At 58.7% G+C, this 57,671-nt stretch carries 51 protein-coding genes, 2 tRNA genes and 1 rRNA gene; 22 read left to right on the plus strand and 32 right to left on the minus strand.

Translation table 11 applies throughout. The features are described 5' to 3' along the window. From B0H98_RS11795 to B0H98_RS11825, 7 genes are all read right to left on the minus strand, one after another. A 16S ribosomal RNA gene (locus B0H98_RS11795) occupies positions 1–84 on the minus strand; the annotation flags it as partial. A gap of 268 nt (positions 85–352) precedes the next feature. After that, on the minus strand, positions 353–1,351 hold the full coding sequence (locus tag B0H98_RS11800; protein WP_106375270.1) for an adenosine deaminase: 999 nt from the start codon (positions 1,349–1,351) through the stop codon (positions 353–355). Between the two features lie 30 nt (positions 1,352–1,381). Continuing rightward, positions 1,382–3,103, minus strand: coding sequence for a thiol reductant ABC exporter subunit CydC (cydC, locus tag B0H98_RS11805; RefSeq protein WP_106375271.1), 1,722 nt, complete (start codon positions 3,101–3,103; stop codon positions 1,382–1,384). After that, positions 3,093–4,757: a thiol reductant ABC exporter subunit CydD gene (cydD, locus tag B0H98_RS11810; protein ID WP_106375272.1), complete on the minus strand. Its 1,665-nt coding sequence runs from the start codon at positions 4,755–4,757 to the stop codon at positions 3,093–3,095. Before cydD ends, cydC begins: the two co-directional genes overlap by 11 nt. A 15-nt stretch (positions 4,758–4,772) precedes the next feature. Continuing rightward, entirely contained in the window at positions 4,773–5,774 is a 1,002-nt protein-coding gene (gene cydB / locus B0H98_RS11815) for a cytochrome d ubiquinol oxidase subunit II (RefSeq protein ID WP_106375273.1), read from the minus strand. A 2-nt stretch (positions 5,775–5,776) separates the two neighbouring features. Next, positions 5,777–7,192: a cytochrome ubiquinol oxidase subunit I gene (locus B0H98_RS11820; protein ID WP_106375274.1), complete on the minus strand. Its 1,416-nt coding sequence runs from the start codon at positions 7,190–7,192 to the stop codon at positions 5,777–5,779. Positions 7,193–7,396: 204 nt separating this feature from the next. Then, entirely contained in the window at positions 7,397–8,371 is a 975-nt protein-coding gene (locus B0H98_RS11825; protein ID WP_106375275.1) for a calcium/sodium antiporter, read from the minus strand. A gap of 187 nt (positions 8,372–8,558) precedes the next feature. Here B0H98_RS11825 and B0H98_RS11830 point away from each other — a divergent pair, with 187 nt between their 5' ends. From B0H98_RS11830 to B0H98_RS11865, 8 genes are all read left to right on the plus strand, one after another. Further along, entirely contained in the window at positions 8,559–9,899 is a 1,341-nt protein-coding gene (locus B0H98_RS11830) for a paraquat-inducible protein A (protein ID WP_106375276.1), read from the plus strand. Next, the gene (pqiB, locus tag B0H98_RS11835) at positions 9,899–11,572 is read left to right on the plus strand and encodes an intermembrane transport protein PqiB (RefSeq protein WP_106375277.1); all 1,674 of its coding nucleotides are present in this window, start codon (positions 9,899–9,901) and stop codon (positions 11,570–11,572) included. The genes B0H98_RS11830 and pqiB overlap by 1 nt, the downstream gene beginning before the upstream one ends. Positions 11,573–11,585: 13 nt before the next feature. Further along, complete coding sequence (locus tag B0H98_RS11840; protein WP_106375278.1) at positions 11,586–12,185, plus strand: PqiC family protein; 600 nt, start codon at positions 11,586–11,588, stop codon at positions 12,183–12,185. Between the two features lie 303 nt (positions 12,186–12,488). Then, positions 12,489–13,745, plus strand: a complete 1,257-nt coding sequence (locus tag B0H98_RS11845) for a DEAD/DEAH box helicase (RefSeq protein WP_106375279.1) — start codon at positions 12,489–12,491, stop codon at positions 13,743–13,745. Positions 13,746–13,825: 80 nt separating this feature from the next. Continuing rightward, on the plus strand, positions 13,826–14,329 hold the full coding sequence (locus B0H98_RS11850; RefSeq protein WP_106375280.1) for a hypothetical protein: 504 nt from the start codon (positions 13,826–13,828) through the stop codon (positions 14,327–14,329). A 7-nt stretch (positions 14,330–14,336) separates the two neighbouring features. Beyond that, on the plus strand, positions 14,337–15,533 hold the full coding sequence (locus tag B0H98_RS11855) for an MFS transporter (RefSeq protein WP_106375281.1): 1,197 nt from the start codon (positions 14,337–14,339) through the stop codon (positions 15,531–15,533). 39 nt (positions 15,534–15,572) lie between these two features. Beyond that, positions 15,573–16,643 carry an asparaginase gene (locus B0H98_RS11860; protein ID WP_106375282.1) on the plus strand — a complete coding sequence of 357 codons (1,071 nt, stop codon included), beginning with the start codon at positions 15,573–15,575 and terminating at the stop codon, positions 16,641–16,643. A gap of 65 nt (positions 16,644–16,708) precedes the next feature. Beyond that, entirely contained in the window at positions 16,709–16,948 is a 240-nt protein-coding gene (locus tag B0H98_RS11865) for a DUF2789 domain-containing protein (RefSeq protein WP_106375459.1), read from the plus strand. Between the two features lie 4 nt (positions 16,949–16,952). Here the strand turns inward: B0H98_RS11865 and B0H98_RS11870 are convergent, their stop codons facing one another. Next, positions 16,953–17,615 (minus strand): VTT domain-containing protein, encoded by a 663-nt coding sequence (locus tag B0H98_RS11870; protein ID WP_106375283.1) that lies wholly within the window; start codon positions 17,613–17,615, stop codon positions 16,953–16,955. Beyond that, entirely contained in the window at positions 17,608–18,024 is a 417-nt protein-coding gene (locus B0H98_RS11875) for an SRPBCC family protein (RefSeq protein WP_106375284.1), read from the minus strand. Before B0H98_RS11875 ends, B0H98_RS11870 begins: the two co-directional genes overlap by 8 nt. A gap of 195 nt (positions 18,025–18,219) precedes the next feature. Between B0H98_RS11875 and queC the strand changes: the two genes are divergently transcribed. The 4 genes from queC to B0H98_RS11895 are packed head-to-tail and all read left to right on the plus strand — an operon-like array spanning position 18,220 to position 20,685. After that, the gene (queC, locus tag B0H98_RS11880; protein ID WP_106375285.1) at positions 18,220–18,927 is read left to right on the plus strand and encodes a 7-cyano-7-deazaguanine synthase QueC; all 708 of its coding nucleotides are present in this window, start codon (positions 18,220–18,222) and stop codon (positions 18,925–18,927) included. Next, the gene (queE, locus tag B0H98_RS11885; protein WP_106375286.1) at positions 18,927–19,571 is read left to right on the plus strand and encodes a 7-carboxy-7-deazaguanine synthase; all 645 of its coding nucleotides are present in this window, start codon (positions 18,927–18,929) and stop codon (positions 19,569–19,571) included. The genes queC and queE overlap by 1 nt, the downstream gene beginning before the upstream one ends. Continuing rightward, a complete protein-coding gene (locus B0H98_RS11890) occupies positions 19,571–20,404 on the plus strand; it encodes a 6-carboxytetrahydropterin synthase (protein WP_106375287.1) in 834 nt (277 codons plus the stop codon). Before queE ends, B0H98_RS11890 begins: the two co-directional genes overlap by 1 nt. Beyond that, entirely contained in the window at positions 20,401–20,685 is a 285-nt protein-coding gene (locus B0H98_RS11895) for a YkgJ family cysteine cluster protein (RefSeq protein WP_106375288.1), read from the plus strand. The genes B0H98_RS11890 and B0H98_RS11895 overlap by 4 nt, the downstream gene beginning before the upstream one ends. A gap of 22 nt (positions 20,686–20,707) precedes the next feature. On the opposite strand, the gene B0H98_RS11900 is transcribed toward B0H98_RS11895, so the two are convergent. Together B0H98_RS11900 and B0H98_RS11905 are read right to left on the minus strand one after the other, a co-directional pair. Then, positions 20,708–24,607 (minus strand): ATP-binding protein, encoded by a 3,900-nt coding sequence (locus B0H98_RS11900; protein ID WP_106375289.1) that lies wholly within the window; start codon positions 24,605–24,607, stop codon positions 20,708–20,710. 29 nt (positions 24,608–24,636) lie between these two features. After that, the gene (locus B0H98_RS11905; protein ID WP_106375290.1) at positions 24,637–25,293 is read right to left on the minus strand and encodes a MiaE family protein; all 657 of its coding nucleotides are present in this window, start codon (positions 25,291–25,293) and stop codon (positions 24,637–24,639) included. Positions 25,294–25,901: 608 nt separating this feature from the next. Between B0H98_RS11905 and acnB the strand changes: the two genes are divergently transcribed. Together acnB and B0H98_RS11915 are read left to right on the plus strand one after the other, a co-directional pair. Next, a complete protein-coding gene (gene acnB / locus B0H98_RS11910) occupies positions 25,902–28,505 on the plus strand; it encodes a bifunctional aconitate hydratase 2/2-methylisocitrate dehydratase (RefSeq protein ID WP_106375291.1) in 2,604 nt (867 codons plus the stop codon). A 186-nt stretch (positions 28,506–28,691) separates the two neighbouring features. Then, entirely contained in the window at positions 28,692–30,578 is a 1,887-nt protein-coding gene (locus B0H98_RS11915; RefSeq protein WP_106375292.1) for a glycerophosphodiester phosphodiesterase family protein, read from the plus strand. A 65-nt stretch (positions 30,579–30,643) separates the two neighbouring features. Here B0H98_RS11915 and ggt read toward each other — a convergent pair whose 3' ends face one another. Together ggt and ppsA are read right to left on the minus strand one after the other, a co-directional pair. Then, complete coding sequence (gene ggt / locus B0H98_RS11920) at positions 30,644–32,434, minus strand: gamma-glutamyltransferase (protein WP_106375293.1); 1,791 nt, start codon at positions 32,432–32,434, stop codon at positions 30,644–30,646. Between the two features lie 119 nt (positions 32,435–32,553). Beyond that, positions 32,554–34,929 carry a phosphoenolpyruvate synthase gene (gene ppsA, locus B0H98_RS11925; RefSeq protein ID WP_106375294.1) on the minus strand — a complete coding sequence of 792 codons (2,376 nt, stop codon included), beginning with the start codon at positions 34,927–34,929 and terminating at the stop codon, positions 32,554–32,556. A 250-nt stretch (positions 34,930–35,179) separates the two neighbouring features. On the opposite strand from ppsA, the gene ppsR reads away from it, so the two are divergent. Continuing rightward, positions 35,180–36,013, plus strand: a complete 834-nt coding sequence (gene ppsR / locus B0H98_RS11930; protein WP_106375295.1) for a posphoenolpyruvate synthetase regulatory kinase/phosphorylase PpsR — start codon at positions 35,180–35,182, stop codon at positions 36,011–36,013. A 9-nt stretch (positions 36,014–36,022) separates the two neighbouring features. Here the strand turns inward: ppsR and B0H98_RS11935 are convergent, their stop codons facing one another. From B0H98_RS11935 to B0H98_RS11950, 4 genes are all read right to left on the minus strand, one after another. Next, positions 36,023–36,601 carry a hypoxanthine-guanine phosphoribosyltransferase gene (locus B0H98_RS11935; RefSeq protein ID WP_106375296.1) on the minus strand — a complete coding sequence of 193 codons (579 nt, stop codon included), beginning with the start codon at positions 36,599–36,601 and terminating at the stop codon, positions 36,023–36,025. Positions 36,602–36,647: 46 nt separating this feature from the next. Further along, the gene (gene nagZ / locus B0H98_RS11940; RefSeq protein WP_106375297.1) at positions 36,648–37,661 is read right to left on the minus strand and encodes a beta-N-acetylhexosaminidase; all 1,014 of its coding nucleotides are present in this window, start codon (positions 37,659–37,661) and stop codon (positions 36,648–36,650) included. Positions 37,662–37,736: 75 nt separating this feature from the next. Next, a complete protein-coding gene (locus tag B0H98_RS11945) occupies positions 37,737–38,264 on the minus strand; it encodes a L,D-transpeptidase (protein WP_106375298.1) in 528 nt (175 codons plus the stop codon). Next, positions 38,242–38,919 (minus strand): TetR/AcrR family transcriptional regulator, encoded by a 678-nt coding sequence (locus B0H98_RS11950; RefSeq protein ID WP_106375299.1) that lies wholly within the window; start codon positions 38,917–38,919, stop codon positions 38,242–38,244. Before B0H98_RS11950 ends, B0H98_RS11945 begins: the two co-directional genes overlap by 23 nt. A 265-nt stretch (positions 38,920–39,184) precedes the next feature. Here B0H98_RS11950 and lexA point away from each other — a divergent pair, with 265 nt between their 5' ends. Further along, positions 39,185–39,859, plus strand: coding sequence for a transcriptional repressor LexA (gene lexA, locus B0H98_RS11955; protein ID WP_106375300.1), 675 nt, complete (start codon positions 39,185–39,187; stop codon positions 39,857–39,859). Positions 39,860–39,971: 112 nt separating this feature from the next. Here the strand turns inward: lexA and purU are convergent, their stop codons facing one another. After that, positions 39,972–40,826, minus strand: coding sequence for a formyltetrahydrofolate deformylase (purU, locus tag B0H98_RS11960; protein WP_106375301.1), 855 nt, complete (start codon positions 40,824–40,826; stop codon positions 39,972–39,974). A 272-nt stretch (positions 40,827–41,098) separates the two neighbouring features. On the opposite strand from purU, the gene B0H98_RS11965 reads away from it, so the two are divergent. Beyond that, positions 41,099–42,679 (plus strand): ribonuclease J, encoded by a 1,581-nt coding sequence (locus B0H98_RS11965; protein ID WP_106375302.1) that lies wholly within the window; start codon positions 41,099–41,101, stop codon positions 42,677–42,679. A gap of 66 nt (positions 42,680–42,745) precedes the next feature. Here B0H98_RS11965 and moaE read toward each other — a convergent pair whose 3' ends face one another. From moaE to B0H98_RS12015, 10 genes are all read right to left on the minus strand, one after another. Next, complete coding sequence (moaE, locus tag B0H98_RS11970) at positions 42,746–43,201, minus strand: molybdopterin synthase catalytic subunit MoaE (RefSeq protein WP_106375303.1); 456 nt, start codon at positions 43,199–43,201, stop codon at positions 42,746–42,748. Between the two features lie 3 nt (positions 43,202–43,204). Beyond that, a complete protein-coding gene (gene moaC, locus B0H98_RS11975; RefSeq protein WP_106375304.1) occupies positions 43,205–44,005 on the minus strand; it encodes a cyclic pyranopterin monophosphate synthase MoaC in 801 nt (266 codons plus the stop codon). A 4-nt stretch (positions 44,006–44,009) separates the two neighbouring features. Continuing rightward, complete coding sequence (gene mobB, locus B0H98_RS11980) at positions 44,010–44,570, minus strand: molybdopterin-guanine dinucleotide biosynthesis protein B (protein WP_106375305.1); 561 nt, start codon at positions 44,568–44,570, stop codon at positions 44,010–44,012. 49 nt (positions 44,571–44,619) lie between these two features. Then, a complete protein-coding gene (locus tag B0H98_RS11985) occupies positions 44,620–45,852 on the minus strand; it encodes a uracil-xanthine permease family protein (protein WP_106375306.1) in 1,233 nt (410 codons plus the stop codon). A gap of 91 nt (positions 45,853–45,943) precedes the next feature. Next, a complete protein-coding gene (gene upp / locus B0H98_RS11990) occupies positions 45,944–46,573 on the minus strand; it encodes a uracil phosphoribosyltransferase (protein ID WP_106375307.1) in 630 nt (209 codons plus the stop codon). A 97-nt stretch (positions 46,574–46,670) separates the two neighbouring features. Continuing rightward, complete coding sequence (gene ung, locus B0H98_RS11995; protein ID WP_208623615.1) at positions 46,671–47,354, minus strand: uracil-DNA glycosylase; 684 nt, start codon at positions 47,352–47,354, stop codon at positions 46,671–46,673. Further along, positions 47,347–47,835 carry a xanthine phosphoribosyltransferase gene (gpt, locus tag B0H98_RS12000; RefSeq protein ID WP_106375308.1) on the minus strand — a complete coding sequence of 163 codons (489 nt, stop codon included), beginning with the start codon at positions 47,833–47,835 and terminating at the stop codon, positions 47,347–47,349. Before gpt ends, ung begins: the two co-directional genes overlap by 8 nt. 8 nt (positions 47,836–47,843) lie before the next feature. After that, on the minus strand, positions 47,844–48,389 hold the full coding sequence (locus tag B0H98_RS12005) for an adenine phosphoribosyltransferase (RefSeq protein WP_106375309.1): 546 nt from the start codon (positions 48,387–48,389) through the stop codon (positions 47,844–47,846). A gap of 40 nt (positions 48,390–48,429) precedes the next feature. Next, entirely contained in the window at positions 48,430–49,728 is a 1,299-nt protein-coding gene (locus tag B0H98_RS12010; protein ID WP_106375310.1) for an NCS2 family permease, read from the minus strand. A gap of 197 nt (positions 49,729–49,925) precedes the next feature. After that, the gene (locus B0H98_RS12015; RefSeq protein ID WP_106375311.1) at positions 49,926–50,552 is read right to left on the minus strand and encodes a riboflavin synthase subunit alpha; all 627 of its coding nucleotides are present in this window, start codon (positions 50,550–50,552) and stop codon (positions 49,926–49,928) included. 462 nt (positions 50,553–51,014) lie between these two features. Between B0H98_RS12015 and B0H98_RS12020 the strand changes: the two genes are divergently transcribed. The 4 genes from B0H98_RS12020 (at position 51,015) to B0H98_RS12035 (ending at position 54,134) form a co-directional block, all read left to right on the plus strand. After that, entirely contained in the window at positions 51,015–52,058 is a 1,044-nt protein-coding gene (locus B0H98_RS12020) for a methionine ABC transporter ATP-binding protein (protein WP_106375312.1), read from the plus strand. Next, positions 52,039–52,692 (plus strand): methionine ABC transporter permease, encoded by a 654-nt coding sequence (locus B0H98_RS12025; protein WP_106375461.1) that lies wholly within the window; start codon positions 52,039–52,041, stop codon positions 52,690–52,692. Before B0H98_RS12020 ends, B0H98_RS12025 begins: the two co-directional genes overlap by 20 nt. Before the next feature lie 104 nt (positions 52,693–52,796). After that, positions 52,797–53,588, plus strand: a complete 792-nt coding sequence (locus tag B0H98_RS12030) for a MetQ/NlpA family ABC transporter substrate-binding protein (protein WP_106375313.1) — start codon at positions 52,797–52,799, stop codon at positions 53,586–53,588. 75 nt (positions 53,589–53,663) lie between these two features. After that, the gene (locus B0H98_RS12035; protein WP_106375314.1) at positions 53,664–54,134 is read left to right on the plus strand and encodes a GAF domain-containing protein; all 471 of its coding nucleotides are present in this window, start codon (positions 53,664–53,666) and stop codon (positions 54,132–54,134) included. Positions 54,135–54,138: 4 nt separating this feature from the next. Here B0H98_RS12035 and B0H98_RS12040 read toward each other — a convergent pair whose 3' ends face one another. The 3 genes from B0H98_RS12040 to B0H98_RS12050 form a co-directional block, all read right to left on the minus strand. Then, complete coding sequence (locus B0H98_RS12040; RefSeq protein WP_106375315.1) at positions 54,139–54,414, minus strand: hypothetical protein; 276 nt, start codon at positions 54,412–54,414, stop codon at positions 54,139–54,141. 316 nt (positions 54,415–54,730) lie between these two features. Beyond that, a tRNA-Val gene (locus tag B0H98_RS12045) sits at positions 54,731–54,807 on the minus strand. Positions 54,808–54,823: 16 nt separating this feature from the next. After that, a tRNA-Val gene (locus B0H98_RS12050) sits at positions 54,824–54,900 on the minus strand. Between the two features lie 176 nt (positions 54,901–55,076). Between B0H98_RS12050 and B0H98_RS12055 the strand changes: the two genes are divergently transcribed. After that, the gene (locus tag B0H98_RS12055) at positions 55,077–56,150 is read left to right on the plus strand and encodes an endonuclease/exonuclease/phosphatase family protein (protein WP_106375316.1); all 1,074 of its coding nucleotides are present in this window, start codon (positions 55,077–55,079) and stop codon (positions 56,148–56,150) included. 5 nt (positions 56,151–56,155) lie between these two features. Here the strand turns inward: B0H98_RS12055 and B0H98_RS12060 are convergent, their stop codons facing one another. Then, on the minus strand, positions 56,156–57,532 hold the full coding sequence (locus tag B0H98_RS12060) for a class II fumarate hydratase (RefSeq protein WP_106375317.1): 1,377 nt from the start codon (positions 57,530–57,532) through the stop codon (positions 56,156–56,158). Positions 57,533–57,671 lie beyond the last annotated feature (139 nt).

The raw sequence follows: 57,671 nt of genomic DNA on the forward strand, positions 1-57,671 counted from the left end.
AAGCTAGACCTGTTACCGCTCGACTTGCATGTGTTAAGCCTGCCGCCAGCGTTCAATCTGAGCCATGATCAAACTCTTCAGTTTAAAATCATTGTGATCCTTACGTGTTATCCGAAGACAACAAAAGCGGATCAAACTTGGCTCAAGGTTCAAACGAATATACTGTGATACTCCGAAGAGTATCGCTGTGTTCGTCTGCCTTGATATTTGGTGACTTGTCACCCTCATCGGCAAACGCCCACATGAATTACCTGATCAAATTGTTAAAGAGCTACCGAAGGGCGCTGCCCGTTCGATGTGGGGCGTATTCTACCCAATTTCCCCGGTGGGTCAACCACTTTTTGCGTTTCTTTCAAGATGCCAGTACATCCAGGCGCGCCAGCAGGTCTTCACGCCGCGACTTGGGTACGAAAGCTTCAGTAATCGCATTGCGGTTGAGCGCTATGAACGCATCTTCATCCCAGCCAAAGGCCTTTTCACAGGCCAGGTGATTTGCAAGCAGCCCACCGCCGAAATAGGCTGGGTCATCCGAGCTGATGGTGATATTCAGGCCCTTGTCCAGCAGCGCGGGCAACGGATGGCCGTTTAACTCATCCACTACCTTCAAGCTGACGTTAGAGAGCGGGCATACGGTAAGTACCGTTTGCTGTTCATAAAGCCGCTCAACCACCTCATCACTTTCCAGACAACGAATACCGTGATCGATACGGCACACATCCAGCAGGTCCAGTGCTTCCAGGATATAAGAAGCGGGCCCCTCCTCTCCTGCGTGGGCTACTCGCGCCAGACCGATCTCTTTCGCGCGGTTGAACACCTTGACGAATTTAGCCGGCGGATGATCGCGTTCGGCGCTATCCAGACCAATGGCGTCCAACTGATCCCAATAAGGCGCCGCCTGCTCAAGCACATCCAGCGCTTCTTCGGCCGGACGGTCGCGTAGAAAGGCCATGATCATTCCCACGCTTAAATCCAGCGAGCGCTCGGCTTCCTGCTTGGCACGCAACAGTCCGGACATGATTACATCCAGCGTGATGCCTCGCTGGATGTGCGCCTGAGGGTCAAAGTGCATATCAATGTGCACCACTCCCTCAGTGCTTGCGCGCTTGAAGTAATCCATGGCCAGATCAAAAAAGTCCTGCTCATGGCAGAGCACGCTCATGCCCTGAAAATAGAGATTCAAAAAGCCCTGCAAATCATCAAACTGATAAGCCGCCTTGGCCTCATCAACGGATGCGTAAGGCAGCTTGATCCCATTACGCTCAGCCAGGGCGAACATGAGTTCGGGTTCGAGCGAGCCTTCAATATGCAAATGAAGCTCAGCCTTGGGAAGGCTACGTAAAAAATCCTGCATACTTATCCTTAGCGCTTACTATCAAGCGCGTTAACGTCCTGGACCTAACTTACCACCGCTCAGGTGCCAGTGATGTTTTACCTGTTGCATTAATAAACGTGAACCATGATGCACAAAAAATATGGCCGTTCGTCCTTCGAGCCAGTCTGAAAGCGCCCTGGCGACGTGCTCAGCCGTCGCATGGTCGATAGCCGCAAACGGCTCGTCCAGAATGACGATTGATGGATCCATCAAAAGCAGCCTGGCGAGCGCAACGCGGCGAGCCTGCCCGCCCGAAAGCTGCTGACCGCGCTCGCCAACAGGCGTTTTTAACTGCGCGGGCAGTGTTCTGGCCCAATCATCGAGCGCCACAGCCTCCAGCACTTTCCACAGGGATGCGTCGCTCGCCTCGGCATTGCCGAGGCGCAGGTTATCCTCAAGCGATGCATCAAACAAATCTACCTGCTGGGTGAGCAGTACAATACGCCGGGAACGCTGCGTTTCCTTAATGGCCCAAGGCTCGCATCCGCCTATCTCTACCTCACCTTGAGACGCTTTCAGCCGCCCAGTCAGCAGTGCGGCAAGCGTACTTTTACCTGCACCTGAATGCCCGGTGATAACGGCCTGTTCACCACAGCCCAGCTCAAAGGTAACGTCGTCGAGCGCTGGCTGAGCGCTTGAGGGGTAACGGTGAATAACCCCTCGCATCACAACGTCAAGCTCATGGGCTGGCAGCTTCTGCTCTTTGGCGGGCGTATCCACCGCCAGCGCATTCAAACGCTCAGCAGCGGCCACGCTACTGCCCAGACGAGCAAACGCGGCTGGTAGCTGCACAAAGACTTCATTGATACCCAGAATAATCAACAGCAGCATAACCAGAATGGGGCCAGCCAGCGTACCGTCAGCCACCAAGGCACCGCCAAACCAAAACACCAACAGCAGTAGAAGCCCGGTTATAACGCCAATAACGCTATTGCCCATTGCCGTATGCCGGCCCAGGCGGCGCTGGTTATCCAGCGCGGCATTTTCGTGATCGGCTACCTGCTGACGATGCCAAGCAGCACTCTGATAAGCAATCAGTTCAGCGGTTGCCTGCAACTGATCGATCACCAGGCGGCGCAAGCCTTCCTGATACGCTATCTGACGATGGCTTTGGGCAAAGCAGAGGCGCGCCATACCGTAGGTAAGACCCACCCAGAGCACGAACAGCACACTCCCAAGCCATAGCGCCATACCAGGAAGCCAAATAGCCGCAAAAAGACTTACCCCGACAATCACCAGCAAACTGACCAAAGGCGGCATCAACAGGCGCAGATACAGGTTGTCGAGAGCATCGATATCGGCAGTTAAGCGCCCGAGCCAATCGCTCATGCGATGGCGGCGTAGCGCCGCTTCATCCATCCGGGTCAATCTGCCGAACACTCGATAGCGCAGATCCGCCAAGAGACGAAGCACGGTATCATGGTTGTAGAGGCGCTCTATATAACGCGCCACCGTTCGCAGAAGGGCAAAAAACCGTATCCCGCCGCCGGGCACGTAGACATCAAGACTTGAAGGCAGCCCGAAAAGCATGGCAATGCCGGCCAGAGCGCAAGCGGTAATGAACCACCCCGAAAGCCCAAGCAGCGACAGGCCTGCGGCAAGGGTAAGCCAGACGAGTAGTGCGCCCACTAAAAAACGCGGCCAGCGCCTGGTCATCAGCGCCACCCAAGGAAGAAGCGCCTGGCGCGTCTGGGCCATCATCGATAAACGTGAGGGCACGCTATGCTTCATAAGCCACCTCCTCTAGCAGTCCTTCGCGTACGCGAAGGTGGCGCCTGGCAGCGCTGATGGCCATCGGATGATGTGTGGCCATGACCAGCGTACGCCCTTCCCCTGCCCAATTGAGCAGCGCCTGGATGACCATCTCTTCGGTATCGTTGTCCAGACTGGCGGTAGGTTCATCTAGCAGTATCAGACTGGCATCACTTAAATAGATACGCGCCAGCGCCAAACGCTGGGCTTGCCCACCGGATAAACCAAGCCCGCGCTCACCGATCAATGTATCCAGTCCATCAGGCAACTGCGAAAGCAGCTCGCCGAGCCCGGCCTTGCTCAATGCAGCGAGCATTGCCGTCTTGTCGACGGTTGGATCAGCTAGCCGCAGGTTGTCCGCCAAGGAGCCATGCAGCAAAGCCGGCTGCTGGTCCAGCCACGCATAGTGCGGGGCAGTCAGTTCCAGCTCGCCTTGCGAGGGGCTCAAAAACCCGGCGAGCAGCGCCAGAAGCGTAGACTTTCCACTACCGGAAGGCCCGCTGATCGCGATGACATCGCCCTGATTGACCGTCAAATTCACCGGCCCCAGCACTCGGCCACGGCCCGGATACTCAACATATATGCCTTCCAAATAGGCAATATGGCGTCCGGAAGCAGGCGTTGGAACTGAACTGCGCTGAATGCTCGATTCATTGAGCACCGTGACCAGACTTTCAGCCGCCCCCAGGGCTGTTGCACGGTCGTGATAATGCTGCGAGAGCGTTCTTAACGGCTGGAAAAACTCCGGCGCGAGAAGCAGCACCGCCAGGCCTGAAAAGAGGGTCAGCGAAGTCGAAGGGCCATAGTCGATATACCCAAGCAGCCCAAAGCCAACGTACATGGCCACCACCGCGATGGCCACCGAGGCGAAAAACTCAAGCACCGCAGAAGAGAGAAAGGCCAAACGCAGAGTGCGCATGCTCAGGCGCCGGTAGTCGTCCGTTGCCCACCACACGTCGCGATGAGCGCTTTGAGTGCGGCCAAACAGCTGAAGTGTGGTCATTCCCCGTACACGATCTAGAAAGTGTGCAGAAAGTCGAGCCACGGCGGCAAACTGCTCGCGATTGACGCGTTCAGCCCCCATGCCTACCAGCGCCATGAACAAGGGGATGATGGGCGCTGAAATCAGCAGAAAGATGGCGACAAGATAATCAAGCCGGGCCACTACGCATAAGATCACTAGCGGCAAAAACACCGTGATGCGAAGTTGGGTATAGAAGCGCGCAAAATAGCCGTCCAGCGCTTCGATGTTTTCGACCGCCTGGGTAGCCAAGCCACCACTTTGGCGATAAGCCAGCCAGACTGGCCCCAGCACCCAGAATTTGTCGAGCATCTGGCGGCGGGCATATTGGCGAATACGCAGACTCGCCTCCAGGCTGACCACCTCCTGCCCCCACTGGCACGCGCCACGCCCCAGCACACAAAACGCAAGCACGGCCAAACCACTGACAAGTTGATGCGGCGTCTGCTGGTGAACCACTAGCTGATCCACCAGCCACGCCACGCCTACTACGATGATAACCGTCTGAAGCCCGGCCAAAACGCCAAGAAAAGCGGCGAGATTCAATCTGCGCCGCTCTAGGTTTGCCAGCATTTTCAACCAGGAGCGCGCGGTTAACGGCTGCTCCATCATGTTAACGCCCCAGGTTTAGTGATAGCCCTCACCCACGCGCACCTTGCCGCGGAAAACCCAGTAGGTCCAAGCGGTATACATAAGGATAACGGGAATGACAAACAGCACGCCAATCAGCAGAAAAAGCTGTGATTCCGGCGCCGAGGCTGCATCCCACAGGGTATAGTTGGGAGGCACGATCATTGGCCATTGGCTCACTATCAACCCAAGGTAGGTAAATACATAGATGCCGATAGTCGCGATAAAGGGATAGCTTTCACGGCGTTGCTTGACGGACCGGAAGACCAGAAACGCAAACAGAAGCGCCATCGCCGGGAAGATCCAGATAAGGCGAAGATGGCCGAACCAGCGCTCCCAGACCACCTGATTCACGAAAGGTGTCCAGATGCTGACGATGGCAAACACCACCAGTACAGCTATCAATAAAGGAGGGGTAATCTTGTACGCCCAATCCTGTACATGACCTTCGGATTTCAGAATCAGCCAGGTAGAGCCCAACAGCGCGTAGCCTGCCATCAACCCTAGACCGGTTACGACGGTAAACGGTGTCAACCAGTCGAAAGCGCCCCCGGTATACACAAAGTCTTCGGTTTGAAAGCCTTGAATGTAAGCACCGACTACAACCCCTTGGGCAAACGCTGCAACGGCAGATCCCCAACTGAAAGCGCGGTTCCACCAGTGGCGGTTGCGCCGAGACTTGAAGCGAAATTCAAACGCCACTCCACGGAAAATAAGCCCGGCCAGCATCAGGAAGACCCCGATATAGAGTGCCGGCAAAAAGATCGAATAAACCAGCGGAAAGGCTGCCAGAAGGCCCGCGCCTCCCAGCACCAGCCAGGTTTCGTTGCCATCCCACACGGGGGCTACGGAGTTCATCATGACATCCCGGGCGTCCTCATCCGGGGCGAAAGGAAAAAGAATGCCCAGCCCCAGATCGAAGCCATCCATCAGCACGTACATGATGACGCCGAAACCAATGATCCCTGCCCAAATAATCGATAGATCAAACATTTCCATGATTAGCTCCTCACCGGATCAACGTCATCATCAAACGGAGTATGGGCAGCCGATAGCGGGCGTTTGGGCCGGTCGGCGTCATGATCAGCCGACGCCTGAGCCTGCTCGGGCAGCATGCCATTACGCACCACACGGGTCAGATAGTAGATACCGGCGTAGAACACCACGGCATATACCAGCATGTAACCAATCAGGGTAAATAGCGCCATCCATCCGGTCAGCGAAGGTGTTAGACCTTCAGCATGAGTCATCATCCCGTATACCAGCCAGGGCGCTCGGCCAGACTCGGTCACGATCCAGCCCGCGAGAACGGCAATGAAAGGTAAGGAGATCATGCCCACCAGGGTCTTGAGGAACACCGGACTTTCGTAGATGCGCCCTCCACGCCGCAGTATCAGGCCAGCAAACGACGTGGCGATCATCAAGAGGCCAAGACCCACCATGACGCGGAAAGCCCAGAACACCAGAATGACCGGTGGCTGCTCTTCCGGTGGCGCCTCGCTGATCCCGGGAATTTCGCCGTCAAGCGAGTGCGTCAGAATAAGGCTTGCCAGATTGGGAATACCAATGGCAAAGCGGTTTTCCTGAGCCTCTTGATCCGGCCAGGCAAACAGCAGCAGCGGCACATTGGTAGAGGTTTCCCAATGCCCTTCCATGGCGGCCACCTTGGTCGGCTGATGTTCGAGCGTATTCAAGCCGTGGTAATCACCCACCACCGCTTGAAGAGGCGTCAAAAAGAGCAACAGCCACAGGCACATCGAGAGCGCCCGACGATTGGCTTGCGGATCGCGCCCGCGTAGCAGAAACCATGCGCTCACTCCAGCCACGACAAACCCGCCGGTAATGAACGAAGCAAGGGCCATATGCGCGAAGCGGTAGGGGAAAGAAGGATTGAAGATCGCCTCGCGCCAGGAAATGACGTGGAAGCGGTTATCAATGAGTTCAACGCCTGCCGGTGTATGCATCCAGCTGTTGGCCGACAATATCCAGAATGCGGAGATGAAAGTACCAATTGCCACCATGGTGGCGGCCAGGAGATGAATCCCCTGGGGCACTTTTCCACGCCCAAACAGCAATATGCCCAGGAAAGCGGCTTCAAGGAAAAATGCGGTTACCACTTCATAGCTGAGCATCGGGCCTATGAAGTTGGAAGCCGCCAGCGAGAAGTTGCTCCAGTTGGTACCAAACTGGAACGACATCACGATCCCCGAAACTACCCCCATTCCGAACACGACGGCAAACACCTTGGTCCAGAATAGCGCCAGGCGATCCCAGGCCGGATTTTGCGTCTTGAAAAAGAGCCCCTGCAGCAGTGCGATATAGGATGCCAATCCAATCGTAAAGACGGGGAAGATAGTATGAAAGCAGACAACAAACGCGAATTGGATTCGCGATAGTAATAAGGGATCGAGTTCCATTACACGCTCCTAGGCCTGAATTGATGCCCCAGTCATGGTTAATACAAGCTTAGTCGCGCCGCATGGGCACCGCATTCTAGTTATAAGCACTAAGCTTATTCTTTACCTATAGTGTCATCTTACTCACTCGCCTATCACTATACACCGGCCTATTTTTCCCAAAACGTGTCTCTTTGACGCACATCAAATAACGCTGACAATTTACTAGGATAAAACCACAATACTGACCATGTAGCAGGTGTAGGCAATAAACAGGGTAAAAAGCACGCCGCCTTCCAGGCGATTGATTCGACGCGGCCGACCGCGCCAGGAAAAGGCGAACAGGATCATCAATAGCGTCATGCAGGTCATGATGCTCCAGTCACGCACCAGCACTTCTCGCCCGGCATCGATGGGCGCAATGACCCCGGCAAGGCCGACTACAGCTAAGCTGTTAAACAGATTCGAACCCACCACGTTGCCCAGCACCATATCGTGCTCATTGCGACGCAGCGCACTGATGGATGACGCAAGCTCGGGAAGCGAAGTGCCCACTGCAACCACCGTGAGCCCGATGATCAGATCGCTGACCCCGAAACGCTGAGCGATTTCAACCGCGCCCCACACCAGCAAGCGCGAACTTGCCACCAGCAGCACCAGACCAATGAGTGTCCACATGATAGCCTTGCCGCGCGACATGGGCTTGCTGTCCAGCGAACCCGCCACATCGTCAATCAGAGGATCGTTCGACTGCTTTTTCGAGCGCACAATACTGACGATGATAAATACGGCCAGCGCGACCAGCAAAATGGCCGCTTCCCAGCGTGATACCCACCCATCCCACAGCATGGCGCCGGTAACCAGTGTCACCAGGATCAGTAGAGGCATCTCTTTACGAATCACGCTCGAGTGCACCGCCAAAGGTGCCATTAATGCCACAAAGCCCAGCACCAGACCGATATTGGCAATATTGGAACCGTAGGCATTGCCTACCGCCAGGCCCGGATTGCCCTGCAATGCCGCAAGCACGGACACCATCATTTCCGGTGCGGAGGTACCAAAGCCGATCACCAGCATACCGATCAGCAACGGGGAAAGACCAAGCCAGCGTGAGGTTGCCGCGGCGCCATCAATAAACTTCTCGGCGCTCCAGATCAGCAGTACCAGCCCTATCACCACGCCTACCAGGGGAAGCAACATTTCATTTCCTTATTGAAAGAATATTAGGCACTATCGCGGCTGCATCCTTGACCAACCGGATGCATCGGTCAAGCACTGGTATAGACTAGTATCAAAGTATCAAATAATTGACAGTCAAACTGACCACTTTCTATTAGTGTCACTTTAAACCCGAGTGAGAGGGTCGCATTTGCCCGACTACCGTTTAATGAAACGCCCAACACTCCCGGTCAACACCCCTTTGGTGGATTGCTCGCCTCCCGAGGTCCGCTCGCAACGCAGGCGGTTGCGGGCATGCCATGAGTGTGACTGGATATCGGCCCTGCCGCCACTGGCGTCAGGCGAAAAGGCGAGCTGTCCGCGCTGCGCACACGTACTGGTCAAGCGCCACCGCTACCCTGCTCAGCGCAGTATGGCCTTGGCGGTCTCGGCACTGATCGCCCTGCTGGTAGCCATCTCGTTTCCGTTTGTCAGCTTCAGCGTCAGCGGCGTGGGCAACCGCATAGAGCTTGCGCAGACGGCGACCACCCTGATTGCGTTTCACCAGCCGATTGTCGGCATTATCGTCATCATGACGATTGCCGTACTGCCCGCGGTTTATCTGCTCAGCGTGATCTGGCTGCAGTTTGGCCTGCTAAGTGGCAAGCCGCTTTCGTTCAGCCGGGACATTGCCCGGTCGCTTGCGCACCTGACGCCCTGGATGATGGCCGACGTGTTCATTATTGGAGCACTGGTCAGCCTGATAAAAATCGCCGGTATGGCCGACATTACACTTGGCGTATCGTTTTGGGGATTTTGCGTATTTGCCATTCTGTTGCTCATGACCACTCAGTCTATCGATGCCGACTGGATGTGGTTCTCACTGGAAGGCGAGCCGCTGGCGCCGGAAGGTACGCAAACGGGAGCAACCGCTGCCAGCCAGCACTTGACTGGCTGCCCCACCTGCGGGTTGATCAACGCCTTGGCTCCGGGCCAGAAATCGCGCTGTGTACGCTGCCACGAAAAACTTCACCCTCGTCTGCCGCACAGCCTTCAGCGTACCTGGGCACTGCTCGGGGCTGCGACCATCATGTACATACCGGCCAATGTCTATCCGATCATGACCACAACAAGCCTTGGCCACAGCGGCTCATCAACGATTATTGGCGGTGTGGTCGAACTGATGCAAATGGGCTCCTGGCCGGTAGCCGCCGTTATTTTCATCGCCAGCGTTATCGTGCCGGTAGGCAAGTTGCTGGCGCTCTCCTGGCTGTGCATTGCCGTACAGCGCAGCGACCGGCCCAATACAATTAGCCGGACCAAGCTTTACCGCGTTACCGAGTTCATCGGCCGCTGGTCGATGGTCGATGTCTTCGTGGTCGCCATTCTGGTGGCATTGATTCGCGCCGGCGCCTTGATGTCCATTACCCCCGGCCCGGCGGCACTTGCGTTTGGTTCGGTCGTGGTCCTTACCATGCTGGCGGCCATGACCTTTGACCCACGCCTGATATGGGATGCTCCGAAACCCTCTTCAACCGCCTCTACTCATAGCCACCCAGGGAGTCATTAATGGGTAACGAAACCCCTACTGTCAGCGAGCAGGACCCGGACCTCAACAAGGCCAGGCCATCACGCCAGACCCGGCTTTCGCCTATCTGGATCGTACCCATTGTGGCCATCATCATCGGGCTATGGCTGGTGTATGACAACTACACCAGCCGTGGCACGGTGATCACCCTGACCATGAACAACGCCGAAGGTATCGAAGCTGGCAATACGCTGATCAGAAGCCGTAACGTGGAAATCGGCCTGGTTCAGAACGTGCAGCTTTCCGACGACCTGAGCCATGCCGTAATCACCGCGCGTATCCAGCCTCAGGCGGACTCCATGCTGCGCGAAGATAGCCGTTTCTGGGTGGTCAAGCCGCGTATTGGCCGCGAAGGCATCAGTGGTCTCGGCACCGTGCTGTCAGGCGCCTACATTCAACTTGAACCAGGAAACTCAGAACAGCAGCGGCGTGAATTTCCGGTCAGCGATGTACCACCAGTGGCCACGGCGGGGATGGCCGGGCTCAACATCAGCCTGATCAGCCAGCTGGGCAATTCACTGCGCGTAGGTGACCCGGTCTCCTACCAGGGCTACACCGTAGGGCGGGTTGAAGAAACCAGCTTTGATCCCGAGTCACGCACCATGCACCACCAGGTCTTTATCGAGGAGCCCTACGCCCAGCTGGTCACCGACAGCACCCGCTTCTGGACCTCGAGCGGCGTCGACTTTCGCCTCGACGCCAACGGTTTTCGAGTCAATGTAGAATCCTTTGAAGCGCTTCTGGGCGGCGGCGTCACGTTTGGCGTGCCGGAAGACCTACCCATGGGAAGACCGGTAGAAACCGGTGCGCTTTTCAATCTTTACGCCGATGAAGACGATGCTCGCGAAGGTACCTTTAACCGTTATCTCGAGTATGTGCTGCTGGTCGACGATACGGTGCGGGGCTTATCGCGGGGCGCGCCCGTCGAGTTTCGCGGCGTGCGTATGGGTACCGTGGCCGCGGTGCCCTGGAACTTTACCGCACCGCAGCCTGATTCACGCTCACGCTTTGCCATTCCCGTACTGATCCGTATCGAGCCGCAACGCATGGGCATCGAAAATAGCGATATCGATCTAGAAGAGTGGGATGCGCGCTTCAAACGCATGTTTGCTCTCGGTCTTCGCGCCTCGCTCAAGAACGGCAGCCTGCTGACCGGCGCGCTCTTTGTAGACCTCAACTTCCAGCGTGACGTCGAAGAGGAGTACATTGCCGAAACCTTCTCCGAGCGCACGGTATTCCCCACCGTGGCCGGCGGCTTTGCTCAGATACAGGCACAGGTAACGGATCTGCTGGATAAGCTCAACGCATTGGAAGTGGAGCCCTTGCTGGCCGGACTGGATCGCAATCTGCAAGCCTCTGAAGGCGTCTTGAACGAAGTTCGCGAGGTAAGCACCTCACTCAATCAGCTGCTGAGCGACCCCGAAACCCAAGCTGTGGGCGGCAATCTCAACGCTACGCTTGAAGAGCTGCGCACGACGCTGCAAGGCGTTTCGCCGTCGTCACCGGCCTACCAGGATCTGACCTCAGCGATCGAACGCCTGGATCGACTGATGCGGGATCTTCAACCGCTGACCCGTACGCTGAACGAGAACCCGCGGGCGCTGTTGTTCGATAACCTGGATACCCAAGACCCCATACCGCGTGCACCGCGCTAGAAAGGATGACGCCATGCGCTTGTTAGCTCTGAAAATTGCTGCTCTGCTCAGCCTGTGTATTGTGCTTTCTGCCTGCGCAAGCAGCGTGACGCCGCCCGCGCGCTACATGCTGCCCGACAGCCAGCTGGTCAATACGCCAAGCATCCCCCAGGGTACGCTGCAGGTGCGCGCCCCCAGGCTCGCCCACTATCTGGATGTCGATGGCATTGTCATGCAGCTTGACGATATTACCCTCAACGAAGCGCGTGAGCATCAGTGGGCCGAAAGCCTGGGGCGTCAGCTGGCACGCAGCCTGCGCGGGCAGCTATCGCGTGAGCTTCCTGACATTCGCGTAGTGCGAGAAGACGGTGGGCAATCTCAGGCGCTTACGCTACGTCTGGATATCGACCAGTTCCAGGGCCGCCATGATGGCCTGGCCGTCACCAGCGGCCAGTGGCAACTGCGCGCCGCCAATGATGAGCTTCTCGCCATGGAAAGCTTTTCAGCCCAGACTCCTCTGGACAATGACGGCTACCCGGCCCTGGTACGTGCGCTAAGTGCCAGCTGGGACAAGGTAGCCCAGCAGATTGCCGATCAGGTGCGAAAGGGTAATTACTTTACTGCCCGCCCATGAATCTACAGCGCAACGTGCGCAATCATTCGTGATGAGAATGCCCGCGAAGTAACATCTTCATGTTACACTGCGGGCATATCTTGAGTGCCGATATTGCGTTGTACCCACTACCCAATGCCCGCCTCTTCCATACTGGCCATACCAACTCATGGCCCTTGATGGCTAATCAACGATCATCGCGGCCCAGTGAATTATCTGGCAAACTTCGCTGCGCGGCGGTCATTACCCTCGCCTTTTGTAAAAATTACGCCTAATGCAACGCTTTAATAAAGCGCTTGCCCTGTAGGCGATTGCGGAGAACGCATGAGCTTTTCTGAACTTGGTTTGCACGACGATTTACTACGCGCGGTGACGGCGCAAGGCTACACCCAGCCTACCCCTATTCAATTGAAGGCCATTCCGGTCGTACTGGAAGGCCGCGATCTGCTGGCAAGTGCCCAGACCGGCACGGGCAAGACCGCAGGTTTCACCCTTCCCATGCTGCAGCGGCTTTCCGGCGGCAAGCGTCCGGCAAAGCGTCAGGTGCGCGCTCTGGTACTGACCCCCACGCGCGAACTTGCCGCTCAGGTCGGTGAAAGCGTCTCCACCTACGGTCAGCACCTGGCCTTGCGCTCTCACATCATTTTTGGTGGCGTGGGCCAGCAGCCCCAGGTGGATGCGCTCAAAGCGGGCCTGGACGTACTGATTGCCACACCTGGACGCCTGCTGGATCTTCAGCAGCAGGGCCATGTGGATCTTTCCGCCGTGGAAATCCTGGTCCTGGACGAAGCCGACCGCATGCTGGACATGGGCTTTATCCACGATATCAAGCGCGTATTGCGCCTGGTGCCGAAGCAGCGCCAGAACCTGCTGTTTTCCGCTACTTTCTCGAACGAGATCCAGGCGCTGGCGCAGCAGCTGCTCGATAACCCGGCGCTGATTGAAGTCGCCCCGCGCAACACCACCGCGGAGAAGATCGAACAGGCCGTCTACCGCGTTGACCGCGAAAAGAAACGCGAGCTGCTGGCGCATCTTATCCAGCGCCACGGCTGGTTCCAGGTGCTGGTGTTTACGCGCACCAAGCACGGCGCCAACCGGCTGGCCGAACAGCTTTCCAAGCAGGACATTCCTGCCATGGCGATTCATGGCAACAAGAGCCAGGGCGCACGCACGCGGGCGCTGGGCGCGTTCAAGAGCGGAGACCTGCAGGTGCTGGTAGCCACCGATATCGCCGCGCGCGGGCTGGATATCAGCGAACTTCCCCACGTGGTCAACTTTGACCTGCCCAATGTGGCAGAAGACTACGTGCACCGTATCGGACGCACCGGCCGCGCCGGCAGCAACGGTGAAGCGGTGTCGCTGGTCTGTGTGGATGAGCACGGCCTGCTTGGTAATATCGAACGGCTGATCAAGCAGAACCTGCCCAAGCATATCGAGCCGGGCTTCGAGCCTGATCCCAGTATCAAGCCAGAGCCTATCGAGAATGGTCGCCGTCAGCAGCGCCAGCCTCAGGCTCGTCGCAAACCCGCAAGCGATGCAGCTAAACCCAGCGGTGAACGCCGCCGCCGCGCGCGCCGCTAGCCCGCTGGCAAGGAATATGCGATGGTTACCTCCCTTCGCATATTCCGATGCCTCAAAGACTACATTTTCAGGGAGCGATCATGTCCTCATCTCAACACATTGCTGAATACCGTCAGTGGCTTACCTTTCAGCGTCAAGAACAGCTTAGCCGTGAGCACCAAGGAATTTCGCAACGTCTAGAAGATGCCCGCGCTTCCTCGAAACAGGTCGTCCAGGCGTATCGCAGCATGGCGGAAAAAGCGTCCACGGAGGGCGCCTGCTATCGCACGCTTTTCCTGCGTGAGCGCGATAACAACCAGGTCTTGCCCTGCGAAGGCTGGCTGTTCATTCGCCGTGTCCTGAGCGAGGACAACAGCACCCGCGTGCGCGCCACCCTGATCGAAACCTTTTCCCTGGAAGATGGCATCATGGCGCCAGGTGACAAGCCAGCACAGAAAGTGACGCTGGAAATCTTCGACAAGCTGGACATCAACAAGGGCATGCGCACAAGCGTTCGGGTTGATTGCCTGGAAACACCCCAGGACTACCACTTCATTACTCTCCTTGACGCCGTACGCGGTGACTTGCGCCCTCATCTGAAGTAAGACCGGCATGCTTTCCCGGCGGTCTGTCACGTTCATTCTATTGATGGTAGCGGTGGGGCTGAACCTGCGCCCCGCCCTCTCTTCTGTTGCCCCCCTGCTTGCCCGCCTTCAGGAAACCGCCGGTCTTTCTCCTGCCGCTGCCGGCGTGCTGACCACACTTCCCGTGCTGTTTCTAGGACTGAGTGCACCGCTGGCACCACTGCTGGCCCAGCGCCTGGGCAGCGAACGGGCGCTGAGCGCTGCACTTCTGCTGCTGGCAGCCGGGTTGATACTACGCGGCCTGCCGCTGCCCGGTGTGCTGTTTATCGGCTCGGCCATGGCGGGTGGCGCCATCGGCATCAGCGGCACGCTGCTGCCGGCACTGGTAAAACGCGAACTGCCTGAAAGCGCTGATCTGCTGACGGGCCTTTACACCATGGCGCTTTGTCTGGGTGGCGCGCTGGGCGCGGGGCTCAGCGTTCCGCTTACCCTATGGCTTGGAAGCTGGCAGGCCAGCCTGATGAGCTGGTCGCTGCTGGCACTTCTGGCCCTGGCGCTCTGGCACTTCCAGATGCCCAATACCCGCACGCGCACTCTCCAGGCGGCGCCCACCGGCCTCTTTCGGTTACTGAGCAAGCCGCTTACCTGGCAAGTCATGCTGTTCATGGGCATTCAATCCTCCATGGCCTATATCGTGTTTGGCTGGCTGCCGACTCTGCTGCTGGATCGTGGGTATGATGAGGCCAGCGCTGGCTGGACCATGGCGGTCTCTATCATGTGTCAGCTGGTGTCGGCACTGGGTGCCCCCTGGCTTGCCCGCCTGGGGCGAGACCAGCGCCCGGCACTGCTGCTGGTACTGCTGAGTACCGCCACCGGCCTCTGGATGCTGCTGGTAGCACCACTGGCGTGGAAGTGGCCCGGCGCCATCCTGCTGGGCCTTGGTCAGGGCGGAAGCTTTAGCCTGGCGTTGACCCTGCTGGTACTGCGCACTTCGAACTCACGCCTGGCAGGCCAGCTTTCGGGCCTGGTACAGGGTGGCGGTTACGTCATCGCAGCGCTGGGGCCGTTTGGAGTAGGTTTACTGCTTCAAGCCGGCGTGCATGCCGATTATATCGCCTGGCTGCTGATCGCACTGGTAGGCATCTGCTGCGGTTTGGCGCTGCTGGCCGGGCGCAACCATCGTCTGGATGATCAAGACAGTACCCTGCAAGTGCACCGTTACTAACCACCCCCCCACTTCGAACATAAGTCAGGTAACTCTGCGATGAGTACGCTCACCTCCTTAGCCTACGCCGCCCCCACTCATGAACGCCTGCTGATTATCTACACCGGCGGCACCATCGGCATGCTGCCTGCCGACGGCGGCCTGGTGCCGGGGGGCGATTTTGCTGAGCGCCTCGCATCAGCGCTTGGCCAGTTGCCGGTTGCCCAGCAACAGGCACTGCCCGCGTATGATGTGATCAGCTACTCCCCCCTGATCGACTCGAGTGCGGCCACCGCGCTTAACTGGCAAACGCTTGGCCGAGATATCGCTGCCCGCCTGACCGACTATCGTGGCTTTGTGGTCATTCACGGCACCGATACGCTGAGCTGGACGGCTGCAAGCCTGGCCTACCAGCTTCAGGGTCTGGATCGTCCGGTGGTATTGACCGGTGCCATGCTGCCGCTGGAAGCGCCGGGCAGTGACGCGCTGGATAACGTGCACGGTGCCTTGCGCTTTGCTGCCACTGACGGGCTTCAGGAAGTGGCGATCTACTTTGCCAACCGGTTGATGCGCGGCGTGCGCTCGATAAAGCAGCATAGCGAGGCGCCCGATGCGTTTACCACCCCGAGCTATCCGCTGTTGGGTGAGCGCGTGGGTGACGACTTTGTCTACTACCCAAGCCGAGGGCTTGGCGTTCAACAGCGCGGGGCGCCGCGATTTGAGCTTCCCGATTACCAAGGGCTGCATCAGGGCGAAGTAATTCGGATAGCGCTCTGGCCAGGCATGGCCGCCTGGCAACTGGAGGCCTGGCTGGGTGATTCGCGGGTGAAAGGGGCAGTGCTTCAGCTATGGGGAGCGGGTAATCTACCCAGCGACCCGGCCCTGCTGGATACGCTGGCCGTTGCCAGTGGCGAAGGCAAGCTGCTGACGGCCATCAGCCTTTGCCCCGAAGGCAGCGTGCACATGGGCGCTTACGCCGCCGGCCACGGGCTTGCCGAGGCGGGCGTACTGTCGGGTGATGCCATGACACCGGAAGCCGCGTATACCAAGCTGACACACCTGCTGGCCCTGCCCGGCGGGCTTGAACATCGGCGCCAGCGCTTTCTGACTGCCTTGGTAGGTGAACGCTAACGGTGGCGCATTTTCAGGATTACGCTATGGTTAACAAGGGTAACCACTTGAAGGAGCGTATTTTTATGGAAAAGCCAGTGCATTTTTTCAGCGACCTGTTCGAACAGCTGGGCCTGCCCTCGGATTCAGAATCGATCGAACACTTTATCAAGCGTCATCGCCCGCTGCCTGAAGACGTGGCGCTGGCCGATGCGCCGTGCTGGAATGAGGGCCAGGCCGAATTCCTTCGCGAAGCCATTGAAGAAGATGCCGACTGGGCCGAGCTGGTCGATCATCTGGATGTCGCGATGCATCAGGACAACTAATGCATCAGCGTTTGGGCGCCGCCTGAGAGCGGCGCTTGAACCAGGCGCCCGCCAACAGCAGCATGGTCAAGGCTAGAAGCGGCAACAGCACGTCAAATTGAAGCGCATCCTCCTCCTCTATCGCCTCCAGCGCACCGTAGATAGCGCTGCTGTACACGCCCCATTTTACGGTCAGTCCAAGCGCCGCCGCCAGCAGGAACCCGGACAAGGATATGCGGCTCAAGCCGGCTGCAAAGTTGATTACAGCATGCGGGAAGCCAGGCAGAACACGCAGCGCACACTGGGTTAACAGGTCACTTCTGGCCTGAAGCATTTGCATGACGCGAAGCGTCAATCCTTTTGGTTGCCAGCGAGCGCTGGTACGCGCCGCCAACTGATAGCCACCCAGCGCGCCGGCGACACTTCCCAGCGTCAACATGGCCGTTGCCACCAATGGCGGGTAGAAAGGCGCAATCAACCACAGGCCAATACTGCCGGGCAAGCCTACTGCCAGCGTAAGCCCCATGAGCACAACCAAACCGGCGATAACCGCCGGGTGGTGAGTAAAAGGCGCCACGCGCTGTTTCAAGGCCATCAAGTCCGGTGAGTACCAGATCCACGCGCCCATCAACAGCACGATGAAGAGACTACCTGCTATCCACTTCCAGTAGCGGCCTGCTCTACCCATTCAGGCGCGCCTCGACGCGCTCCAGAATCTGCCGGCTGACCTTGCCTACCAGCGGTTTGGCCGCCTTGTTGACGGCTTTTTCCATCAAGCGGTTGCGGATTTCATAGCTCAGCGTCAGCGATACTTCCGTGCCTTCGGGCACTTCGCGAAGATGGTAACGACCCTGATTCTTGACCCCATCCAGTGATTCCCAGGCCAGCACATGGGGCGGCTTTATTTCGGTCACGGCTACTTCAAAGGCCCAGTCCATGCCCACGGCGCGCACGTGCCAGCGATAGCGGTCGTTCCCTAACGCGTCGATCGAGCGGATGAGGTCCGAATAGTCGGCAAAGTCTTCCACTCGGCGCAGTAGCTCAAACACCTCTTCGGGCGGAGCGTTGATGATTTCACTGTGTTCTATGGTGGCCATGATTCCCTCTAACCGCACTAAAATATGAGCTTAGCAGGTTGTGACCCGCAAGCGATCAAACCAGAAACAGCAACCCATCGGACTACGACTGGTCAGATGCGTTCTGTTTGCGTAAACTCCGCCCTCCCGGACCGGACCCCGGCATTTTGTGCAGTCTACCTGCACGAAAAATTCTCCGACTAATGAGTATCCAGCATGTCCAACACTTCTTCTACCTCTCCCGCTGCACCCGCTACTGTCGTCATCTACTCTGGCGGCATGGATTCCTATACGGTGCTGCACCGCGCCTTGCGCGAAGGGCTGAACGTTCACGCCCTGTCTTTCAATTACGGGCAGCGTCATGCCCGTGAGCTGGAAGTAGCGACCCAGGTTTGCCAACAGCTGGGCGTTCCCCATCAGGTGGTCGACATCCGCGCCATTCATGGCCTGATCGACAGCTCCGCTCTGACCGATGCGACGCAAGCCATGCCCGATGGCGACTACGCCGATGATAATTTGCGCGCCACCGTTGTGCCAAACCGCAACATGATTCTGCTTTCGCTGGCGATTGCCAAGGCGGTCAACATTGGCGCAGAACGCGTGGATTACGGCGCCCACGGCGGCGATCACGTGCTTTACCCAGACTGCCGGCCTGAGTTTGTAGAGGCCATGAATCAGGTAGCAGGCATTGCCAACTTCGAGCCCGTTGTCCTGCACGCCCCGTACCTCAAGGCCACCAAGGCCGAGATTCTGCGCGATGGCTTGTCGATGGGACTTGATTACCGGCATACCTGGACCTGCTACGAAGGCCGTGCGCTTGCCTGCGGCAAGTGCGGCAGCTGCCGCGAGCGCCTGGAGGCATTTGCGGCCAATAATGCCACCGACCCCCTGGCTTACGCCTCAACGGATCAGGTGAACGGCTGATGTATCACGTCAAAGAAGCGTTCTATACCCTGCAGGGCGAAGGTGCCCAGGCCGGGCGCGCCAGCGTTTTCTGCCGTTTTACCGGCTGCAACCTCTGGTCAGGCCGCGAAGCGGACCGCGCCCAGGCCAAATGCACCTTCTGCGATACGGATTTCATCGGTACTGACGGTGTCAACGGCGGGCGTTTTGCAAGCGCCGCCGAACTGGGCGCCCACATCCAGGCGCTCTGGCCGGAAAATGCCAGAAACGCCACGCCCTATGTCGTGTTCACCGGCGGAGAGCCGCTGCTTCAACTGGACAAGGCGCTGATCGACACGCTGCATGAAGCCGGTTTTGAAATCGCCGTTGAAACCAACGGCACCTTGTTGCCACCGTCCGGTATCGACTGGGTATGCGTCAGTCCCAAGGGCAGTAATGCACTGGCGATTACCCAGGGCGATGAGTTGAAGCTTGTCTACCCACAGGCAGATGCGCCGCCCGAGCTCTTCAGCGAGCTGGCCTTCAAGCACTTCTTCCTGCAGCCCATGGATCTGGGCTTTCTGGCACAGCAGCCCGACCATGTAGCCAATACCACCGAGTATTGTATGGCGAACCCGCAGTGGCGCCTCTCTCTTCAAACGCACAAGATCGCAGGGTTTGACTAATGGCTTTATTCGTAAATCAGTTAACCCATATTGATGTCACGCTATGGTGCGCTGAGCGCGGGCTGGTAGGTTGTAGCTGGCAGGTAGATGCACTTCTGGAAGGAGCGCTTGGCGAAGACGGCATGCTGTTCGACTTCGGCGAAGTCAAACCCTGGATCAAGCGCACGCTGGATAGCGGGCTGGACCACACCCTGCTGGTGCCCGCCAACGCGCCGGGCATCAGTATCAGTGAATGCGAGGAAGGCCTGTGCATTCGCACGACAACCCCCTACGCCATGGAAGTGCGCGGCCCGGCAGAGGCGTTCAGCCTGCTTCCCTGGGAAGCCATTACCCTTGAACAGGTTGCAAGCCACTTGAGTGGCGAGCTGACCGACCAGCGCCCCACCAACGTTGACCGGGTCACGCTCACCTTGAGCGATGAGGCGATTGACGGGGCGGCTTACGGCTATACCCACGGTCTGAAGCGTCATCAGGGTAACTGCCAGCGCATTGCCCATGGCCACCGTTCACGGCTGGCAATCTGGCAATCTGGTCAGCGCCAGCCAGCGCTTGAAGCGCGCTGGGCGGACTGGCTGGATAACCGCTACCTGCTCGAACAGGCAGATATTCAAGACCAGGATGATGAAACCCTGACCTGCCGCTATCAGGCCGCCCAGGGCGAGTTCTTGATCCGCCTTCCCATAAGCCGCTGCGCCGTGCTGCCCGGCCCGACCACGGTCGAGAATATCGCTATCTGGCTGGCTCGCAGCCTAGCGCGGGATACCGGGCAGGCGACCCGTGTGCAGGCATTTGAAGGTATCAACAAGGGTGCGTTTGCAGAATCTGCCCCATGAACGATGCAGACCTCATTGCCAAGCAGAGCACCGGCTGCCGCGCGGGGTGCGGCGCCTGCTGCATTGCACCCTCCATCAGCTCCGCGATCCCCGGCATGCCGGATGGCAAGCCTGCCGGGGTTCGCTGCGTGCAGCTGGATGATCACAATCTGTGCAAGCTATTCGGCACCCCGGAAAGGCCCGCCGTGTGCGGGCATTTTCAGTTCGAGGCCAGCGTGTGCGGCGAGCACCGGGATCAGGCGCTCGCCACGCTGACCTATCTTGAGGCAGCTACCGGCTAGCGCCCATAGCAGCCTTTGCAGCTTAACCCTCGATATCCACCGGCTGGGCCAGACGGCGGTCCAGCAGGCTCGCCCAGCGCACCAGCACCGGCGCATCGCTATGGCTCACATCACCCAGCAAATGACGAAAAGCCTCCCTGGCCTTCGAGTCGGCGGGTTCGATATGAGTAAGCCAGAACTCGAGCGCTGCCAGTTCATGGTGGCGATTGCCATGCTCGCGGGCCTGCATGATCGCCATCTCGCCAAGCGAGCGAACTTCCTCGGCCGGCCGGCCCAACCGCTGGCGTACCTTGGCAAGTAGCGTTGCCAGTTCAGGCAAAAAGAGCGTGGTCCGCTCTCGGGCAATGACCAGGCAGTGATCGATATACCCCTCGGCGGTATCCAGCTCGCCAAGCGTCATGCACGCATCGATATACCATAAAGAAGGCCGCTGGTAGCGGTCACGCCCCTTGAGCTCACTCATCTGATCGAGGCTCTCGCGCAGATGAGCGAGCCCGCCTGCGTCCCCTGCCAGCGCGCGCTGCCAGCCCATTACCGCTTGCGCGGAGATCTGCCATAGCTGCAGATCCGGCGTGCCGCTGATAGCGGCGGCGTACTCTGCCTGGCGCGCGGCCAGATGTACATGGCCCAACTGGCGGTACAGGGCGGCGGCAAACATGTGGGCCATGGCCAGCGTACCCGGGTGGCCGATCTTTTCTGCCAGGCGCAGCGCCGCCGACACCTGGCGCTCGGCGCGCTGGTAGTCACCGCGCAGGCATAGCGCCCAGCCTTGAAAGCAAGCAGCCGTGACTTGCGGATGATCGGAAAACGGCAGCCACTCGATCATCATCTGGACATTGAGTGGATCGATTTCATCCAGATGATCATGGGCCTGCTGGATGCGCCCGGCCCAGTATTCGCACTGGGCACGCGCATAGTCAGCAAGCCTTCGATAGCGTGGATCTTCCAGGCGCTCGGCAATGTCGGCAAGAGTCGAGGCCAGCGCGAAGGCATCCGCGTGGGCGTAGCGCTGGCTGCGCCCGACCCACAGCCCCCATTTGACCAGAAACACCTGCTCAAGCTCTTCAGGGTCATCCAGGCTATCGCGGCCCGATTCGCGCAGCAGCTCTCGGGCGCGAACGAAACTTTCGTGCGCCGTGGGCGAACCGTGGCCTTCAAGCGCGAAGGCCGCCTGGCCGCGTACCGTCAGCAGGCTGACCTCACGCTCGATTTCATGCTCGACGTGACGCAGGCTGGCAAGCCCTGCATCGGCCATGCGCAGCGCCGTGCGGTTAGCGCTGGCCTTGAGCGCCTCACGGGCAGAGAGTTCGAAGTAGCGCGCGCCACGGGCGTAGTGGCCGCTACGGCGCAGGTGAGACGCAAAGTCCCCCGGATGGCGGCTGATCCACATGGGAAAGCGCTCTTCAATCAGCGTGACCACCTGCTGATGAAGCTTCACCCGTACATCGCGCGGGCAGGACAGGTAGGCCGCTTCCTGAAGCAGTTGATGGATGAACTGGTACTCCTGCTCACCCACTTCCTTCTGCACAGGCTCGATGATCTCGAGCTGACGCATATGCTCGATGGCCTGGGCCAGCCTCGACGCCTCCCAACCGCTGCATTCAAGCAGAAAGTCCAGCCGGAAGCGTTTACCCAGCACGGCCGCCACGTGAGCGATCGAGCGGTCGGCCTCCAACTGCTCGATACGGCTGGCCAGCAGGCCGAGCAGCCCTTTGGGCAGCTCGTCGAACTGCACGCTGCGCCCCTCACGCCGATCCATATCCAGGCGCCGGCAAATCTCCTGCAGATACAGGGGCACGCCGTCGCAGCGCTCGATGATCTGATTACGCAGCCGTGGGCTCAGGTGAATGCGATACCGCCTCGACAGCTGGGACAGCAGCCGCGATGACTGCAGGACATCGAGCCGCCCTAGAGTGATCTGCTGGTCCCAGTGAAGCTTCACGGGCAGCGCTTCGCGGCCGTGATGGCTCGCGATCAGCATGAAGGCTGTGTTGATGGGCAGGCGCGCCTGCAGCCCGGCCAATACCTTGAAGGAGGGTTCGTCCAGCCACTGCAGATCATCCACCATGAGTGCCAGCGTGCGCTCCTGGGTCTGGCGATCGACCAGACGATGCAGCAGTTGCACCACAAGCTCGACCGCCTCGCCATTCTGGGCCAGCTGAGTAATCTCATGAACGTCACGAACGCCTAGCGCCTCTTCAAGCAAGTGCTGACGCCCCTCTTCCAAAGGCTTCAACTCAAGGCTTGCCTGCAAGGCATGCAGACTCTCAAGCGTAGGCGCGGCATCCAGGTACCAGGCTACCAGGCTGCGGGCGATACCGTAGGGCTCGAGCACCGATAGCCGCGTGGTGGGCTGCCAGCAGATCGACGCATCGCGGCTCAGCTCAAGCTGACGAAACCCGACCATGAGCGCGGATTTGCCCATTCCCGACGCGCCGCGCACCAGCACACTCTGGCGCAGCCCAATGCCCGCCCGAGCCAGGGCATCGCGCAGCGTGCGCAGCGAGGTTTCCCGACCCACCAGGCTCGGCGGCAGCGCATCACGCCCGCCTTCATTCTGGCCCAGCACCAGCGCACGCAAGCGCACCCGCCCGTCGCTTGCCACCAGGCGCGACACCAGGCGCGGCTGCAGATCGAGCGCCGGAGGCATATGCTGGCTGGCCTCCTGAGAGATCACCAGCTCGCTGCCTTCAGCCGCACTCATCAGCTCAAGCGCCACCTGGGTTACCTGGCCTAGCGGGTCGGCCAACTGGCGCTCGGCGAGATACACCACCCGCCCGCTGTGCAAACCGGCGGCCAGTTCAAAGGTAGGCGGTCCATTCTCGCCCTCCCAGTGACGCGCCGACTCCTGGGGAAGCGCCTGCTGGCAGTGCTCGTAAAGGGCCACCAGCTCCGCCAGCTGATGAGCCGGCCCGTGAGTGCCAAAACAGGCAAGCCCCAGCCCTCCGGTTGCGCCTGGCAGCCAGAACCCGCCCAGGTGGTGACACTGCTGCTCCAGCCAGCGCAGCAGCTCAAGCTGCAGTGCCAGGCAGTTACGCGTGGCCGAACGCTCCTGCCAATCGCCCTTGAGGCGTAACCGAATCGCCATGACGGAGAGCTGGCGAAGCTCGATTTCATCATCGCGCAGCGGCTTGCTGTCTGCTGCCAGCACGCGTGAAAAAGCCCCCTGCGGGCTCATGGCGCGCGGGTCGTGAGAGCCATCGGACCAGTAGCTTGCGAGCTGCAGAAAGCTGGGTTCAGGCTGCTGGCCGGAAAGCGCCAGCAGTTGCAGATAGCCGTTGTACTGCTCGTGCGCGGCGGCAATCTGATTCTGCTCGGCAAGTTGGCGCACCAGGCGCTCATGAAACGGCGCATAGCCGGAAAAGCGGCTGACCAGCCCTTCGAGCATGGCATCGGGCGCTTCATCGGAAGTTTCCAGCGCCTGCTCGGCGAAGCGGATCACGCGCTGGCGCCATTCGTTGCGCACCTGCACCAGCCACCGCTGATACTCGCTGCAGCTCGCCAACTGAAGTTCTTCAACCAGGTCGCCCTGATAGCACGCCAGCACTGCTTCAAGCGTTGTCAGGTCCCGCGGGCCTTCCAGCAACTGCTGTAGCTCGTGCAGGTCAACTCGCCAGTTGGGCGGCATCTGAAACGCGATGGTCTGACGCGAAACAGTCAGCACCTGATCGGCCTGGCTACCCAGCGAATGACGCAGGCAGTGCAGCGCATGGCGCAGGTTGGTTCTGCCGGATGACAACCCCTGGTCTGGCCATAAAAGCTCGGCCAGAACCGCGCGGTTGACCGGCTGACGATGAAGCAGCAGATACACCAGCAGCGCCTTGACCTTGTCATAGCTGAAGTGGGTCAGCACATCATCGCCCCTGGAAAGGGCAAAATGGCCAAAAAGAACTAGCTGATCAGACTCACAAGCATCGCGCATGGTACATATCCTGCCTGGGCGAGCGGCGCTTAAGCAGGCACACCGCTATGAAAACGAAAAGCCGTATCGGGTGACGTTATCAGCTCGGCTTCCCGGGCGACAAAAAAAGCGATTCTTTCATCAATGGAATCCTTGGTTTGCTGGCGGGCAAGCAGAAGATAGTCCTCAAAATGACGCCCCTCGGACTTCACCAGCGTGCGATAGAACCTGGCCAGTTCCTCATCCAGATAGGGAATCAGCCGAGCAAAACGTTCGCAGCTGCGTGCTTCGATCAAGCCACCGATGATGAGTACATCCACCAGCCGTTCAGGGTCGTTACTGCGCAGATGGCGGCGCAGGCCTTCGGCGTAGCGCGAGGCGGTCAGATGACGGTAAGCCACGCCACGCTTTTCCATCAACCCCACCACCTGCTCGAAATGTAAAAGCTCTTCCCGGGCCAGCTGGGACATCTTGCTTAGCAGCAGCGGCTGGTCCACGTAGCGATACAGCAGGCTCATGGCAGTGGAAGCTGCCTTCTTTTCGCACTGAGCATGATCGATCAGGAGTGTTTCAGGATTATCCAACGCCCACTGGAGCCAGCTATCCGGCGTTGGGCAGGCGAGAAACGCATTCAGGCTCTCGGGCAGCAGGTCGTCTGCCTTGAGCTCGTGCCCCGCCGTTTTCAGTTCAGCTAATGGTAGTGACATAACAGTATTCCGAGCGCTTTCTCACAATGGTACGAATCACTAACGCCACAGGCGCTCTCCCCGTTGGCGGCTCTACCTGATGAATTCATGCAAGCCGCTAACTTTAGTTATTATCATTTCTTGTCGCATCCAACGCTAATATCTGGCTCGATAGGTTCGAGCCCTCGATGGCCGCCGCCCCGGGAAGTGGCCTGGACGTCTAGTCCTTGAGCTATGGTAACGCGGTGTTACATCAATCACACCCATCACGTCTTTAATCGGCGTGCGTCCTGTTTCACCTTAAACGTTTTATCGTAAAAATACTTAGCCTGATAGCAAAAAAACGGCAAACCCCGAGGTCCATCGCCTTTCATACTTAACCTTACGCTTGCCACAAGCATCCGGCACAAGTACTCAGCACATTGCAAAAGGGCTTAGCAGATAAGGCTTAGCAGAAAGTACAAGAGGCAGGCTGATGCCTTCTTCTTAACATTGTCGACAGTTTCCCGTAGAATCCCCGCCATCCAACCAGACGCTGTTTGTCAAGCGTATGTCATGTGTCCGAGCGCGCGCTCAAACACCGTGAAATCGTGCGTTCGCCACCATAAAGCAGATGAGAGGGCCCCAACGTGCTTGAAGCATATCGCCAACATGTCGAGGAACGCGCCGCCGAGGGCGTACCCGCCAAGCCTTTAAACGCCGAGCAAGTTGCCGCCTTGATTGAGCTTTTGAAAAATCCCCCGGCCGGCGAAGAAGAGTTCATTCTTGACCTGATCACCAACCGTGTTCCGCCCGGCGTTGATGAAGCCGCCTACGTCAAGGCAGGCTTTCTTACCGCTATCGCCAAGGGCGAAGCTACCTCGCCGCTGGTCGACAAGATTCATGCGGTCAAGCTTCTGGGCACCATGCAGGGCGGGTACAACATCGTCTCAATGGTCGAGCTTCTGGATAATGAAGAGCTTGCCCGCGAAGCCGGCGAACAGCTCAAGCACACCCTGCTGATGTTCGATGCTTTCCATGACGTCGAAGAGCGCGCCAAGAACGGTAACAGCGTCGCCAAGGATGTCATTCAGTCCTGGGCCGAGGCCGAGTGGTTCCTGTCCAAGCCGGCCCTGGAAGAAAAGATCACGCTTACCGTGTTCAAGGTACCCGGCGAAACCAATACCGATGACCTTTCTCCGGCACCGGATGCCTGGTCACGCCCGGACATCCCGCTCCACGCCAACGCCATGCTCAAGAATGAGCGCGACGGTATCGTGCCTGAAGCGCCTGGCAGCATGGGCCCTCTCAAGCAGATCGAAGAAGTCAAGGCCAAAGGCTTCCCGGTTGCCTACGTGGGCGACGTGGTAGGTACCGGTTCCTCGCGCAAGTCCGCCACCAACTCGGTGCTGTGGTTCTTTGGCGATGATATTCCTTACGTGCCCAACAAGCGTGCTGGCGGCTTCTGCTTTGGCGGCAAGATCGCACCGATCTTCTTCAACACCATGGAAGATTCCGGCGCACTGCCGGTCGAGCTTGACGTGTCCAAGCTGGAAATGGGCGATGTCATCGATGTCTACCCCTACGAAGGCAAGGTATGCAAGCACGGCACTGACGAGGTCATCACCACGTTCGAGCTCAAGACGCAGCTGATTCTGGACGAAGTACGCGCTGGCGGCCGTATTCCCCTGATCATCGGCCGCGGCCTGACCGGCAAGGCGCGTGAGTCTCTGGGCCTTGAGCCTTCTGACGTCTTCCGTCTGCCTGACCAGCCCAAGGATACCGGCCGCGGCTTCACCCTGGCGCAGAAGATGGTCGGCAAGGCCTGCGGCCTGGACGGCGTTCGCCCTGGCATGTACTGCGAGCCCAAGATGACCACCGTTGGCTCCCAGGACACCACTGGCCCAATGACCCGTGACGAGCTGAAGGACCTGGCCTGCCTGGGCTTCCAGGCGGACCTGGTCATGCAGTCGTTCTGTCACACCGCCGCTTACCCGAAGCCGGTGGATGTGGATACGCACCACACCCTGCCCGACTTCATCATGAACCGCGGCGGTGTTTCCCTGCGTCCGGGCGATGGCATCATTCACAGCTGGCTGAACCGCATGCTGCTGCCTGACACCGTAGGTACCGGTGGCGATTCGCACACCCGCTTCCCGCTGGGCATCTCCTTCCCGGCAGGCTCTGGCCTGGTGGCCTTTGCCGCCGCTACCGGCGTCATGCCGCTGGATATGCCGGAATCCGTGCTGGTGCGCTTTAAAGGCAAGCGTCAGCCAGGCGTTACTCTGCGCGACCTGGTTCACGCCATTCCGCTTTACGGTATCAAGCAGGGTCTTCTCACCGTTGACAAGGCCAACAAGAAGAATGCGTTCTCCGGCCGAGTACTGGAAATCGAAGGGCTTGAAGACCTCACCGTCGAGCAGGCGTTCGAGCTTTCTGACGCCTCCGCCGAGCGCTCTGCTGCTGGCTGTACCATTACCCTGTCTGACGAGAGCGTCACTGAATACCTGAAGTCCAACATCACGCTGCTGAAGTGGATGATGGCCAACGGTTACGGCGACGAGCGCACCATCAGCCGCCGTATCGAGGGCATGGAAGCATGGCTTGCCAACCCGAGCCTGATGCGCGCCGATGCCGACGCCGAATACGCCGAAGTGATCGAGATTGACCTGGCGGAAATCAAGGAGCCGGTACTCTGCGCCCCTAATGATCCAGACGACGCGCGTCTGCTGTCTGACGTTGCGGGCGAGAAGATTGATGAAGTGTTTATCGGCTCGTGCATGACCAACATTGGTCATTTCCGCGCAGCGGGTAAACTGCTTGAAAAGCAGCCTGCAGGCAGCCTGAAAACTCGCCTGTGGCTGGCACCGCCGACCAAGATGGATCAGCACCAGCTGACCGAAGAAGGCTACTACGGCATTTATGGTCGTGCCGGTGCGCGTATGGAAATGCCGGGATGTTCACTGTGTATGGGTAACCAGGCGCGCGTTGCTGCAAAAAGCACCGTGGTGTCTACGTCTACACGTAACTTCCCGAACCGCCTGGGCGATGGGGCCAACGTGTATCTGGCCTCAGCAGAGCTGGCGGCCGTCGCTGCCGTTGAAGGCCGCCTGCCCAGTGTTGAAGAGTACCAGCGCTACATGAGCGAATTTGACGCCATGGCTGGAGAGATCTATCGTTACATGAACTTTCACGAAATTGAGGAGTATCAGAAGATCGCCTCAAACGTGATTCCGGTTGCACAAGAAGCGTAACCATCCTATCGCCGATGCTCGCACCATCGCAGAAGGGATGAACGTTCATAGCTTCTGAGTCGATGACCGAACGCCCCACACTTTTTTAAAGTCGTGGGGCGTTTTTATTGTTGGGTCTGCAGGTCAACTTGCGAAGGCCGAAAGTTGCTGCCACTCTGTTACTTCATCCTCATGATTTAAAAGACAATGCAGCCACTGACCCACCTTGGCTCCGCCCTGCTTAGAACGTTGCGCGACCATCTGCGCCCCTTGATCGCCTATCACCTGTTCTTCACCGTGCTTGCCTCTGCACTGATTCTGCCATTGATCGGCTGGGTCACTCAGGGATTTCTTGCGCAGTTAAGACGCACCGTAGTGACCAACGATGAGTTGGTCAGCCTGCTGTTCAGCCCACTTGGGCTTGTAAGCATGCTGGTGGTACTGGGCTTTACCTTTCTGATCATCTACTGGCAGCAGGCGGGCATGCTGCTGGTTGCCGTGCGCCCTAAAAGCAATCACTACCGCCTCGCCTTTGAAGCGCTATGGCTCAGTTTCCGGCGTCTGCCGGCGTTAGCCGGGCTGGTAATATTGCAGGTTGGCACGCACCTTCTGCTGCTTGCCCCCTTCATGGCAGGCCTTGCCTGGCTCTACAGCCTGTGGCTTGGCGGACTGGACCCTTACTACCTGCAACGCGTCAAACCACCGGTGCTCTGGTACTTCATCGCCTGCGCACTACCTCTGGTGCTGCTCTGGATGGGCCTGGCGGCCAGGCTTTACCTGCGCTGGCTGTTGGCACTGCCTCTGGTGGCGCTCGAAAATGCAAGCCCCTTGAACGCCCTGAAACGCAGCGTCTACCTGACCCGTGGCTGGCACCGCTCGATTGGCGCAGCCGTACTGGTCGTACTGCTGATGGTCATTGCGCTGCCGATTCTGACCACCCTGGCCTTTGACAGCCTGGTCACACCGCTTCTGTGGTGGCTGCCCGAGCATAATGCGCTGTTGATTCCCGCCATGTTTGCTTACCTGACCGGCTACTTGCTGCTGACCCTGGCGATCACGTTTATCGGCATCGTGGCCAACGCCCTGCTTTCGGCCTGCCTGTACCTTCAGCTGGCACACAAGGAAACGCGCCCTGCTGCCCCGCCAGCAACGGCTACCCCAGGGCGGTTTGCCTGGGCAGTCGAGCTTAGCGTGCTGCTGTTTGCAGGGCTTCAGGCCTGGTGGATACTCAACAGTTTCGAGCTGCGCGATAACGTCGAAGTGATCGCCCACCGCGGAAGCTCCATGGTCGCGCCGGAGAATACTCTTTCTGCCGTGGAGCAGGCGCTGCTGGATAAAGCTGATTACGTCGAGCTGGACGTGCGCCTGACCGCCGACAATGAGGTGATGATCTACCATGATCGCAGCATGGCACGATTGACCGGGGATAACCGTGAGTTTAATGCGCTGACCCGTGCGGAGCTGGCGCAATATGACATCGGTAGCTGGTTTGGCGATGCCTTTCAGGGAGAGCCGATTGCCGGGCTGGATGAAGTGCTTGATCGAGTACGCGGTCACGCCGGCCTGATGATCGACATGAAGGCCTCGGCGGATGCAGAGCAGGCTCTGGCCGATGCAGTGATTGGTCAGTTGCGCCGCGAAACCGATACCCGCTACGCCTGCTGGGCGAACAGCACCAGCGGCGCGACCACCTATGCCGAGTGTGGCTTTCCGGATGCGCTGACCGAGATGCGCGTGGCCACCATGTCGCCCGCGCTGGTCAACTACATCAAGATTCATGCACCCGAGCTTCGCGTCACGCTTCTCGCGCAGCTTATCTTGCCCGGTACGCTGGATCGCAGCAGCTTTGACGCACTGGGGTTACGTCACAACCGTATCAGTGAGGAGGAAGTTCGCCTGGCCGCTGCTTACGGCTATGAGATACACGCCTGGACAGTGAATGATCGAGCGCGCATGTCGACGCTGATCGACCTGGGGGTGAACGCCATCATTACCGACTACCCCGACCGCCTGCGCGAGCTGATCGAAGAGCGCCGCGAACTCAGCGATGGTGCCCTGCTTTTGGTCAAGCTGCGTAACTGGTTACGCCAGTAAGCAAACGGCGCAGTATCACTGGGTGATACTGCGCCGGCCAGGGTTACTGATCAACTCAGTGAAGCTTACTCCCCCATGACCACTCCTTCACGGCGCGGGTCGGCGCCGCCAAACAGCGTGCCATCCTCGAGCACCCGAATGGCCTGAAGGCCGCTGGTCAGCTCGCGTTCGCTGACCGTATGGCCGTAGGCTTCAAGCGCTTGTCTGGTAGCTTCGGGGAAACGGCCCTCTTCGAGATAGACATCACCACCGGTGGTAATCGCATGCGGCAGGTTCAACGCTTCCTGAGCGCTCATTCCCCAATCACGCATGGCTACCAGGGTGCGGGCGGTATAGTGGATAATCGCCGCGCCGCCGGGTGATCCGAGGCTTGCGACCAGCTCGCCGGTATCCTGATCGAACACCAGTGTCGGGCTCATGCTCGAACGTGGGCGCTTGCCGGGCTCGACGCGGTTGGCCACGGGTTCACCGTCGATCTCAGGGGTAAACGAGAAGTCGGTCAGCTCGTTGTTGAGCATATAGCCGCCGGGCAGGCCGGTGCCACCATCGGCCATGATGCGAGAACCAAACGCCTGCTCGATGGAGGTCGTCATGGCCACGGCGTTGCCTTCAGCGTCGATGATGCTGATATGGCTGGTGCCGTACTCGGGCTGATCCGGCTGCGAGGCCCAGGTGACGTCAAGCTCGCCCGGGTTACCCGGCTCGGCGTTTTCACCCATGCTGGTATCGCTGATCAGCTCGCTGCGTTTGGCAAGATAGGCAGGCGCGAGCATGGAGGTCCAGTCGCCGCCGGGGGCTTCCACGAAATCCGGATCGCCGATGTAGCGGCCGCGATCGGCAAAGGCCAGCCGCGACGCTTCCAGGAACTGGTGCAGCCAGCCACTGCTTGTTACGCCGTTATCCAGTGGCGCTTCCAGCAGAGGCTGCTGATCCAGCATGCCGAGTATCTGCATCACGGTGATATGCCCAGAAGAAGGCGGTGGAAAGCCGCAAACTTCCCACTGCTGCCAAAGCGTGCAGATAGGCTCACGCTCGACGGCTTCATAGCCGCTGATATCTTCAAGGGTCATGCTGCCTGGGCGTACTTCATGGTTCTGCACGCGGCTGGCAATGTCTTCAGCAAGCTCGCCTTCGTAAAAGGCCGTACTACCTTGAGACGCAATGCGACGCAGCACTTCAGCGAGTGCCGGGTTCTTGAGCGTATCGCCCACCGCCAGCGGCTCACCGTCCGCGTCATAGTAGAACTGACCGGCCAATGGATCATTGGCCAGCGCTTCGTCACTGGCAAGGCTGGTATGCAGGCGCTGGCTTACCTCGAACCCCTCTTCGGCCAGGGTGATCGCCGGTACGAAAAGCTCCGCCCAATCCAGCTTGCCATGTTCGCGATGAGCCTGCTCAAGCATGCGCACCGTACCAGGCACGCCTACGGAAAGGCCGCTTGCCACGGCATCCATGAACGCCAGCGGCTCACCGTTTTCCATGAACAGCTCGCCGGTGGCGCCACCGGGCGCCGTTTCACGACCATCGTAGGCCTGGATATCCGTACCGTCATAGTGCATCAGGAAAGCGCCGCCGCCGATACCGCTGGACTGCGGCTCCACCAGGGTGAGCACCATCTGAACGGCAATCGCCGCGTCCACGGCGTTACCACCGGCCTTGAGCACCTGATAGCCCGCGTCGGTCGCCAAGGGGTTCGCCGCCGCGACAGCAAACGACTCCGTGGCCCAACCCGGTTTCTCTTCGTAGCCTGAGCCCACTTCCGGGGTGACAGAGGGCGTTTCGTAGGTAAAACCAAAACTGTAAAGCGGTACCAGAAGCAGTCCAGATAGCGTCAAACTCGCTCTTGCTGGGGACATCACAACATCCTCTTGGGTAATCGGAACATCAAGGCCGCAGCCAAAACCACAGCGTAGCCTATAAAACGCCAGTGCCCGGCACAATGGCCGGGCACAATTAACTGCCTTGCGGGGAAGGATCAGCTGATGGTTTCACCCGCCAGCATGAACCAGGTTTCGAGTACCGCATCCGGGTTCAGCGATACGGAGTCGATTCCCTGCTCCATCAACCACTTGGCAAGATCCGGGTGATCCGAAGGTCCCTGTCCGCAAATTCCCACGTACTTGCCCTGGGCCTTGCAGGCCTGAATGGCCATGGCCAGCAGCTTCTTCACCGCCGCATTGCGCTCATCAAACAGGTGCGCCACGATCCCCGAGTCGCGATCAAGGCCCAGGGTAAGCTGGGTCAGGTCGTTCGAGCCAATCGAGAACCCGTCGAAGTACTCGAGGAACTCCTCGGCCAGCAGGGCGTTCGCCGGCAACTCGCACATCATGATGACCTTCAGGCCACTTTCACCGCCCCGTGCCAGCCCGTTGTCAGCGAGCAGGTCGACGACCTGCCTGGCCTCGTCGGTGGTGCGCACAAAGGGCACCATGATCTCGACGTTATCCAGGCCCATCTCTTCACGCACGTACTTGAGCGCGCGACACTCGAGCTCGAAACACGGGCGGAAGGCGTCCGAGATATAGCGCGACGCCCCACGGAAGCCCAGCATGGGGTTCTCTTCACCCGGCTCGTAGAGCTTGCCGCCAATCAGGTTTTCGTACTCGTTGGACTTGAAGTCGGACAGCCGCACGATTACCCGCTGGGGGTAGAACGCTGCGGCCAGGGTCGAGATACCCTCCACCAGCTTGTCGACATAGAAGCTGACCGGGTCGGCATAGCCTGCCGTACGCAGGTCGATCACCTGCTGCAGATCCGCCGGCAGCGTGGCGTAGTCTAAAAGCGCCTTGGGGTGAACGCCGATCATGCGGTTGATGATGAACTCGAGACGGGCAAGGCCCACGCCAGCATTGGGAAGGCTTGCAAACCCGAATGCACGATCCGGGTTGCCCACGTTCATCATGATCTTGAACGGGATCTCGGGCATGGCATCAACGCTTGATACCTTGCAGTCGAAATCCAGCAGGCCTTCGTAGACATGACCGGTATCGCCTTCGGCACAGGAGACGGTGACTTCCGCGCCCTCTCTGAGTTGCTGGGTCGCATCGCCGCAACCTACCACCGCCGGAATGCCCAGCTCGCGAGCGATGATCGCCGCGTGGCAGGTGCGCCCGCCGCGATTGGTCACGATCGCCGAGGCACGCTTCATGATCGGTTCCCAATCCGGGTCAGTCATGTCGGTGACCAGAATGTCGCCATCATGAATCTTGTCCATCTCGTCCGGGCTCATGACCACTTTCACGGCACCGCGGCCGATTCGCTGACCAATCGCCCGCCCGGTGATCAGCGTGCGCCCCTTCTCGCGCAGCTGGAAACGCTCCAGCTTGCCGCCTTCCTGCTGAGAAACCACCGTTTCCGGGCGAGCCTGGACGATGTAAAGCTTGCCGTCGTCACCATCCAGCGCCCACTCGATATCCATGGGGCGCTCGTAGTGCTGCTCGATGGTAACCGCCTGGCGGGCAAGGTCCATCACCTGCTCGTCGTTGATACAGAAGCGGCTGCGATCGGCCAGCGGCACATCCACGGTTTCCACGGACTTGCCGGCACTGGCGTCCTGGCCATAGACCATCTTGATCAGCTTGGAACCCAGGTTGCGGCGCAGTACCGCCGGGCGCCCCGCCGCCAGGGTGGATTTATGCACGTAGAACTCGTCAGGGTTGACCGCGCCCTGCACCACCGTTTCACCCAGACCCCAGGAGGCGGTCACGAACACCGCATCGCGGTAGCCCGATTCGGTATCCAGCGTGAACATGACGCCGGAGGCGCCGGTTTCCGAGCGCACCATCTTCTGTACGCCAGCGGACAGCGCCACGTTTTCGTGGGCGTAGCCGCGGTGAACGCGATAGGAAATGGCGCGATCATTGAACAGCGAGGCAAATACCTCGTGGACCGCGCGCTTGATGTTGTCGAAACCTTCAATATTGAGAAAGGTTTCCTGCTGACCGGCAAAGGAGGCGTCGGGGAGGTCTTCCGCGGTCGCCGAGCTGCGTACCGCCACTTTCAGCTGCGGATGCTTTTGCTGAAGCTGCTCGTAGGCCTGTCGCAGCGCCTGCTCGAAATTGGGCGGCAGCGGCGTGTCGATAACCCACTGGCGGATGTTGCGGCCAGCGTCAGCCAGTGCCTTGACGTCATCGACATCCAGGCGTGCCAACGTGCTGTTGATGCGCTCGTTAAGCCCTTCATGGGAGAGAAATTCACGATAGGCGTGCGCCGTGGTCGCAAACCCGCCGGGAACGGTGACGCCGGCGCCTGACAGGTTGGAAATCATTTCACCAAGCGATGCGTTCTTCCCGCCTACGCGCTCGACGTCTGACATGCCCAGCTGATCGAACCACAGAATGTACTCTTCCACGCAACCCCCTCGCGTAACACGTTGATGCAGTCGGTTAAACCGCGAATCATTGATCGTGACACCCTATCACCGCGCTACCTTATTCGCCATTGGTCTAATAGCGAAGGGAGTGGAGGATTTTTACAACATACGGGGATTATGGGCAGATCTTGTAGTCTTGTACGCTCAGTATGCCGAGCGCCCTCCAGACGTTGTGCTTGACCAGCGCGCCGCCCACAATAGGCCACTACCCTTACTTACGGATCTGGTTATGAAACGGACAGCTTTTTTTATTTCCGATGGCACCGGCATCACCGCCGAGAGCCTGGGGCGCAGCCTGCTTGCCCAGTTCAGCGGTGTCGAGATCGACATGCTGACCAAACCTTACATCGACACGCTCGAGAAAGCGCAATCGCTTGCCAGGATTATCGAGTCCACCGCCGCACGCGACGGCCAGCAGCCGATCATCATCGACACCATCGTCGATCAGCAGATTCGTGATGAAATTCGAAAGGCGCCGGGCTTCAAGGTGGACATCTTCTCTACCTTTCTCGAGCCGCTGGAACAGGAATTGGCCACGCGCTCATCCTACAGCGTAGGCCGGACGCACTCGATCGGCAGCGATGACGTGTACATGGACCGCATCCATTCGGTGCACTTTGCTCTCGATAACGACGACGGCGCGCGCACGCACCAGTACGACAAGGCCGATATCATCCTGGTAGGCGTATCACGCTGCGGAAAGACCCCTACATCGCTGTATCTGGCGCTGCAGTTTGGCATTCGTGCGGCCAACTACCCGTTGACCGAAGACGACCTGGACGAAGACGGCACGCTGAAGCTTCCCAAGGCGCTCGCCCCGCACCGCCGCAAGCTGTTTGGCCTGACCATCGATGCGCGCAGGCTGTCTGCCATTCGCAACGAGCGCCGGCCCAACAGCCGTTACAGCTCGATGGATCAGTGTCTGCAGGAAGTGGAACAGGCAGAGGCGCTTTACCGCATCATGCACATTCCCTTTATCGATGCGACGCGCTTTTCGGTTGAGGAAATTTCGACCCGCATGATTGCCGAAACGGGCCTAGCGAGGCGCTTCTCGCCTCGCTAGGCGTTTGCGCTACATGCCTTTCGGGGCAAAGATACCCGGCGCATTGCGCCAGTAGCCCTTGTAGTCCATGCCGAATCCGAACACATAGCGGTCGGCAACTTCCAGGCTGCAGTAGTCGGCCTTCAGGCCCGGTACCGCTTTACGGTCGTGCTGTTTATCAACCAGCACGGCCGTGGTAACGCTGGCCGCCTGGGCTTCTTCACAGTAGGCCAGAATAGCGGCCAGGGTAGAGCCTTCATCGAGAATGTCGTCAACGATCACCACGTGGCGACCGGCCATGGGAATCTCCGGCGATACCCGCCAGAACAGTTCGCCACCGCGCAGCTCGTTGCGATACCGGGTAGCGTGCAGGTAATCGACTTCCAGCGGAAAGCCCAGGCGTGTCAGCAGATGGCCGGTGGTGATCAACCCGCCGTTCATGACGCAGTAGAAAACCGGCAACTTGTCGCCCAGGTCGCGGGTAATGGCTTCAGCCATGCGGTCCAGGGCGCGTTCGACCTGCTCCTGGGATATCAGGCAGTCGGCGTTATCCATCAACTGGCGCATGGAGTCCAACGACTCAAGGGCCTCTTTATCCATCTTGGACATGGGGTTACTCCGAAAAACGTGGCGGTATAAAAAAGGGTCGGCAGGATCAGCTTTCGGCCAGAGCTTCAAGTCTTGCGTGGGTGCGGCGCCATCGGCCCAGCGCACTGAGCGCATCGAGATCAGGCCGGGCACGCCCATAGCGCAGTTTGGCGGGTCGTTTGGTGGCCACACCCTCGCAGGCTTTCAGTACTTCAAGCGCGGCGGTGCGGTCATTGCACACCAGGAGCATATCGCAGCCGGCCGTGAGTGCAGCTTCAGCACGAGCACCTGGGTCACCGGCTTCGTGCGCTCCGGCCATGCTCAAGTCATCTGAAAAGATACAGCCTTTGAAGCCAAGCGATTCACGCAGCATGCCAAGCCAGCTGGGCGAAAAGCCCGCAGGCCGGGTATCGAATGCCGGGTAGATGACATGGGCGGGCATGACGCCATCCAGCTGGGCGGCTAATTCAGTGAAAGGAACGAGATCGCGCTGCTTGATCTCCTCCATGGAGCGCTCGTCGACCGGCAGCGCCACGTGGGAGTCGGCGGCAACACCGCCATGACCGGGAAAGTGCTTGCCGATGGCGGCCATGCCCGCCTGGTGCAGGCCGTCGATAAACGCCGCCCCAAGCGTTGCGACCTGCTGAGGGTCACTGCCGAAGCTGCGGTCGCCGATGACGCTGGAAATGCCGCTTTCCACATCGAGTACCGGCGCAAAGCTGATATCCAGCCCGCACGCCGCCATCTCCATACCCAGCAGCCAGCCGGCGTCGGTGGCAAGCGCAAGCCCCGCCTCGGGGTCCTGCACAAAGCGTTCACCGATGCGCGCCATTGCCGGCAGGCGGGTCAGGCCTTTTCTGATGCGCTGGACGCGACCGCCCTCCTGGTCAACCGCCAGCAGAAGGTCCCCGCGTACGTGCCGAATGTCGCTGCACAGCTTGCGTACCTGGTAGGCGTCTTCGACGTTGCGCCCAAACAGGATCACGCCTCCCACCGCAGGCTCAAGCAGCAAGCGCTTTTCAGCGGCGGTCAATTGCGGTCCTTCCAGGTCGAGCATGACCGGGCCAATAGGTTGCGTCATTATCAAGAATCCAACAAAAGGGCCGACGATTTTAGACGATCATCGAGGAGAGTCAAAAAACCTTGTGGGCAATGCTCAGCCGGCGCTACCGTGCAGCCATACCGGCGTACCGGGCACAGCACGCTCGTAAAGATACAGCAAGTCAGGGTTACGCAGGCGAATACAGCCGTGCGAGGCCGGCGTGCCCATGGGCTGATCCGGCGGCGTGCCGTGCAGATAGATATAGCGGCGCTGGGAATCCACCTGACCTCCGCGGTTACTGCCTTTTTCCAGCCCGCAGAGCCACAGAATGCGCGTCAGTATCCAGTCACGCGCGGGGTTCGCTTCGCCAAGCGCCGGGGTGAACACTTCACCGGTCCAGCGTCGGCCACGAAACACCGCGTTATCCGGAAGGCCTCCACCGATGGCGGCACGAACGTAGTGCCAGCCATGCGGGGTCTGGCCGCTGCCTTCCTGCTGGCCAATGCCCGCTTTACCCGTGGAGACCGCGCACTCAAAAAGCACTTCGCGTCCTTGCCACCAGCGCAGCTGCTGGCAGTCAGTATCAATCTCGATCCAGCCGCCATCGATAGGCGGCAGTTCAGCCAGGATGGGCGTTGGCATGGGACTCCTCTTCAATTTCAGGGGGCAACGGAGCGTTCATGGCGGCCACGACCACAGGACGCAAACGGCGCACCAGATCACGAACGGTAACCTGCTCGTGGTAATCCTTGGCGGCAATATCGCGCAGGGCATCGAGTCCTGACAGGGTAAAGATGACCGTTCCCAGCATGAAATGCAGCCGCCAGAAGCGCTCGGCGTCCGGAAGTTCCGGCGTCGCCCGGCGCACCAGTTCGGTAAAGCGCGTGAAGACATCACCATACTGCGCCTGGATATGGCGGCGCAAATGCCCCTGAGCCTGGCTATAGGCAAGCCCCAGAAGGCGCATGAACACTTTCAGACTGTTGCGCTCGGCCGGCACCGCCAGCACCGTGGTCGCCATGGTTTCCAGAAGCTCCTCTAGAGGAATTACCCCGTCGGCGTAACGCGCTTCAAGATCGTCCAGCGCGCTGTGAAAGCGTTGGCTGAAGGGGTCCAGATAACGGGAGAAAACCGCCTGGATCAGCGCCTTCTTGGAGCCAAAGTGGTAGTTCACGGCTGCCAGATTCACTCGCGCCTTGCTAGTGATGTTGCGCAGCGACGTTTCGGCAAAACCACGCTCTGCAAACAGCACTTCGGCGGTATCCAGAATGCGTGACACCGTATCAGATTGTGCCATTGAGGCCTCCGGAGAAACGAGTGTTTAAAACAAGGCAAAATAGTATGCCATAACCCCGGCGGGCTCAATGCTGCACAAGACGAGCGCTTTCGAATTGCCACGAAGTACGCTTCAGATAATTCAAACGCGCTCTAAGCTACTGGTATTACCCCGAAAACAGGGCGCGTTATGCATGTACTGGACAGAGGAACATACTGTATACTTAAACACATACTGATCAAGCAGGCAGATACCGACTGTCTTTTCATCATTTATGGAGTTTGGTATGTCGCGGCCACTCACAGCACGTCAACAGAATGTTTTTGATTTCATCGTTAAAACCATGGGTGAGTTCGGCTACCCGCCTACCCGTGCCGAAATTGCCAAGGCCCTTGGTTTCCGCTCGCCCAATGCCGCAGAAGAGCATCTGCGGGCGCTTGAGCGCAAAGGCGTTATTCGCATCATCCGCAATACGTCTCGCGGCATCCGGCTACCCAATCAGGAGCTGGCAGAGCCAAGCGACTCGTTGACGCCTGCCCCTGCCAACAGCGAACTGCCGCCTGCTGGCCTGCCGGTGATTGGCGAAGTCGCCGCTGGGAGCCCGATTCTTGCCGCCGAGCACATTGACCGCTACTGCCCACTGCCGGCGGAGTATTTCACACCCAAGGCGGATTACCTGCTGCGCGTGCGCGGGCTTTCCATGAAGGATGTGGGCATTCTGGAAGGCGACCTGCTGGCCGTGCACCGCACCGAGCGCGTGCGCGATGGGCAGATCGTGGTGGCCCGCCTGGAAGACGAAGTCACCGTCAAACGCTTCAAGCGTCAGGGCCATCAGGTGACGCTGCTTGCCGAGAACGCTGACTTTGCACCTATCGAAATCGATCTGCGTACCCAGGCGCTGGATATCGAAGGCGTGGGTGTAGGCGTCATTCGCGGTGGTAACGGCCAGGCGTTGGGTTGACCCGAAAGCCTGTCTCACGCCTGACACTACTCATCAAAAAAGCGGGCGGCCATCGAGTGGCCGCCCGCTTTTTTTGCAACGCATGAAACGCCGCCAAGCGCTTCGATCGTGCCTAGCTGAAGACAACGGTCTTGTTGCCGTGAATCAACACGCGATCTTCCAGGTGCCAGCGTAGCCCGCGTGCCAGTACCGCTTTCTCCACATCGCGCCCGAAACGCACCAGATCAGTGGGCGTGTGGCAATGGCTCACCCGATGAATGTCCTGCTCGATGATTGGCCCGGCATCCAGCTCTTCGGTCACGTAGTGGCAGGTAGCGCCAATCAGCTTCACGCCCCGTTCAAAAGCCTGATGGTAGGGCTTGGCACCGGCAAATGAAGGCAGAAAGCTGTGGTGAATATTGATCACCTGGCCTGCGTAACGCTGGCACAGCGCCGGCGGCAATATCTGCATATAGCGCGCCAGCACCACACAATCCGCGCGGGCCTTGTCGATATGCTCCTGCACGGCAGCAAATGACGCCTGCTTGTTATCCGGGTCAACCGGCACATGGTGGTACGGGATACCGTACCATTCAGCAATCGAGCGCATGTCTTCATGGTTGGAGATGACGCTTACGATATCGCAATCCAGCTCCCCGGCCTGCCAGCGGTAAAGCAGATCCACCAGGCAATGAGACTCCCGCGAAACCATCAGCACCACACGGCGACGCTGCTGGGTATCCACCAGCGACCACTCCATGGTGAACTCGGCAGCAATCGGTTCGAAGGCGTGACGCAAAGTCTCTGCAGACATGCCAAGCGAGTCGGCCTGGATTTCATAGCGCATGAAGAACCGGCCCGTCTGCAGGTCCGAGTGCTGGCTGGCCTCGGTAATGGAGCCCCCCTGCTGGGCGATAAAGCTGGATACACGGGCAACAATGCCTACCTGATCAGGGCAGGAAACAACTAAACGGTAATAGTGGGACATGACAGGTACTCTTGACTTATTGCAACGGCGCCGCAGGCAACGAAAGCCTGACCATACCGCCAAAAAATAGAGCGCCTAGTGTACCGGAAGCGCTTTCGCGAAGCACCGTTATCCAACGTTGTGATCATTGTGAGCGGCCGTTGCCTTCCGTATAGTTGAGGAACTACTTTTTAGGCTTTTCATAACTGATGCATCCACCACGCGTTCAACTTCGTCCCCGCCGCCGCCCACCTTTGCGCATACTGCCGCTAGGCGGGTGCGGTGAAATTGGTATGAATCTAACGCTGTATGGATATGACGATCGCTGGATCGCGGTCGATTGCGGCATGATGATTCGCCAGGATCTACCCAACTCTCCTCTTCAAGTGCCCAACCCGGATACCCCTGAAACGCTGGGTATCAAGCCCCGGGCACTGTTTATCACTCATGGCCATGAAGACCATATCGGCGCAGTCGCCTGGCTATGGCCGAAATGGAACTGCCCCATTTACGCCACGCCGCTGGCCGCCGGTTTGCTGCGCATGAAGTTTGCAGAGCACCAGCTCAGCAGTGCCGCAATCCATGTCATTGAGCCAGGCGAGGCCATGGAGTGCGCGCCTTTTTCGCTGCGTTTTCTGCCGCTGACGCACTCGATTCCGGAAAGCTGTGCGCTGATGATGCTGGTCGGCGAGTACCGCATCCTGCATACCGGTGACTGGAAGCTCGACCCTGAACCGATGATCGGCGCCCCCATCAATGCCAGACACTTTCAGGCGCTTGCCCCGGTGGACCTGGTGGTGGGCGACTCGACCAACGCGCCGATACTCGGGCATTCGGGCAGCGAAGGCGATGTGGCGCGTGCGCTTGCCAAGACGCTGGGAGAGTGTAAAGGCCGCGTGGTGGTTTCCTGTTTTGCCAGCAATCTGGCGCGGGTACTGGCGATTGGCCAGGCCGCACAGCAGAGCGGGCGCCGCATCAGCCTTATGGGGCGCTCCATGGAGCGCATGGTGGGCATTGCACGCGGCCTGGGGTATATGGACGACCTGCCGCCGCTGGTACCGCCCCACGACCTGGGCTACTTGCCCCCGGATGAGGTGGTGATCATTGCCACCGGTAGCCAGGGCGAGCCGCGCGCCGCCCTTCAGCGCCTTGCCCAGGGCCGGCACCCGTTTGTCGACCTGGAAGCGGGGGATAACGTCATTTTCTCGGCCAAGGCCATTCCCGGCAATGAACGCCCCATCGAGCAGCTCAAGCGGCGCTTTGCACAGCTGGGCGTGAACATATTTGATGAGACCAATCACCCGGAACTTCACGCCACCGGGCACCCGGCTCAGGAAGAGCTCATCAAGTTCTACCAGTGGGTAAGGCCCAAACACCTGATACCGGTGCACGGCGAAGCCCGCCACCAGCAGTCGCACCAGGAAATTGCGGCATCACTCGGCATTAACGCGCCGCTGGCACCGGTCAATGGTGACGTGCTGGTGCTGGATGGCGAAGGACTGCGCTGCGAAGCCCGCCACCCCCAGCCGCCCTACATCGTCAATCAAAATAGCGTAATGCCCCACCCCGGCCTTGAAAGCAGCAAAAATACGGCGCGGCGTGGTAGCCTGTATCTGGCTCTGCCCGTGGCGGCCAGCGAAACCGGCTGGTGGCGTATCGGCCGCCTGATGCTGGATAGCAGCAGCGCGAGCCCGGTGGATGAAGATAGCTTCAGCGAGTGGCTGGATGACCAGCTGGAAGATATCGAGGCCGAGACGTTGGCGGACCTGCGCCTTGCGCTTCAGCCGCGCCTGATACATTGGCTTGCCGAGCATATGCAGCATATGCCCGAAGTGCATTTGCAGATCATGGCCGCCGAGGCGCCGACTACCTGAAAGGCAAGTCAGGCGTCAGGCGGCCAGTATCTTTTATCCGAATCCAAGCATAATTAACGCCAGCACCTAGGCCCAGCGCGCAGCGTCTTCAAGGTCGGTTGCGCGCTCTTTTACCCAGTACTCGCCTTTTCTGGAGTGCTCCTTTTTCCAGAAAGGTGCCTGAGTCTTCAGAAAATCCATGATGAAATCGCACGCTTCAAACGCCTCACGCCGGTGGGCGCTGGCGACCAGCACCCGCACAATCGGGTCCCCCGGCGCCAGGTATCCGACCCGGTGCACGATGTAGACCGCCTGAAGCGCCCAGCGCTGCCAGGCCTGCGCGCCGATATCTTCAAGCGTACGCTCGGTCATGCCCGGGTAGTGCTCAAGCGTCAGGCCCGTGACCTCCGGCGTTTCATTGAAATCACGCACCAGCCCCGTAAAGCACACCAGCGCGCCGATATCGGTACGCTGTGCCAGCGTCTGCTCATAGCCATCCGCCAGGGAAAAGGCGTCCGATTGAATGCTCACCCGGATATTCATGACTTAACCCCCCGTTACCGGTGGAAAAAAGGCCACTTCGTCTTCATCGGTAATGCGCGCCGTGTCATTGGCCATTACCTGATTGATTGCGCATAGCGTGCGCTGGTCGGAAAGCACGCCAAATCGCCTGTCCTGCTGGCTTAGCGCTGCCTTCAAGCCGGCAATATCCCGGCTGGGCACTTTCTCGAGATCCAGCACGGTGTCACTTACCCCGACCCGCTCGCGCAGCTCGGCAAGAAACTTGACGCGTACACAGGGTGACGTGCAGCGCTCGCCCAGGGTCACTTCACCCGAACTGCCTTCGCCGGTCACGATAGGCATTGCCGGTGCCGGCTCGCGCTGGTAATCGCCTCGCATGCCACCCTGCTTGCTCTCAAGCTGCACCGCTTCGATGCGCATCTCCTTGTCGACGGCCTTGCACATATCGTAAAGCGTCAGGCAGGCCACGGACACAGCGGTCAGCGCCTCCATCTCGACGCCGGTGCGTCCATTCAAGCGGCACAGTGCGGAGACATTGACGCAACCGCCCGCATGATCGATATCGAACTCGACCGATACCTTGGAAAGCGCCAGCGCGTGGCAAAGCGGAATCAGCTCGTGGGTGCGCTTTGCCGCCTGTATGCCCGCAATGCGGGCCGTCGCGATCACATCACCCTTGGGCAGCTTGCCATCACTCAACAGCTTGAGCGTTTCCGGCTGCATCATGATGCGCCCAGACGCTACGGCCTCACGGCGGGTTTCACGCTTGTCGCCGACATCGACCATATTAGCTTCACCACGCGTATTGAGGTGGGTTAGCTGCATGTTGTCACCTTTCATTTGAAACCACACGGTTGGGCTGAGTACCAACCCATGAAATTACCCAGCGGGCAATTGCTTCGATGTTATTGAGATCAAGCCGCTTCACATGGGAAGCAAGCTCAACCGAGCAATCCTCTTCAAGCGCCGCTGCCTGGAGCATGGCATCGTCAAGCAGCGAGGCCTCGCCCACCCCCTCGCGGTAAAGGGCAAGCTTGGGGATAGGCCAGGCCTTGAAGCCCTCTACAATCACCAGGTCCGGCTGGTGATAGGCCATCATGGCGAGCAACGCGCCAAGGTCGGGTTCGTCCTGGCCGGGCGTCTCCTGCATCAGGGCAAAACGCTCGCTCGAGGCAATCAGCATGGGGGAAGCCCCGGCACTGCGCAGCTTGTAGCTATCCTTGCCGGGCGTGTCCACGTCAAAGCTGTGGTGGGCGTGCTTGATCACCCCTACATCAAGCCCCGCGTCTCGCAGGCGCGGCAGCAGCCGGGTCAACAGCGTGGTTTTCCCCGTACCGCTCCACGCCGCGATGCCCAGCACGGGAAACGCGGTAGCTGGCTGACTCATCATATAGCGCTCCTGGCGATGTCAGTCGTGTTGGCGGTGGTTACTGCGCGGGCTATTCACCCTCTTTCTCGCGCGGCAGCACCCAGTTTAAAACAATACCGACCAGCGCCGCCAAACTAACGCCCTGCAGGGTAAACTGCCCGCCGCCAAACTGCATGCCACCGATACCAAAAACCAGAATCAGCGATACCACCACCAGGTTGCGCGGAGCGGTAAGCGACTGACCCGCACGCACCAGCGTATTCATGCCCACCACGGCAATGGAGCCGAACAGCAGTGTCATGATTCCTCCCATCACGGGCCCTGGAATGGTCTGTAACAGCGCGCCCAGCTTGGCGACAAATGCCAGCACGATGGCGATAACCGCGGCCACGACCATATAGTTGGGGTTGAACGCACGGGTCAGCGTGACCGCGCCGGTCACTTCTGAATAAGTAGTATTGGGCGGACCGCCGAACAGGGCTGCGGTGGTGGTTGCCAGGCCATCACCCAATAGCGTGCGGTGCAGCCCCGGTTTTTCCAGGTAGTTGCGCCGCGTGACCGAACCGATCGCCACCATATCGCCAATGTGTTCAACGGCGGGGGCAATCGCCACCGGAATCATGAACAGAATTGCCGCCCAGTGAAAGCTGGGCGCGGTGAAACTGGGCAGTGCCAGCCAGGCGGCTTCATGCACCGGAGTGAAATCGACAACGCCCATGATCAAGGAGAGCGCGTAGCCGGTCACGATACCCCCCATGATCGGAATCAGGCGCAGCAGGCCGCGGCCAAATACGGCAAGCACCAGCGTGACCATAAGGCTTGCCATGGAGAGAAATATCGCCTGCCCATAGCCAATATTGGCGCTGGTTTCACCGGTGGCCATACTGACCGCTACCGGCGCCAGCGCCAGACCGATCACCATGATGACCGGCCCCACCACCACGGCGGGCAGCAGCCGATTGAGCCAGCCGGTGCCGCGCAGACGCACCACCTGGGAAATAACCACGTAGACAAGGCCTGACGCCATCAGGCCGCCCATGGTGGCGGATACACCAAAGCTTGCAATGGAGCCCTGGATAGGTGCGATAAAAGCAAAGGATGAGGCCAGAAATACCGGCACCGTCTTTCTGGTGACAGCATGAAATACCAGCGTCCCCGCACCGGCGGTAAACAGCGCAACGCTTGGGTCAAGCCCTGTCAGCAGCGGCACCAATACCAGCGCGCCAAAGGCGACAAACAGCATTTGCGCACCGGTCAGCAGTACCTTCGGCCACGACTCGGGCCGGCGGGCAGCATCATTCATCACACAACTCCTGAAGGTTTGTTATTCGTATGGAAGGGGCAAAAAAATGCCCCTGACGCCGAGGCGTAAGGGGCATTTTCAAACAGGATGCTTAACGGGTACCGAAAATCTTGTCGCCGGCATCGCCAAGACCCGGCACGATATAGCCGTTCTCGTCGAGACGGTCATCAATCGAGGCGGTATAGATCTCCACATCCGGGTAGGCATCCTGCACCCGCTTGATGCCTTCAGGAGCGGCCACCAGCACGATCACTTTCATGGACTCACAGCCGCGCTCGCGCAGCATATCAAGGGTTGCCACCATGGAACCGCCGGTCGCCAGCATCGGGTCGATCACGATAGCCATGCGCTCTTCGATATCGTTGGCAAACTTTGAGAAGTAAGGCACCGGCTGAAACGTCTCTTCATCACGGTAAAGGCCGACAACGCTGACCCGCGCACTGGGAATCAGATCCGTGACACCTTCGAGCATGCCAAGGCCGGCACGCAGAATGGGTACGACGGTGACCTTCTTGCCTTTCAGGCGGCGAGTAGCGATAGGCTCGCCGTTCCATCCCTGAATTTCGTGGTCCTCAAGCTCCAGCCCCTTGGTGGCCTCATAGGTCAGAAGCTTGGCTACTTCACCTGCCAGTTCACGAAAGCTCTTGGTGCTCAAATCCACTTCGCGCATCAGTCCCAGCTTATGTTGAACAAGGGGATGGTTAATGGCGTAGACACTCATGGGGCTTCCTCACTGCAGGGGATATCAGGATGACAACTCGCTGTCATCGTCAGGCATACAAAATTGCGCGCCATTCTACCCGCATCTGACCAACAGGTTAAGCGCTTTCCGGCAGTTGCCACTCAATTGGCGTACGCCCCTGCTCTTCCAGGAACTTATTTGCCTGGGAAAACTGACGATTACCAAAAAAGCCCCGGTGCGCCGAGAGCGGTGAAGGGTGAGGAGACTCGAGCACCAGATGGCGCTGCTGGTCGATCAGCGCCTTTTTCTGGCGCGCGTGGCTGCCCCACAGCAGGAACACGCAGGGCGGCGCGTGCTGACTGACCGTTTCAATTGCCCGGTCGGTAAACTGCTCCCAGCCCTTGCCTCGATGAGAGGCAGCATTGCCCTGCTCGACGGTCAACGCAGTATTCAAGAGCAGCACCCCCTGCTTGGCCCAGCTTACCAGGCTGCCGTGGGGCACCGGCTTGAAACCCACATCGTCTTCAAGCTCTTTGTAGATATTGGCAAGCGACGGGGGGACTCGCACCCCCGCCTGAACAGAAAAACTCAACCCATGGGCTTGATTGGGGCCGTGGTACGGGTCCTGGCCCAGAATAACGACTTTCACTTCATTCAACGGTGTCAGCTCAAAGGCGCGAAACCAGTTGGACGAATGCGGATAGATCACTTTCTTGGCCGCTTTTTCCTGGGCCAGAAACTGCTTGAGCGACTTCATGTAGTCGGCGTCAAACTCATTCCCGAGCCATTGGCTCCAGTCGTTAGTCAGTGGATTAGTCATAATTCCTTTTAACTTGGTCGACGAGTGGCTCAACGTAGGCAATGCCCATATCCCAGGGGAACTGGATCCAGCACTGCTGAGCCACTTCAGTGAGATATTGGTCCACTAAGGGGCGCCCTTCCGGTTTAGCATAAATCGTCACGAAATGCGCTTTTGGCAACATTTCGCGCACTGCCCGGGCGGTCTTGCCGGTATCCACCAGGTCATCGACCAGCAGCCAGCCTTCACCATCATGGTCAACGCCTTTCATGATGTTCAGGCCGCCCTGATCCATGTGGTCATAGCTTTTGATGCATACGGTATCAATCAGGCGAATATTGAGCTCACGGGCAATCAGAGCGGCCGGAATCAGCCCGCCGCGGGTGATCGCCACAATGCCCTTGAAGTCGCGCTCAATCATCTGGTGGCAAAGCTGACGCACATCACGGTGCAGCTGGTCCCAGGAGATCGTGAAGTGTTGATGGTAGCGTTCGCTGCTCATGAGGGGCGTTACTCGTCTTCGTTGAAAGAACACACCGCGAATACGCTAAACCCTGCATCGCGAATTTTTTGAGAACCGCCCAGTTCAGGCAGGTCGATGATCGTTGCGGTTTCCACTACCTGCCCGCCGCAGCGCTGAATCAGGTTGGCGGCAGCAAGCATGGTGCCCCCCGTGGCGATCAGGTCATCCATCAACAGGATGCGATCATCTTTTTGAAAGGCGTCTGAATGAAGCTCGACTTCAGAGTGGCCGTACTCCAGCGTGTAGGTTTCGCTGACGGTCTTGAAAGGCAGTTTACCCTTCTTGCGAACCGGCACGAAGCTGCAGCCCAGCTCGTAAGCCAACGGCGCCCCGATAATGAAGCCGCGAGCATCAATCGCTGCGATAGCATCCAGGTTCATTTCCTGATAGCGGTGTACGAAGCTGTCAATCAGCTTGCGAAACGCCGCACTGTTTTGCAACAGCGGGGTAATATCGCGGAAGTTGACGCCCTGCTCGGGCCAGTCAGGAACGGTGCGAATAACCGACTTGATGTAGTCGCCGTAAATGCTCATCGCGTCTCTCATAGATTAATAAATAAATAGCCTGGGCGGTTTAACCCAGGAACAGGAACTTCACCGCAAACAGCAGTGCCAGGATCACGACCGCCGGGTTCAGGTCGCCAAAGCGGCCAGAGAGCGTCTTGATGCCCACAAAGCTAATAAACCCAAGGGCGATGCCGTCGGCAATCGAAAAGGTCAGCGGCATGGCAAGGGCGGCAATCAATACCGGCGCAGCGTCGGTCGGGTCATCCCAATTGGCGTGGGCAAGACTACCGGCCATCAGTACCGCGACATACAAAAGCGCGCCTGCCGTGGCATAGGCAGGAATAGAGCCCGCCAGCGGCGCAAAGAACAGGCTGATCAAGAACAGTACGCCAACCACCACCGCCGTGAGCCCCGTGCGTCCGCCGGACGCAATACCCGCGGTAGATTCGATATAACTGGTCGTCGTGGATGTACCCAGCGCCGCGCCCGCCATTGAAGCAGTACTATCTGCCATCATGGCGCGCCCGATACGCGGCAGCTTGCCATCCTTGTCCAGCAGCTTGCCGCGATGGGCAACGCCCACCAGAGTGCCCGAGGTATCAAACAGATCCACAAACAGGAAGGCAAAGATCACGCTGAGCATGGCGACGTCCAGCGCGCCCATCAAATCCATCGCCATGAAGGTAGGTGCAATCGACGGCGGCATCGACATCACCCCGGCATACTGGTTATGACCCAGCAGCATGGCCATGATGGTGATGCCCAGAATCCCGATCAGAACCGCCCCCTTGACCCGCAGGTAGGCAAGCGCGGTAATCATAAAAAAGCCCAGCAGCGCATAGAGCGGCGCGGGCTCGGAAAGATCACCCATGGACACGAAAGTAGCCGGATTGGCGACCACTATCCCTGAGTTCTTGAGCGCGATCATGGCAAGAAACAGACCGATACCCGCCGCGATCCCCAGGCGCAGCGACATCGGGATCGAGTTGATGATCCACTCGCGAATCTTGAAGATGCTCAGCAGAAAAAACGTCAGGCCCGAGAAGAAGACCGCCCCGAGAGCCGCCTCCCAGGTATACCCCATGCCGAGTACCACTCCATAGGTAAAGAAGGCGTTCAGCCCCATGCCCGGCGCCTGGGCAATGGGGTAGTTGGCCCACATACCCATCACGAAACAGCCAATAGCCGCGGCCACACAGGTGGCCACAAACACGGCGCCGTAATCCATGCCCGCTTCCGAAAGGATGCTCGGATTCACGAAAATGATGTAGGCCATGGTCAGGAACGTGGTAATTCCGGCCACAACCTCGGTTTTCACATTCGTGTTCAGCTCGGTCAGCTTGAAATAGTTGTCCAGAAATTTCATGTAGGTTTTTATCCTTCGCGCAAACGCAGAATGCGTCCCCTTGGAGCGAGAAAAGCCGCACATATTACCGAAAGGCACTGCGTGATGCGAGCGCCTAGCGCGCAGCCGGTTCAGGCGGAAACGTCTTCCGCCCGTCATTTGCTAGCAATCTTCAGGCCATGCGCTAACCGATCGGTCAGTTGGCCGCCATTAGCCGCTTATAACCGCTTGGCCAGCACCCGCTCGACCGTCTCAACGATAACCTGGGTTTGAGGATCGATTTCGATATTAACCTCATCGCCAGGCACCCGCTCACTCAAGACGGTGCGGTTGAGCGTCTCGGGAATCAGGTTGACGCTAAACTCGATGCCGCTGTCATCGGCGCTGCGACGTACATCGCCCACCGTCAGGCTGATGCCATCCACCCCGATATAGCCTTTCTCGAAGACAAATCGTCCGATGGTATCCGGCAAGGCAAACCACAGCCGGCGATTGTTGGGCGCTTCTTCGATCGCCACCACCTGCGCCATGCAGATAATATGACCCGACATGGAATGCCCGCCAATTTCATCGCCGAATCGCGCGGCGCGCTCTATATTGACGCGCGCACCCTGGGTAATTGCACCAAGGTTAGTCAGTCGAAGCGTTTCACGCATCAAGTCAAAGCTGATGTTGTCGCCATTCATCGCGGTAACGGTCAGGCAGACGCCGTTATGAGCAACCGAGGCGCCAATTTCCAGCCCCTCGCGCATGGTCGGCGGCAGTGCCACCACGTGGGTTCGAAACTCTTCAAGCTCATGCACCTCGATAACTTCGGCGGTGCCCTGCACGATCCCGGTAAACATAATCAAACCCCTGGTACGCTGCCTTAAAGGCGCTTATTCAAACACGAATCCACAAAGGTGCAAGTCTCCGCTGATACCTGTGGCACTGCGCTTGTTAGTCAATGCGCGGCCGAGCGACTGCGCCCAAGCGCGGGTTGCCAGGACAGTTACACCGATCTCAAGAGTAGAATGACCCACCAAGCAGCGCTTAATCATGCGTTTCGCCTGATTGTAAGCGCTGCAGCCCAAAATAAGCCGGTTTCAATTGACAACCTCAAAGGTGCTCTTTAGACTTTTGGCCCATGTAATGACGCCGATTTGTACCCAGATTGCGGGCGTCCACCAAGTCTTTGGCCTGGTGAAGTGCAGCTAAAAGGGTGTGTCCAGCGTTGATGGCCACCCGTAAGGGTGGCCTTTTTTTATTCCCCGCCCAGCGCTTGCTCCCCCGCACTCCGTCTAAGGCCTCCCATTAAGGCAGACGCCATGATAGAACTCAGTAACGTTAGCAAAACCTATGGCAGCGGCGAGAGCGCCGTCCATGCCCTCAAAGATGTCAATTTACGCGTGCCCAAGGGCACCATCCACGGTGTCATCGGCCTTTCCGGTGCTGGCAAGTCTACCCTGATTCGCTGTGTCAACTTGCTTGAACGCCCGACCCAGGGCAGCGTGACGGTCGATGGCCAGGAAATGACGCGCCTGAGCGGCAGCGCCCTGAACCAGGCCCGCCACCGCATCGGCATGATCTTTCAGCATTTCAACCTGCTGACCACCCGAAATGTTTATGACAACGTCGCCCTCCCCCTTGAGCTGATGGGCGAAAAACGCAGCGTCATTAAAGAGCGCGTGCTGCCCTTGCTCGAGATGGTCGGCCTGGCAGACAAGGCGCAGCAGTACCCCGCGCAACTATCCGGCGGCCAGAAGCAGCGGGTGGCCATCGCCCGGGCACTCGCCAGCAAGCCCAACGTGCTGCTGTGCGATGAGGCAACCTCTGCGCTTGACCCGCAAACCACCGGCTCGATCCTTGAGCTTCTTCGCGATATCAACCAGCAGCTGGGCATTACCATCCTCTTGATTACTCACGAGATGGAAGTGGTCAAGTCGATCTGCTACCGCGTAAGCCTCATTTCCAACGGCGCACTGGTGGAAGACGCTGAGGTGGGTGACTTTTTCACTGCTCCCGTTACCCAGCTGGGCCGAGAGTTTCTCAACGATTTCTTGCAGCTCACCCCACCCAAGGAGCTGCTTGAACGGTTGGAAGCCGCACCGGGGCCCGCCACCCATCCGGTCGTACGGCTCACGTTCTCCGGTGATGCCGTTTCCACTCCGCTGATTTCACGTCTGGCGCGTGATTGCAACGTGGACGTCAGCATTCTGCAAGCCAAGGTGGAATCGATCCAGGATCGTACGCTGGGCCTCATGATTGCCGAACTGCTGGGGTCAGAGGCGCAAACCCGGGAAGCCATGGACTATCTTCAATCCCACCAACTGCAAGTAGAGGTACTGGGTCATGTCCAGCGCACTAGTTAACCTTATTCTCCAGGCCACGCTGGATACGCTTTACATGGTGGCGATTTCCGGCGTGATCTCGACCCTGGTCGGGCTGCCCTTGGGCGTTCTGCTGTACGCCACGCGGCCACGCCAGATTCTGGCACAGCCGGTGCTCAACCAAGTACTCAGCATCATTACCAATGTGGGCCGCTCGATCCCTTTTATCATCCTGATGGTGGCCATCATTCCGTTTACGCGCATGCTGGTCGGCACATCGATTGGTATCAATGCAGCGTCTGTCCCACTCACGATTGCCGCCATCCCCTTTGTGGCACGCCTGATCGAAGGGGCGCTCAATGAGGTATCACCAGGGCTTGTGGAATCTGCTCAGTCAATGGGCGCCACCCCCTGGCAAATCATTTGCAAGGTGCTGGTGCCCGAAGCACGCGGCGGCATTATCACAGGCCTTACCATCACCCTGGTAACGCTGGTGAGCTATTCCGCCATGGCTGGCGCGGTTGGCGGCGGCGGCCTGGGCGACCTGGGGATTCGCTACGGCTACAACCGGTTTAACCCGACCATCATGCTGATTACCGTTGTCATTCTGGTCGTCATGGTGCAAGTTTTCCAAAGCGTGGGCGATTACCTGGTACGCAAGAGTGATCGCAAGTAGCGATAGCCATCTCCCACCCTCACTTATAACAAAAACACATTAGACTTATTTTTCTTATTCCAGCATCATTGAAAAATAGCGGCATAACGCAACAGGAGATATTCATGCAAAAATTAGTTATCGGTACGCTCACCGCTCTGGCCTTGGCCGTCAACGTTGCCAATGCAGAAACCCGCACCATCAAGATGGGCACCGTTGCCGGCCCGGAAACCGAAGTGATGGAAGTGGCTGCACGCATCGCCAAGGAAGAGTACGACCTGAACGTTGAGATCATCGAATTCACCGACTATGTGACGCCTAACGCGGCTCTGGCGGATGGCAGCCTGGATGCCAACGCTTATCAGCACGCCCCTTACCTGAACTCGATGGTCAATGATCGTGGCTACGATCTCGCAGTGGCGGGCTACACCTTTGTGTACCCGATTGGCGCCTACTCCGAGAAATTCGACAGCATTGACGACCTGCCCGATGGCGCTCAGATTGCCCTGCCCAACGACCCTTCCAACGAAGGTCGTGCGCTGATCCTGATGCACAACGAAGGCCTGATCACTCTGAACGATCCGGAAAACCTCGAAGCCACCCCGATCGATATCGCGGAAAACCCGCACAACTTCCGTTTCCGTGAAATCGAAGCGGCTCAGCTTCCGCGCGTGCTGCCGGATGTGGACATGGCCTTCATCAACAATACCTTTGCTCAGCCAGCCGGCTTGAGCCTGGAGGATGCGCTGATCAAGGAAGGCCCGGAGTCTCCTTACGTGAACCTGATTGCCGTGCGCGGTGGTGACGAAGAGCGTGAAGACATTCGCCAACTGGTCGATGCCTACCAGCGCGACGAAGTAGCAGCAAAAGCAGAAGAGCTGTTCAAGGGTGCCGCAGTTCCAGGCTGGACGGAATAAACCGCTTATCTACCTAATCAGCAATCCTGAACAGGCCGGCCTTAGGGCCGGCCTGTTGCGTCAGAAGAGATCACCATGGCATCAATTGATTACACGCTGTTAAACCGCCAACTGGAAGCGCTGCTGGACACGCGTGACTGGCTCACCAATAGTGCCCAGACCTGCGCCTTCATTCAGCAGGAGATCGCCGACCTTAACTGGGCAGGCTTCTACCTTCAGCGCCATCCAGAGGTATTAGGATTGGGTCCGTTTCAGGGCAAGCCCGCCTGTCACCCCATCCCCTTCAGCAAGGGAGTTTGCGGCGCAGCAGCGCGACAGCAGCTCACTCAGCGCGTAGATGACGTGCATGCGGTCGCTGATCATATCGCCTGCGATGCCAATTCACGCTCGGAACTGGTAGTACCCATCGTGGTGGATGGCTACCTTTGGGGCGTTCTGGATCTGGATAGCCCATCGCCCGCGCGCTTCACGGCAGAAGACCAGGCTGGCATCGAAGCATTGGTAGCAACGTTTCAGCGCCAGACCGATTTCACCAAAGGCGTTTGATCAACTAGTGGTAGGTATGCAGGTGAATAGTGCAAAAGGCGCGGAAAATCACATCGCTCATGGAAAGCTCGCCGCTACGCCGGGCTTTGCGCAAGGTCTGTTCAAGTATTTCCTGCGCCTTGTGATGGCTCAAGCCTAGCTGATGGGCCGTCTGATAATAGTCTTCAAGCTCAGCGCTTTCGAGATCGCTGCTTACCGGGCGAATACTCGCCTGGGGCTTGAAGCCACCGCCCATACTGCTTAATGCTGTGAACCAGCTGGGTATTACGTTGAGGTACATAGTTCTATCCTTGAATTATGCTCGTCAGTAGCGTAGCTCAAAGAGCTACAAGATCCAGTACAATACTGTTCATAAAATGCTTGTGCAGATATTATACATGAGATAGTCTGAAGTTGTCAGCGGCAGGGAGCTGCTTAAAGGAAGTATCGCTCAGGATGAGCGGCCGCAGGCCAGGACGGCACAAGTCATAAAACGCCCCTTCATTGGGGCGTTTTTTTGTATGGACCGGCACAAGGCGCTGAATTAAACACTTGGCTCGACAAAGGCCAAGTTCAAACAACTAAAAAAAGCCCCATGCAAAGCATAGGGCTTGATCTGGTAGGACCAGGCGGATTTGAACCGCCGACCTCCACGATGTCAACGTGGCGCTCTAACCAACTGAGCTATGGTCCTAAAACTGGGCTGCGGATGGTAGGACCAGGCGGATTTGAACCGCCGACCTCCACGATGTCAACGTGGCGCTCTAACCAACTGAGCTATGGTCCTGCTGTGCAACGGATGCGTATTCTACTGATATACCAATATATTGCAAGTAACTTTTTTCTCTTCTATTACCGGATTTAGGCACGATATATCGATAAAATCGCAACTCGCTTATTCCGTTTAACTTTTGCAAATTCCAACAATCAATTCTGACCACCCTACCCCTAGGGAGATAGATAATGCTTGCCCCCCTCATTGCGTGTCTTGCGTTCATACTGCTTGTCGCCACGCTGGTTGCGCGTATTCCTCTGCGCTGGTGGTGGATTCGCTGCTTTGAATTTCCTCGCGTGCAAACGGCACTTCTTTCCCTGGCATGCGGCGTCGCCGGCTTTTTCCTGCTGGAGCCCGGGACCTGGCGTTCAGCCGCGTGGCTTATGGTGTTGATAACCGTTGGCCTGCAGTGTCGCTACATCCTTCCCTGGACCCGGCTATGGCGCGTTCAGGTCAGCAAAGCAGCTGTCGATGCGCCTAAGGATCAGCACATAACCCTGCTGATCGCCAATGTGCTGACGCCTAATCGGCACTGTGAAGGTCTGATCGCAATGATCAAGCAGCATCAGCCCGATATCATTCTGACACTGGAATCCGATCAATGGTGGCAGGACCAGTTGGATCCTGAGCTTGATGAAACCTGGTGTTACAACGTCAAGGTGCCGCTGGACAATTTGTACGGGATGCACCTGTACTCCCGCTTGCCGCTGGAGAATACCTCGGTTAAATGGCTGATTCAGGATGATATACCGTCCATCCATACGCGGGTAAGGCTTGAAAGTGGCGACACCGTGCGGCTCTATGCAGTGCATCCCCGCCCACCTGCGCCATCAGAAAGCGAAAAATCGCTATGGCGAGATGCGGAGCTTCTTTGGGTGGGCCAGGAAGTGCACGAAAAGCCCGAGCCGACGCTAGTGGCCGGTGATCTAAATGATGTGGCCTGGTCGATTACTACACGGCTATTTTGCCGCGTAAGCGGCATGCTTGATCCCCGGCGCGGCAGGGGCATGTTCAGCACCTTCCACGCCAAGAATCCGTTACTACGCTGGCCACTTGATCATATTTTCGTGACCAGCCACTTCACGCTGGTCAATATGCAGCGTCTTGAAGCCTTTGGCTCGGACCATTTCCCCATCCTTGCCTCTTTCTGTTACCGGCCCAGCCGCGAGGATGAGCAGGAAACCCCTGAAGCCAGCAGCGAAGAGCGTGAAGAGGCCAGGGAAACCATTCAGCAAGGCAAGACCGAAAAGCAGGAAACCTGATAGCGCTATTCAGGCACACCGCCTTGCGTCAACACCTTGGGATCGAGCAGGCGCTCGAGCGTCTGCCGATCCAGGTCAGTTTCCTCTTCAGCCACATCGATAATGGGCCGCCCGGCCTGGTACGCCTTTTTCGCCACCGCCGCGGCCGCATTGTAACCAATTACGCTATTGAGCGCGGTTACCAGAATCGGGTTGCGCGCCAAGGGCTCTTGCAGATTGTTCTCGCGTACCTTGAAGGTGGCAATAGCCCGGTCCGCCAGAAGCCTTGAAGTATTGCTCATCAGCGTGATGGATGTCAGCAGGTTGGTCGCGACCAGCGGCAGCATCACGTTGAGTTGAAAATTACCGCTTTGCCCGGCAACCGTAATGGCGGCATCCAACCCAATCACCTGCGCCGACGCTTGAGCGGCAGACTCAGGGATCACCGGGTTGACCTTGCCCGGCATGATCGAGCTACCCGGCTGAAGCGCCTCCAGTTCGATTTCGCCAAGCCCTGCAAGCGGCCCCGAGTTCATCCAACGCAGGTCGTTGGCAATTTTCATGATCACGCAGGCAAGCCCCTTGAGCTGGCCGGAAAGCTCGACAGCGGCATCCTGGGACGACAAGCTGGCAAAAAAGCTGTCATTAGGCGCAAATTCAAGCCCCGTCTGGTCACTCAGCTCTTTGGCCATCTGCTCTGCAAAGCCCTCGGGAGCATTGATACCGGTTCCAACTGCCGTTCCCCCCTGCGCCAGGCGGCACAGCCTTTCCATGGCGCTGTCAAAGCGCTCGATCGCCTGCCCCAGCTGGCTTGACCAGGCACCAAGCTCCTGATCCATACGCAGCGGCATGGCGTCCATCAGGTGGGTACGCCCGGTTTTCACCACATCCTTGAGCTCACTCGCACGACGGTCGATACAGTCTCGCAAATGTTCGAGCGCCGGACGCAGCGATTCGTTAACCGCGATAGCCGCCGAAACGTGAATGGCGGTGGGGATGACGTCATTGCTCGACTGCCCCATGTTGACATGGTCGTTGGGCGTCACCTCCACACCCTCTTGGCTTGCAAGGGTAGCCAGCACTTCATTGACGTTCATATTGGTCGACGTACCCGACCCGGTCTGGAAAACGTCAATGGGGAACTGATCATCATGTCCGCCATCGATCACCGCTTGAGCGGCTTTTTGAATGGCCGTGGAGCGGGCTTCATCGAGCAGACCCAACTGCAGGTTGGCACGCGCAGCGGCCAGCTTTATACGCGCCACCGCATGCACGAAGGCTGCGGGCATGGGCGTATGCGATACGGGAAAATTATTGATAGCGCGCTGGGTCTGCGCGCCATAAAGCGCTGATGCCGGTACTTCAAGCTCGCCCATGCTGTCGCGTTCGGTACGAGTATCCATTGTTTCACTCCTTTTGTTGGCCGTCTGGTTTAATGAAAAAGAGGCAGCCAGAGAATCCGTTCCTAGGGTTGGCAGCTATTCAAGCTAGTCGTTCCCCCGGCCCTGGTAAAACTCCAGCCAGGCATATTTTTTCAAGCGT

This window comes from Vreelandella songnenensis, assembly GCF_003002925.1.
Lineage (GTDB): Bacteria > Pseudomonadota > Gammaproteobacteria > Pseudomonadales > Halomonadaceae > Vreelandella > Vreelandella songnenensis.

Bases quoted from the DNA above. Each gene is read 5' to 3' on its own strand.
- B0H98_RS11965 (WP_106375302.1), top strand. From the start codon at position 41,099: ATGAATCTAACGCTGTATGGATATGACGATCGCTGGATCGCGGTCGAT.
- B0H98_RS12005 (WP_106375309.1), bottom strand. From the start codon at position 48,389: ATGAGCATTTACGGCGACTACATCAAGTCGGTTATTCGCACCGTTCCT.
- B0H98_RS11875 (WP_106375284.1), bottom strand. From the start codon at position 18,024: ATGGCCACCATAGAACACAGTGAAATCATCAACGCTCCGCCCGAAGAG.
- queC (WP_106375285.1), top strand. From the start codon at position 18,220: ATGTCCAACACTTCTTCTACCTCTCCCGCTGCACCCGCTACTGTCGTC.
- queE (WP_106375286.1), top strand. From the start codon at position 18,927: ATGTATCACGTCAAAGAAGCGTTCTATACCCTGCAGGGCGAAGGTGCC.
- B0H98_RS12020 (WP_106375312.1), top strand. From the start codon at position 51,015: ATGATAGAACTCAGTAACGTTAGCAAAACCTATGGCAGCGGCGAGAGC.
- B0H98_RS11945 (WP_106375298.1), bottom strand. From the start codon at position 38,264: ATGCCAACGCCCATCCTGGCTGAACTGCCGCCTATCGATGGCGGCTGG.
- ung (WP_208623615.1), bottom strand. From the start codon at position 47,354: ATGACTAATCCACTGACTAACGACTGGAGCCAATGGCTCGGGAATGAG.
- cydD (WP_106375272.1), bottom strand. From the start codon at position 4,757: ATGATGGAGCAGCCGTTAACCGCGCGCTCCTGGTTGAAAATGCTGGCA.
- B0H98_RS11855 (WP_106375281.1), top strand. From the start codon at position 14,337: ATGCTTTCCCGGCGGTCTGTCACGTTCATTCTATTGATGGTAGCGGTG.
- gpt (WP_106375308.1), bottom strand. From the start codon at position 47,835: ATGAGCAGCGAACGCTACCATCAACACTTCACGATCTCCTGGGACCAG.
- B0H98_RS11840 (WP_106375278.1), top strand. From the start codon at position 11,586: ATGCGCTTGTTAGCTCTGAAAATTGCTGCTCTGCTCAGCCTGTGTATT.
- B0H98_RS11800 (WP_106375270.1), bottom strand. From the start codon at position 1,351: ATGCAGGATTTTTTACGTAGCCTTCCCAAGGCTGAGCTTCATTTGCAT.
- cydB (WP_106375273.1), bottom strand. From the start codon at position 5,774: ATGGAAATGTTTGATCTATCGATTATTTGGGCAGGGATCATTGGTTTC.
- upp (WP_106375307.1), bottom strand. From the start codon at position 46,573: ATGAGTGTCTACGCCATTAACCATCCCCTTGTTCAACATAAGCTGGGA.
- B0H98_RS12035 (WP_106375314.1), top strand. From the start codon at position 53,664: ATGGCATCAATTGATTACACGCTGTTAAACCGCCAACTGGAAGCGCTG.
- B0H98_RS11850 (WP_106375280.1), top strand. From the start codon at position 13,826: ATGTCCTCATCTCAACACATTGCTGAATACCGTCAGTGGCTTACCTTT.
- B0H98_RS12025 (WP_106375461.1), top strand. From the start codon at position 52,039: ATGTCCAGCGCACTAGTTAACCTTATTCTCCAGGCCACGCTGGATACG.
- B0H98_RS11915 (WP_106375292.1), top strand. From the start codon at position 28,692: ATGCAGCCACTGACCCACCTTGGCTCCGCCCTGCTTAGAACGTTGCGC.
- B0H98_RS12030 (WP_106375313.1), top strand. From the start codon at position 52,797: ATGCAAAAATTAGTTATCGGTACGCTCACCGCTCTGGCCTTGGCCGTC.
- B0H98_RS11900 (WP_106375289.1), bottom strand. From the start codon at position 24,607: ATGCGCGATGCTTGTGAGTCTGATCAGCTAGTTCTTTTTGGCCATTTT.
- B0H98_RS11825 (WP_106375275.1), bottom strand. From the start codon at position 8,371: ATGTTGCTTCCCCTGGTAGGCGTGGTGATAGGGCTGGTACTGCTGATC.
- ggt (WP_106375293.1), bottom strand. From the start codon at position 32,434: ATGTCCCCAGCAAGAGCGAGTTTGACGCTATCTGGACTGCTTCTGGTA.
- ppsR (WP_106375295.1), top strand. From the start codon at position 35,180: ATGAAACGGACAGCTTTTTTTATTTCCGATGGCACCGGCATCACCGCC.
- B0H98_RS12010 (WP_106375310.1), bottom strand. From the start codon at position 49,728: ATGAAATTTCTGGACAACTATTTCAAGCTGACCGAGCTGAACACGAAT.
- nagZ (WP_106375297.1), bottom strand. From the start codon at position 37,661: ATGACGCAACCTATTGGCCCGGTCATGCTCGACCTGGAAGGACCGCAA.
- B0H98_RS11830 (WP_106375276.1), top strand. From the start codon at position 8,559: ATGAAACGCCCAACACTCCCGGTCAACACCCCTTTGGTGGATTGCTCG.
- moaC (WP_106375304.1), bottom strand. From the start codon at position 44,005: ATGCAGCTAACCCACCTCAATACGCGTGGTGAAGCTAATATGGTCGAT.
- lexA (WP_106375300.1), top strand. From the start codon at position 39,185: ATGTCGCGGCCACTCACAGCACGTCAACAGAATGTTTTTGATTTCATC.
- B0H98_RS11845 (WP_106375279.1), top strand. From the start codon at position 12,489: ATGAGCTTTTCTGAACTTGGTTTGCACGACGATTTACTACGCGCGGTG.
- purU (WP_106375301.1), bottom strand. From the start codon at position 40,826: ATGTCCCACTATTACCGTTTAGTTGTTTCCTGCCCTGATCAGGTAGGC.
- B0H98_RS11890 (WP_106375287.1), top strand. From the start codon at position 19,571: ATGGCTTTATTCGTAAATCAGTTAACCCATATTGATGTCACGCTATGG.
- B0H98_RS11905 (WP_106375290.1), bottom strand. From the start codon at position 25,293: ATGTCACTACCATTAGCTGAACTGAAAACGGCGGGGCACGAGCTCAAG.
- B0H98_RS11985 (WP_106375306.1), bottom strand. From the start codon at position 45,852: ATGAATGATGCTGCCCGCCGGCCCGAGTCGTGGCCGAAGGTACTGCTG.
- B0H98_RS12015 (WP_106375311.1), bottom strand. From the start codon at position 50,552: ATGTTTACCGGGATCGTGCAGGGCACCGCCGAAGTTATCGAGGTGCAT.
- B0H98_RS11950 (WP_106375299.1), bottom strand. From the start codon at position 38,919: ATGGCACAATCTGATACGGTGTCACGCATTCTGGATACCGCCGAAGTG.
- B0H98_RS12040 (WP_106375315.1), bottom strand. From the start codon at position 54,414: ATGTACCTCAACGTAATACCCAGCTGGTTCACAGCATTAAGCAGTATG.
- pqiB (WP_106375277.1), top strand. From the start codon at position 9,899: ATGGGTAACGAAACCCCTACTGTCAGCGAGCAGGACCCGGACCTCAAC.
- B0H98_RS11935 (WP_106375296.1), bottom strand. From the start codon at position 36,601: ATGTCCAAGATGGATAAAGAGGCCCTTGAGTCGTTGGACTCCATGCGC.
- B0H98_RS11870 (WP_106375283.1), bottom strand. From the start codon at position 17,615: ATGGGTAGAGCAGGCCGCTACTGGAAGTGGATAGCAGGTAGTCTCTTC.
- mobB (WP_106375305.1), bottom strand. From the start codon at position 44,570: ATGATGAGTCAGCCAGCTACCGCGTTTCCCGTGCTGGGCATCGCGGCG.
- B0H98_RS11865 (WP_106375459.1), top strand. From the start codon at position 16,709: ATGGAAAAGCCAGTGCATTTTTTCAGCGACCTGTTCGAACAGCTGGGC.
- B0H98_RS12055 (WP_106375316.1), top strand. From the start codon at position 55,077: ATGCTTGCCCCCCTCATTGCGTGTCTTGCGTTCATACTGCTTGTCGCC.
- B0H98_RS11860 (WP_106375282.1), top strand. From the start codon at position 15,573: ATGAGTACGCTCACCTCCTTAGCCTACGCCGCCCCCACTCATGAACGC.
- B0H98_RS12060 (WP_106375317.1), bottom strand. From the start codon at position 57,532: ATGGATACTCGTACCGAACGCGACAGCATGGGCGAGCTTGAAGTACCG.
- moaE (WP_106375303.1), bottom strand. From the start codon at position 43,201: ATGAATATCCGGGTGAGCATTCAATCGGACGCCTTTTCCCTGGCGGAT.
- cydC (WP_106375271.1), bottom strand. From the start codon at position 3,103: ATGAAGCATAGCGTGCCCTCACGTTTATCGATGATGGCCCAGACGCGC.
- B0H98_RS11895 (WP_106375288.1), top strand. From the start codon at position 20,401: ATGAACGATGCAGACCTCATTGCCAAGCAGAGCACCGGCTGCCGCGCG.
- B0H98_RS11820 (WP_106375274.1), bottom strand. From the start codon at position 7,192: ATGGAACTCGATCCCTTATTACTATCGCGAATCCAATTCGCGTTTGTT.